43 protein-coding genes (1 of these 43 running past the window's edge) are annotated in these 57,671 nt (G+C 38.4%); 20 read left to right on the top strand and 23 right to left on the bottom strand.

All coding sequences use genetic code 11. The features are described 5' to 3' along the window. Positions 1-80: the 5' end (the start) of an aromatic alcohol reductase gene (locus ABIB30_RS16445; RefSeq protein WP_354303833.1), read on the bottom strand. 847 nt of this gene lie to the left of the window's left edge; the window shows 80 of its 927 coding nt (coding positions 1-80); it begins with the start codon at positions 78-80; its stop codon lies beyond the left edge, outside the window. A gap of 310 nt (positions 81-390) precedes the next feature. Between ABIB30_RS16445 and ABIB30_RS16440 the strand changes: the two genes are divergently transcribed. After that, a complete protein-coding gene (locus ABIB30_RS16440) occupies positions 391-813 on the top strand; it encodes a winged helix-turn-helix transcriptional regulator (protein ID WP_354303831.1) in 423 nt (140 codons plus the stop codon). A 54-nt stretch (positions 814-867) separates the two neighbouring features. Here ABIB30_RS16440 and ABIB30_RS16435 read toward each other — a convergent pair whose 3' ends face one another. The 4 genes from ABIB30_RS16435 to ABIB30_RS16420 form a co-directional block, all read right to left on the bottom strand. Further along, the gene (locus ABIB30_RS16435; RefSeq protein ID WP_354303829.1) at positions 868-1,326 is read right to left on the bottom strand and encodes a MaoC family dehydratase; all 459 of its coding nucleotides are present in this window, start codon (positions 1,324-1,326) and stop codon (positions 868-870) included. A gap of 451 nt (positions 1,327-1,777) precedes the next feature. Beyond that, the gene (locus tag ABIB30_RS16430; RefSeq protein ID WP_354303827.1) at positions 1,778-2,662 is read right to left on the bottom strand and encodes a TIM barrel protein; all 885 of its coding nucleotides are present in this window, start codon (positions 2,660-2,662) and stop codon (positions 1,778-1,780) included. A 114-nt stretch (positions 2,663-2,776) separates the two neighbouring features. Beyond that, positions 2,777-4,255 carry a response regulator gene (locus ABIB30_RS16425; protein WP_354303825.1) on the bottom strand — a complete coding sequence of 493 codons (1,479 nt, stop codon included), beginning with the start codon at positions 4,253-4,255 and terminating at the stop codon, positions 2,777-2,779. A 472-nt stretch (positions 4,256-4,727) separates the two neighbouring features. Then, positions 4,728-5,126 (bottom strand): hypothetical protein, encoded by a 399-nt coding sequence (locus tag ABIB30_RS16420; protein WP_354303823.1) that lies wholly within the window; start codon positions 5,124-5,126, stop codon positions 4,728-4,730. 352 nt (positions 5,127-5,478) lie between these two features. On the opposite strand from ABIB30_RS16420, the gene ABIB30_RS16415 reads away from it, so the two are divergent. The 3 genes from ABIB30_RS16415 (at position 5,479) to ABIB30_RS16405 (ending at position 10,666) form a co-directional block, all read left to right on the top strand. Further along, positions 5,479-9,387 (top strand): PAS domain S-box protein, encoded by a 3,909-nt coding sequence (locus ABIB30_RS16415; protein WP_354303821.1) that lies wholly within the window; start codon positions 5,479-5,481, stop codon positions 9,385-9,387. Between the two features lie 142 nt (positions 9,388-9,529). Continuing rightward, the gene (locus ABIB30_RS16410; protein ID WP_354303819.1) at positions 9,530-9,865 is read left to right on the top strand and encodes a zinc metalloprotease; all 336 of its coding nucleotides are present in this window, start codon (positions 9,530-9,532) and stop codon (positions 9,863-9,865) included. A gap of 63 nt (positions 9,866-9,928) precedes the next feature. Then, complete coding sequence (locus ABIB30_RS16405) at positions 9,929-10,666, top strand: hypothetical protein (protein ID WP_354303817.1); 738 nt, start codon at positions 9,929-9,931, stop codon at positions 10,664-10,666. 70 nt (positions 10,667-10,736) lie between these two features. Here ABIB30_RS16405 and ABIB30_RS16400 read toward each other — a convergent pair whose 3' ends face one another. Continuing rightward, positions 10,737-12,596: a vWA domain-containing protein gene (locus ABIB30_RS16400; protein WP_354303816.1), complete on the bottom strand. Its 1,860-nt coding sequence runs from the start codon at positions 12,594-12,596 to the stop codon at positions 10,737-10,739. A gap of 78 nt (positions 12,597-12,674) precedes the next feature. On the opposite strand from ABIB30_RS16400, the gene ABIB30_RS16395 reads away from it, so the two are divergent. From ABIB30_RS16395 to ABIB30_RS16385, 3 genes are all read left to right on the top strand, one after another. Continuing rightward, a complete protein-coding gene (locus ABIB30_RS16395) occupies positions 12,675-13,253 on the top strand; it encodes an RNA polymerase sigma factor (protein ID WP_354303814.1) in 579 nt (192 codons plus the stop codon). Continuing rightward, positions 13,240-14,535, top strand: a complete 1,296-nt coding sequence (locus tag ABIB30_RS16390) for a carboxypeptidase-like regulatory domain-containing protein (RefSeq protein ID WP_354303812.1) — start codon at positions 13,240-13,242, stop codon at positions 14,533-14,535. The genes ABIB30_RS16395 and ABIB30_RS16390 overlap by 14 nt, the downstream gene beginning before the upstream one ends. 336 nt (positions 14,536-14,871) lie before the next feature. Next, positions 14,872-16,392 carry a sensor histidine kinase gene (locus tag ABIB30_RS16385; RefSeq protein WP_354303810.1) on the top strand — a complete coding sequence of 507 codons (1,521 nt, stop codon included), beginning with the start codon at positions 14,872-14,874 and terminating at the stop codon, positions 16,390-16,392. Between the two features lie 301 nt (positions 16,393-16,693). On the opposite strand, the gene ABIB30_RS16380 is transcribed toward ABIB30_RS16385, so the two are convergent. Then, positions 16,694-17,032, bottom strand: a complete 339-nt coding sequence (locus tag ABIB30_RS16380; protein ID WP_354303808.1) for a hypothetical protein — start codon at positions 17,030-17,032, stop codon at positions 16,694-16,696. Between the two features lie 282 nt (positions 17,033-17,314). Between ABIB30_RS16380 and ABIB30_RS16375 the strand changes: the two genes are divergently transcribed. Continuing rightward, positions 17,315-17,608: a putative quinol monooxygenase gene (locus ABIB30_RS16375; protein WP_354303806.1), complete on the top strand. Its 294-nt coding sequence runs from the start codon at positions 17,315-17,317 to the stop codon at positions 17,606-17,608. Between the two features lie 140 nt (positions 17,609-17,748). Here ABIB30_RS16375 and ABIB30_RS16370 read toward each other — a convergent pair whose 3' ends face one another. Then, positions 17,749-19,359 carry a hypothetical protein gene (locus ABIB30_RS16370; RefSeq protein WP_354303804.1) on the bottom strand — a complete coding sequence of 537 codons (1,611 nt, stop codon included), beginning with the start codon at positions 19,357-19,359 and terminating at the stop codon, positions 17,749-17,751. A gap of 463 nt (positions 19,360-19,822) precedes the next feature. Between ABIB30_RS16370 and ABIB30_RS16365 the strand changes: the two genes are divergently transcribed. After that, complete coding sequence (locus ABIB30_RS16365; protein WP_354303802.1) at positions 19,823-20,602, top strand: hypothetical protein; 780 nt, start codon at positions 19,823-19,825, stop codon at positions 20,600-20,602. Between the two features lie 77 nt (positions 20,603-20,679). After that, positions 20,680-20,904 (top strand): DUF6266 family protein, encoded by a 225-nt coding sequence (locus tag ABIB30_RS16360; protein ID WP_354303800.1) that lies wholly within the window; start codon positions 20,680-20,682, stop codon positions 20,902-20,904. On the opposite strand, the gene ABIB30_RS16355 is transcribed toward ABIB30_RS16360, so the two are convergent. Together ABIB30_RS16355 and ABIB30_RS16350 are read right to left on the bottom strand one after the other, a co-directional pair. After that, positions 20,860-21,291 carry a hypothetical protein gene (locus tag ABIB30_RS16355; RefSeq protein ID WP_354303798.1) on the bottom strand — a complete coding sequence of 144 codons (432 nt, stop codon included), beginning with the start codon at positions 21,289-21,291 and terminating at the stop codon, positions 20,860-20,862. The genes ABIB30_RS16360 and ABIB30_RS16355 overlap by 45 nt on opposite strands. 531 nt (positions 21,292-21,822) lie before the next feature. After that, the gene (locus ABIB30_RS16350; RefSeq protein WP_354303796.1) at positions 21,823-22,377 is read right to left on the bottom strand and encodes a helix-turn-helix transcriptional regulator; all 555 of its coding nucleotides are present in this window, start codon (positions 22,375-22,377) and stop codon (positions 21,823-21,825) included. A 328-nt stretch (positions 22,378-22,705) separates the two neighbouring features. On the opposite strand from ABIB30_RS16350, the gene ABIB30_RS16345 reads away from it, so the two are divergent. From ABIB30_RS16345 to ABIB30_RS16335, 3 genes are read left to right on the top strand one after another with little or no spacing between them, the layout of a single operon-like run. Beyond that, positions 22,706-24,001: a TlpA family protein disulfide reductase gene (locus tag ABIB30_RS16345; protein ID WP_354303794.1), complete on the top strand. Its 1,296-nt coding sequence runs from the start codon at positions 22,706-22,708 to the stop codon at positions 23,999-24,001. Positions 24,002-24,006: 5 nt separating this feature from the next. Beyond that, positions 24,007-27,207 carry a SusC/RagA family TonB-linked outer membrane protein gene (locus ABIB30_RS16340; protein ID WP_354303792.1) on the top strand — a complete coding sequence of 1,067 codons (3,201 nt, stop codon included), beginning with the start codon at positions 24,007-24,009 and terminating at the stop codon, positions 27,205-27,207. A 7-nt stretch (positions 27,208-27,214) separates the two neighbouring features. Continuing rightward, positions 27,215-28,585: a RagB/SusD family nutrient uptake outer membrane protein gene (locus ABIB30_RS16335; RefSeq protein ID WP_354303790.1), complete on the top strand. Its 1,371-nt coding sequence runs from the start codon at positions 27,215-27,217 to the stop codon at positions 28,583-28,585. 56 nt (positions 28,586-28,641) lie between these two features. On the opposite strand, the gene ABIB30_RS16330 is transcribed toward ABIB30_RS16335, so the two are convergent. The 12 genes from ABIB30_RS16330 to ABIB30_RS16275 all read right to left on the bottom strand — a co-directional run bounded on the left by ABIB30_RS16330 (position 28,642) and on the right by ABIB30_RS16275 (position 46,231). Further along, positions 28,642-28,971 carry a hypothetical protein gene (locus ABIB30_RS16330; protein ID WP_354303788.1) on the bottom strand — a complete coding sequence of 110 codons (330 nt, stop codon included), beginning with the start codon at positions 28,969-28,971 and terminating at the stop codon, positions 28,642-28,644. 186 nt (positions 28,972-29,157) lie between these two features. Beyond that, positions 29,158-29,589, bottom strand: a complete 432-nt coding sequence (locus ABIB30_RS16325; protein ID WP_354303786.1) for a MauE/DoxX family redox-associated membrane protein — start codon at positions 29,587-29,589, stop codon at positions 29,158-29,160. A 129-nt stretch (positions 29,590-29,718) separates the two neighbouring features. Next, entirely contained in the window at positions 29,719-30,303 is a 585-nt protein-coding gene (locus tag ABIB30_RS16320; RefSeq protein WP_354303784.1) for a Crp/Fnr family transcriptional regulator, read from the bottom strand. A 167-nt stretch (positions 30,304-30,470) separates the two neighbouring features. After that, on the bottom strand, positions 30,471-30,935 hold the full coding sequence (locus ABIB30_RS16315; protein WP_354303782.1) for a GNAT family N-acetyltransferase: 465 nt from the start codon (positions 30,933-30,935) through the stop codon (positions 30,471-30,473). Beyond that, on the bottom strand, positions 30,932-33,139 hold the full coding sequence (locus ABIB30_RS16310; protein ID WP_354303780.1) for an alpha-galactosidase: 2,208 nt from the start codon (positions 33,137-33,139) through the stop codon (positions 30,932-30,934). The genes ABIB30_RS16315 and ABIB30_RS16310 overlap by 4 nt, the downstream gene beginning before the upstream one ends. A gap of 101 nt (positions 33,140-33,240) precedes the next feature. Then, a complete protein-coding gene (locus ABIB30_RS16305; RefSeq protein ID WP_354303778.1) occupies positions 33,241-35,664 on the bottom strand; it encodes a glycoside hydrolase family 95 protein in 2,424 nt (807 codons plus the stop codon). A gap of 3 nt (positions 35,665-35,667) precedes the next feature. Beyond that, the gene (locus ABIB30_RS16300; RefSeq protein ID WP_354303776.1) at positions 35,668-37,665 is read right to left on the bottom strand and encodes an SGNH/GDSL hydrolase family protein; all 1,998 of its coding nucleotides are present in this window, start codon (positions 37,663-37,665) and stop codon (positions 35,668-35,670) included. Between the two features lie 4 nt (positions 37,666-37,669). Beyond that, positions 37,670-39,187, bottom strand: a complete 1,518-nt coding sequence (locus ABIB30_RS16295; protein ID WP_354303774.1) for a RagB/SusD family nutrient uptake outer membrane protein — start codon at positions 39,185-39,187, stop codon at positions 37,670-37,672. Between the two features lie 10 nt (positions 39,188-39,197). After that, complete coding sequence (locus ABIB30_RS16290; RefSeq protein WP_354303772.1) at positions 39,198-42,356, bottom strand: SusC/RagA family TonB-linked outer membrane protein; 3,159 nt, start codon at positions 42,354-42,356, stop codon at positions 39,198-39,200. 156 nt (positions 42,357-42,512) lie between these two features. Next, entirely contained in the window at positions 42,513-44,165 is a 1,653-nt protein-coding gene (locus tag ABIB30_RS16285) for a sodium:solute symporter (protein ID WP_354303770.1), read from the bottom strand. Positions 44,166-44,205: 40 nt separating this feature from the next. Beyond that, positions 44,206-45,435 carry an enolase C-terminal domain-like protein gene (locus ABIB30_RS16280; protein ID WP_354303768.1) on the bottom strand — a complete coding sequence of 410 codons (1,230 nt, stop codon included), beginning with the start codon at positions 45,433-45,435 and terminating at the stop codon, positions 44,206-44,208. A gap of 10 nt (positions 45,436-45,445) precedes the next feature. After that, positions 45,446-46,231 (bottom strand): SDR family NAD(P)-dependent oxidoreductase, encoded by a 786-nt coding sequence (locus ABIB30_RS16275; protein ID WP_354303766.1) that lies wholly within the window; start codon positions 46,229-46,231, stop codon positions 45,446-45,448. Between the two features lie 255 nt (positions 46,232-46,486). Between ABIB30_RS16275 and ABIB30_RS16270 the strand changes: the two genes are divergently transcribed. After that, positions 46,487-47,401, top strand: a complete 915-nt coding sequence (locus tag ABIB30_RS16270; protein WP_354303764.1) for an AraC family transcriptional regulator — start codon at positions 46,487-46,489, stop codon at positions 47,399-47,401. A 46-nt stretch (positions 47,402-47,447) separates the two neighbouring features. Here ABIB30_RS16270 and ABIB30_RS16265 read toward each other — a convergent pair whose 3' ends face one another. Further along, entirely contained in the window at positions 47,448-48,029 is a 582-nt protein-coding gene (locus ABIB30_RS16265; RefSeq protein WP_354303762.1) for a type 1 glutamine amidotransferase family protein, read from the bottom strand. A gap of 151 nt (positions 48,030-48,180) precedes the next feature. On the opposite strand from ABIB30_RS16265, the gene ABIB30_RS16260 reads away from it, so the two are divergent. The 6 genes from ABIB30_RS16260 to ABIB30_RS16235 all read left to right on the top strand — a co-directional run bounded on the left by ABIB30_RS16260 (position 48,181) and on the right by ABIB30_RS16235 (position 57,478). Next, positions 48,181-48,675: a MarR family winged helix-turn-helix transcriptional regulator gene (locus ABIB30_RS16260; protein ID WP_354303760.1), complete on the top strand. Its 495-nt coding sequence runs from the start codon at positions 48,181-48,183 to the stop codon at positions 48,673-48,675. 30 nt (positions 48,676-48,705) lie between these two features. Further along, the gene (locus tag ABIB30_RS16255; RefSeq protein ID WP_354303758.1) at positions 48,706-49,401 is read left to right on the top strand and encodes a GNAT family N-acetyltransferase; all 696 of its coding nucleotides are present in this window, start codon (positions 48,706-48,708) and stop codon (positions 49,399-49,401) included. Between the two features lie 407 nt (positions 49,402-49,808). Then, the gene (locus tag ABIB30_RS16250; RefSeq protein WP_354303756.1) at positions 49,809-53,003 is read left to right on the top strand and encodes a SusC/RagA family TonB-linked outer membrane protein; all 3,195 of its coding nucleotides are present in this window, start codon (positions 49,809-49,811) and stop codon (positions 53,001-53,003) included. A gap of 7 nt (positions 53,004-53,010) precedes the next feature. Next, on the top strand, positions 53,011-54,936 hold the full coding sequence (locus tag ABIB30_RS16245; protein WP_354303754.1) for a RagB/SusD family nutrient uptake outer membrane protein: 1,926 nt from the start codon (positions 53,011-53,013) through the stop codon (positions 54,934-54,936). Positions 54,937-55,000: 64 nt separating this feature from the next. Then, positions 55,001-56,233, top strand: a complete 1,233-nt coding sequence (locus ABIB30_RS16240) for a DUF5000 domain-containing lipoprotein (protein WP_354303753.1) — start codon at positions 55,001-55,003, stop codon at positions 56,231-56,233. 27 nt (positions 56,234-56,260) lie between these two features. Beyond that, the gene (locus ABIB30_RS16235) at positions 56,261-57,478 is read left to right on the top strand and encodes a DUF4998 domain-containing protein (RefSeq protein WP_354303751.1); all 1,218 of its coding nucleotides are present in this window, start codon (positions 56,261-56,263) and stop codon (positions 57,476-57,478) included. Positions 57,479-57,671 lie beyond the last annotated feature (193 nt).

Below are 57,671 nucleotides of genomic sequence, written 5' to 3'. Positions count from 1 at the left end.
TTTGACTCTTGCGCTATATTTCGGATTACGGGCATGCCCAATTCCCCAGCTCCTAAAATCAGGATCGATTTATTTTCCATATTCATTATATTTATTTTTCAAGATGACGCTGTTTGTATAACTGATGCACTAACAGCTTTTTTGTTTGGACAAATTTAGGATAGTTATATTTTAGGAAGGATAAGGAACCTTTTGGTTTGTAAGTTACCTGAAGGTTAGTAAATTGATTATAAGTTTATTAAATTTTAACAGAATTTTTATTTTACATTAGGAATACTTATCAATTTTTTTAACTAGCTATAAGATGATGAAATAGGATTATGAACTGTCGCTTAGATTTTTTATGCCCTGGATAGATACGGCTGCATATGCCATAACAAAAATAAAGACATGGGAAAACTTGTTACCGATGAGAAGCTTTTAAAAGCCTGGGACGATATCTGTAAGGTTTTAAACAAAGATCATGATGATTTGAAAAGTGACATATTAAATCATGTTGGAAATAAATGGTCATTATTTATCATACATGCCTTGGGGATCGATGGGCGTATGAGATTCTCTGCATTACAAAACCACGTCAGTGGTATAAGTCAGAAAGTGTTAACTAAATGTCTCCGTGAATTGGAGAGGGATGGGTTAGTATCCAGAAGTGTTTACCCTGAAGTACCTCCCAGAGTTGAATACGAATTAACAAATCTAGGTATTGGTTTATTAGAACAGGTTACCCCACTTTGGTTATGGATAGCCAATAATATTGATGATTTTAATGATTCCAGAGCAAATTATACAAATACCGCTCCTGTTGAATCCTGACTTATTTCGCAGTCTGGATTCAAAATATTTCATAATTCCCAGTTTACATAACGCTTATGCAAAATGATAAAGAAATACTACATCTCCTGTGTAAGCAGGTTTTAGTTGATTTTTAATCATCAGCGTAGCTTTAATAACAACTTTGGTTACGCCTTTCAAGTTAGCTATGGAAATGAGCTTAGCCTTAAGTTGTACTTCACTATCAACCACAACAGCTTGTCCGAATTTAAAACGCTCTATGCCGTAGTTAATTTCCATCTTAATATTGCGGACATCTGCAATTTGCTTCCATAAATAGGGGATTAGTGATATCGTTAAATATCCATGCGCAATTGTTTTCTGAAAAGGACCATCAACTTTAGCTTTTTCCTCGTCAACATGTATCCATTGATGATCAAGCGTTGCATCCGCGAATTTGTTAATCTGTTGCTGATTAATTCTATGCCACTGGGAAACCCCTAAGTCTTTACCCAAATAAGATTGATACTCTTCGAAATTATTGATGACTAACATATGTTTATTATTTGAAATATACCTCTAAACCTCACTTAAGCATCAATTGTGCCAATTTAGTCTCTTTTCTTCCAGTAATATCAAATGTTTTGTAAAATTATTTTAGATATTAAAAATATCAATATTGTTTTTTTTATTCATTTTTTGCTAGAAAAATGAGTGAAATTTAACAGGATAATAAATATGAATGTAAAACAACAATTGATTTACAATTTGCGAAAATATATTCTTTTTTGTCAAGGTTTTAAGTCTCAGAAGATTGGAATTTAGCAGCAGTATATTTACACTTATAGCTGCATTGGTAGCCATGCTGGCCTTTAGAAAATAGCAATAATTTTGAAGCCAGGATTTCTGCAAAAATTATTTAATCGTTGAAATTATTGTAAAAAAAAAGCTGTATCAATTTTTATTTATGATACAGCTAGACATATATTTTAAATTACTTACAAATCTATACGTGCAAATTATTTGCTTTGATATAATTGTAGCTTTTGGTGATACTCACAAACGGATCTCCCGGGCAAATATCCTGCTCGTTAAAGAAATACTCTAAACCAGCTGCTTCAGCATGCGCAAAAACTTTCTTGAATGGGATAACGCCATTACCAACCTCCGTAAACATTTGTTTGGGTGTGTTATCCATATCTTTTACGTGCCATAGCGGGAAACGTCCAGGATGCTTCTTAAACATCGCAATTGGGTCTTGCTTGGCTTTGTACATCCAATAGATATCCATTTCCATTTTCACCAGGTCGGCATCAGTACTGTTGAGTAATATATCATATGGATAATGACCATCTTCCGATTTGAATTCAAAATCGTGGTTATGATAGCAAAGTTGTATCCCTGCTTTCTTAGTAATTTCGCCGGCTTTGTTTAGCTTTTCTGCGGTTTGTTTATAATGATCAAGCGTTCCACGTTCACTGTCAAGTAAATAAGCGCAAACCATATATTTAATACCTACAGCGCTTGCATCGTCAACCGCTTTTTGCCAATCATTGATAATGGTTCCTTTGGTATCGGGCATGCCTTCGCCGAGCATAAAATGGGCACTTGGCATAATGAGGCCATTGTCATTTAAAACCTTTTTAAACTCGGTAGGAGCCATTCCGTAGAATTTCTGGCTGCCTGTATAAGTAGCACCTTCAACTGAATTGAAACCCACCTTAGCAACCTTAGCCAGAGAGCCAATCGGGTCTTTAGCCATCGCATCACGTACGGTATAAAGTTGTAAACCCACATATCTTTTTTTCGGAGCTGCAAATAATTTGGGAGCCATTAACAAGCCTGCTGATAGTACAGCACTACTTTTTAGGAACGAACGTCTTGATGTCATTTTCTAATAGATTAGTTGTTTAAATAAATCTAACATATTGGCCAGGTAAATCAATTAAGCCACAAAATTGTTACGAAGGCCGATTGTTTATATTTTAATGTGTCAATGTAAAGCTTAGTTCGCCATTTTATCATTCAATTGAGAGAGCTTATACCTTAGCTCCTCCGGCCTGAAAGGTTTTAATATGCAGTCATCAATGGTCGGGAACTGGATAACCTCCTCAATTGAAGAGCCTACAGATGCCGTAAGTGCGATGATCCAGGGAGGTGTAAAATCTTTTTTATTAATATCTTTTATAGCTCTTGAAGCTTCAAAGCCATCCATTATTGGCATGTTTATATCCATTAATACGACATCATAGTCTTTCTTAATACACATTTCCAAAGCGACCTTTCCATTAACGGCTTCATCAGCAACTACGCCCCATTTGGCTAAGATCTTTTTGACAACCAGCAGGTTTAACCGTTCGTCATCAACTGCGAGCAAGCGTAGCTCAGACAAGTTGGCATCCAATGGGAAAAGTGAAACAGGAATTGATTTTTCTTGCATTTCAGTTGCGGTATAAATTATATCGAAACTAAAACATGATCCTTTGCTTTCTCTGCTGTTAATTTCGAGTTGACTGCCATGAAGCTTTAACAACAGCGAAGCGATAGTCATTCCCAATGTGGTCTGATATTGACGCTGACTGCGCTGCAATTTCTTTTTGAAAGGATCCATCAACTGCTGTTGCATTTCTTCAGAAATACCAATACCAGAGTCGTCTATCTTGAATTTGATCACCGTCTTATCAATTGGTTCTTCGCTGCAAGTAACACCAACGTTTACAAAACCATGCTTTGTAAACTTGATAGCATTGCCGATTAAATGAAAAAGTATCTGGCTAAGTCGCAACTCGTCACCAATAACAAGCTTATTCTTGAGCTTTTCATCTATAAGCAGGTCAAAATTCAGCAACTTTGATGTCGCTTCTTCCTCAAATGTGGCAAATACATTTTTGATCGTTTGATAAAGGCGAAAAGGTTTTTTATGCAGCTGAATTTTTTCATTGTCGAGACTACTAAAATCGACAATGTCATTAACGGTTGCCATCAAGTTTTCAGCGGAGAAATTAAGTATCTGAAGATTTTCATCCTGCTCAGCAGATCTGCTGCCTGAGAGCAGAAGATTGCTCATCCCAACAATCGCATTCAATGGCGTTCTGATCTCATGAGACATGGAATTCAGGAAATTGGTTTTGGCCATAGCCTGTTCCCGGAGGTTGGCCGCTGCCTGCTCCAGATTTTTTTTGAATAAAAGCTCACGCTTTTTAAACTTGGTTAGTGATTTGAAAAAAAGATGATGAATATATAAGATCAGTGCAAAATTAATGAGCACTGTAATTCCGTAGGCGGTGTAATTAACATTGATCATTGTTGAAGGGATGCTCTGTTTTAGAAAATCATTGAAGAGAATTCCGGTCAATAGCGGTAGAATAGCTGCAATTGCATATCGAAAACCACTCTTTGAACCAAGTATATAATAACTCGCAGATATAACCAGCAGGCAATATTGAATATTGATCACATACAGAGTTGGGTAAACTAGGAGCATGTTTGTCCAGATCAAAAGCGTAACAGAGGTCAGGAAAAAATGAGCAGCTATATGCCAGGGCCTTTTGCTTAGAAAGAAACATAAAGAGGCTACAAAAAAACCTAAAAAACAAACTATCCGCACTAGTAACAGATTATGCGCACTAAGAATATATATTGTTGTCAGAATAGTTGTTAAAGCTATAAAGGTAATAATGCAGGCAAACAAGATCCTTAAACGTGTCCTGTTGAGTAAGTCCATATCCTTCGATAGAATTCTACGGTAAAAATGCATGTGATAAGCAGCCATAGCATAAAGAGGTTAATAGAAATGTAAAATAGAAAATAAAAACAAGCGAAAAGAACATTTGATCTGTATTTTTTAGTAGAAATACTGAAAAATACAGATCAAATGTTCTTTGAGGGCTGAAATTGGAATGTAAGATCTTGTCTAAATTGATTTTAACGGTGTAAACCAATTTAAATAGCTAGAATTAGCTGCCCACGAAACTTCCGATAATAAGTGCCAGTATGGCTACGGCTAAAATTATGGCGCGGTAAACGATGATACTATCCCAGCGCAATTGCAATAGCCGGATTGTGGCGGGTATTACAATTGATACAGCAGCCGATGACAGCTGTTCATTAATTGGCTTCGCTACTTTCAAATAAATTCCCAGATGTGAAAGAATTGCTATCAGCGCTGTGCCTGAATAGATGGCCAATGGTTCATGATAGTTTAAGACCGTGATCAGCAAAGAACTAGTAACACCTGTTATACCAATTAAAGGCATTCTTTTATCCGCAATTAAGTGTTTATAACCAATTAAATCTAAAATAGCCTGATCACTGCTAAGCGCAGCAGCTTTTTTTACGACGATCGCGTGAAACACATCTGTTCCATAAATTACACCTACAATTAAATTAGCAACGACTAACAGTATTTAATTGATAAGCATGTTCATTTAATTTAACTGTAAGCTTTGCCTCCGTTGCTACTTCTGCTTTTGCTGACATTTAAATCAGCCAATTGCGTTGCTTTAATATTTCCTGATGGTTATTTTTTAGAATCGTATTGCTCTTGCGGTTCTCCAGTAATAAATAAAAAGCAAGTCCGCCAAATACTACAGCTAGCACAAGTGTGATAATTGTTATGTTATAAATAATATCGAACTAATAGTAATAAACTGTTGTTTATATTTTAGTATTTTTTTTATTAAATTAAGTTCTACTAATCCGATGAAAATGGAGTTACTTCCTATACCTGAAAACGAAACTGAGCGCTTGAGGACGTTAAAAAACTACGAAATTTTAAATTCTTTGTCCGAAGAGCAATATGACCGAATTACTGCACTGGCGGCCTCTATCTGTGAGGTGCCGATTTCGTTAATTACTTTAATTGATGAAGATCGGCAGTGGTTTAAGTCAAAGGTTGGACTTGACATTGGGGAAACAGCTAGAAGCCTTGCTTTCTGCCAGTACACCATTATGGATGATGGAATATTTGAAGTCACCAATGCGCGCGCTGATGAAAGATTTAGAAATAATGAATTGGTTACAGGTGATCCTCACATCATGTTTTATGCAGGCTATCCGCTAATAGATCCGCAGGGATACAAATTAGGTACACTATGCGTGATAGACCGTAAGCCGAATCAATTAAGTGAAAATCAAAAAGAGGCATTAAGGCTTTTAAGTCTTGAAGTTATGCAACTGATCGTTGAAAGGAGATTGAAAGAGGAATTAAAGAATTTTGAAAAGCTTTTTTTGCTTTCCAATGATCTGGTTTGTGTTGCCGGTACAGACGGTTACTTCAAAAAAGTAAATCCTGCCTTTAAAAAACTGCTTGGTTGGTCACAAGAAGCTATGCTGGAGAAAAATATATTTGACATGGTTCATCCGGATGATAGTCAAAGTACAGCAGTTGAAATGGAGAGATTGAAGAGTGGAACTTCAATCATTAACTTTGAACACCGACTGAGGTGTTCAAACGGTGAGTTTAAATTTTTTCAGTGGGTAATCACTCCAGAAAAAGGCACAGATAATGTGTTCGGTATAGGAAGAGATATCACTAAGGAGAAAGCCAATGAAGAAAAATTAGCTGAAAAGGAGGCCAGCCTGAGGGCTGTTTTCGAAAATTCACAGGGATTTTTGTGTACCCATGACCTTCAAGGGAATTTCATGACCATTAATAATGCTGGAGCATCAATTTTGGGGTACAATATTTCCGAGATCGAACAAATGAGCCTGTTTGATATTGTTCCTGCAGAGCGACATCCTTATCTAATTAATTATCTGAACCAAATTCAGCAAGAAGGACATAGTGCAGGACAAATGCTGGTTTATCATAAAGACGGCTCCCTGAAAACGCTGATGTTCAATAATGTTCTGGAAATACGCGCAGACAGAGTTCCCTATGTTATTGGCAATGCACTGGATATTACTGAACAAAAATCAGTGGCAGCACGGCTACTTCAAGTTACCGAAATGCTTGAGCAAACCAACCAGGTTGCACGTGTTGGTGGATGGCAAATGGAGATGTCGGCTCAAAAAATTTATTGGACAAGTGTGACCAGGCAAATTCATGAGCTTCCTGATGAAGTTGAACCTGATTTGGAAACCGCAATTAATTTTTATAAAGAAGGTGCCAATAGAGAGGAAATACAAAATGCCATACAAAGGGCTGTAGATTTCGGGGAGAGCTGGGAAATGGAATTGCAGATTATCACTTACACCGGAAAGGAAGTGTGGGTAAAAGCAATGGGCAACTCATTATTTGAAGATGGGGTGTGCAAAAGATTGTATGGATCTTTTCAGGATATTGATAAAAGGAAGAAGGCCGAGCTTGAGGTGGCAATATCCCGCGCCATTTTGAGCTCCTTTGCTTCGCACGCGCCTGCAGCAGTTGCAATGCTTGACAATCAGATGCGATATATCGCTGTAAGTAACCGGTGGTTGGATGATTACGGTATGCATGGCAAAAATATTTTAGGAACATCGTATTATGACTATTTTTCTTTTATTACTGACGAAGGCCGGGAGCGTCATAAGCGTATTCTTAATGGGACGGTAGAAAGAAAAGAAGAAGACGTTTATCTGGGCTCCGCAGCACAGCAAAATCAGTATATTAATTGGGAAATGCGGCCTTGGTGGGAATCAGAAGGTGTAATTGGTGGAATGATGATCTTTACCCAAGATGTCACCGCGGCAGTTTTGCAGCGTAATGAACTAAATGAAGCTAAAATTGCTGCCGAACAGGCCAGTATAGCAAAGTCAGATTTTCTCGCCAATATGAGTCATGAAATCCGTACCCCCTTAAACGGCGTGATTGGTTTCACAGATCTGGTACTCAAAACCGATTTAAATGAAACCCAGCTACAATATCTTTCTATTGTCAATCAGTCTGCAATTGGCCTTTTGGGAATTATCAATGATATTTTGGATTTCTCAAAAATTGAAGCTGGTAAACTGGAACTGGATCTTGAAGAGTGCGATATTTATGAGATTAGCGGACAGGCAACAGATATCATCACTTACCAGATACAAAAAAAAGGGCTGGAGATGTTACTTAATTTATCTACTGATCTGCCTAGGTTTATATGGGCAGATTCTATCCGCCTGAAGCAAATTTTGGTGAATTTAATGGGTAATGCTGCTAAGTTTACTGAGAAAGGAGAAATAGAATTAAAAATTGAAGTATTGCAACAGCAGGGTGACCTATATCAACTTCGTTTTAGTGTGCGTGATACAGGCATTGGCATTAAGGAAGATCAAAAAGGTAAAATATTTGAGGCTTTTGCACAAGAGGATGCCTCAACTACAAAAAGATATGGAGGGACAGGATTGGGGCTTGCGATAACCAACAAACTTTTAGCGATGATGGGCACCAAGCTTGAATTGACTAGTACGTTGGGGGTAGGGAGTGAGTTCTTTTTTGAAGTGTGGATGAAGGGAGAAAAGGGAGAACCTAAGCAATGGGAGAACATTAGCTGGATAAAGAAGGTCCTTATCGTGGATGACAACGAAAACAACAGGATAATCCTGGATCATATGCTGCTTTTGAAAGAAATCATTAGCACGCATGCTAAGAATGGCTTTGAGGCTTTACAGTTATTGGCATCCGGACATCAATATGATCTGATTTTAATGGACTACCATATGCCTTATCTGGACGGCCTGGATACAATCCGGCAGATCAGGGAGACCTTTAATGAAAATGACTTGCTGCAGCCTATTGTACTGCTATTCAGTTCTTCTGATGATGAAAAAGTGATGAGCACCTGCGAAGAATTAAAGGTCAATGCCCGAATTTCAAAGCCCGTCAAGATGGAGGAATTATACAATTTGCTATCACATATGCTATTGAAAGAGGCCGCTCCCAATTCTATTCAAAATGTCTCTGTACCCGCCCTCACCGAAAAGACAATCCAGATATTAGTTGCAGACGATAACGCTATCAATATGCTGCTGGCAAAAACGATTATAAAAAGGGCTGCCGTTAACGCAGAAGTTATCGAGGCAAGAAACGGGCTTGAAGTCATTGAATGCTTTAAAAATCAGGTACCCGATTTAATCTTGATGGACGTTCAGATGCCGGAAATGAATGGTTATGAAGCTACAATTGAAATTAGAAAACTGGAAAAAGGAGATGAGCATGTTCCTATTATTGCACTCACTGCTGGGAACGTGAAGAATGAAAAAGAGAGATGTACTTTTGCAGGAATGGATGATTTTGTGGTCAAACCTGTGATCGAAGATACCATTGTTCAGGTGCTCAAAAAGTGGCTTCATGTTACCGGAGAAATGCAGTTTCAACTGCATCAGGCAGCACCTGATGCGCATCAGCATTTTGATCCCACTATTCTAAAATCATATATTGGCGATGATACGATGGTTCTTGCTGAAATATTAGCCCTGACCAAGGAGCAATTGAAAAACTCACTTTCATTGATTAAAGCTGCTGTTGAAAAAAATCAGCTGGTAGAAATATCAGCAGAAGGGCATAAGATATATGGTACTGCTGTTTCAGCCGGCCTTCCCAGACTCGCTAAATTAGCTCGTGAGTTAGAACTGGAAATCGTATCGTCACCTTACAAAAAAGATTTGGTTGATGCGCTGAGCGAGGAAATTTATGTCTGTGTCGATTTGATGTGAAAGACAATAGCCGGTAATTTTTTATTTTATGTGATTTAATTGTGCAATGAATAGATATAGTCAAGAACGGCTGGAAGATGCTTTGTGCAATAATACTATAGCCATTAATGATTCATTTATAGTCTAGGATGCCCAAACTGACATGCGCTTTAAAGATAACCCATTAGTGACAGGTAATCATAGTGGAGGCTATGTAGATACTTCAAATACAGTACAGGGATTGAATGGATATTCTTCTGGTGTTATTGTTGTACTTTTCCCTGCTAAAAATGACGAAACTGCGGCTCATGAATTTTTGCACTCTATGAAATTGCCGCATACCTTTGTAAATACCGAGGCAGCTGCTGATGAAAAGTTTACTTTCAAAATTCAAAAAACAGATAATGTAATGGACTATAGTCATCAGGTAAATATTCAACGCACAAGCTTATTCAAGTGGCAATGGATAGTAGCACACGGAGCAGCTGAAAATGAATAATACAATCGTTATGGTAAATGACTTTGATATTAAAATACATTTCACTAAACAAAGCGTAATCCTATGAAGTATAAAGAAAAACATTTTTCGATAAAAATATTTGCTATTATAATCCTGATTATAGGAAATACAATCTCTTGCAGTGCACAAAGACATCAATCGAATACTAATAAAAATTCTAAAAATATGCAAATCCAAAATATTTCTAATGATTTTGAGCGACTTGACGTAAATGAATTGAAGGCAAAAGCTGTCAAAACTACTGGTATAAAAGTTTTACCTGATAAAAAGACAATTGAAATAGAAGTATATGATTATCAAAAGGAAAATGAGAACGGTGATCACATCAGGATATCAGGTGACAATTATGGCGATTTCAGATCCGAACAGCGAATTAAAAATGCCTATTTCAACCAGATTAAGACCTATTATCAAAATGGAAATATAAAAAGTAAGGGCTTAGAATTTAATGTGTTTTATGGTAGTTTCAAGAAAGGTATATGGTATGGTTTTAGTCCTGAAGGTAAATTAACGTCGAACATTGATTATGATATACCATTCAAATTTACATTTGAACAATTGGTTGAATTTCTGAAAAAAGAAAATATTCCTTTGAAAAAAGGTCCCATTGCTCAGAATCCTGGTTACCTTACTTCAGTCAAAAGAAATGCAGAAAATGGTAAAGAACCTTTCTGGCAAGTATCGTGGCTTAAAGCTTCCGACAAAATCGAGGACATTGCTATTAATGGATTAAATGGTAAAGTAATATCGAGAAGGGTTAGAAATTATGTAAATAATTAGTATAACAATTACATCATAAAAGCTGCCTGGTAGGGCAGCTTTTATGATTTTAAAGGTATTTTATTGTAAATTATTTTGCCTCGGGTTCACTACTTTTTAAAATTTCCCTTGCGTTTTTTGCCAGATTGATAAATTCTGCCCGGTAACCTTCTTCATCTTTACCTTTGGCAGCTTTTGCTCTGGAAATTAAATTCTCAAAGTCTGAATGCTGTTTGTAAGCTGAATCGCTTAAAATCTGCCCCAACTCTGCTACAGCACTTGCAAATCTAAAATCGTCACTTGTATCCAGTATTGGAACAGGAGTGTCATTAACTGAGACTTTTTCCATCGCACTTTTTTCACCATCAGGAGTCTTGTATCTGAATTTAATAGTTACGAGTTCTGAAGACGAATTTGTAGTACTCGCTTTTTCTGTTTTTTGATATTTTAGCGGATCCACACTGAATGAATAATCATCTTTTAAGCCAGCCGGTATAATTTCGTACAACGCCGTAACGGTATGTCCAACTCCCATATCACTCCCCAATTTTTTATCGTTATTAAAGTCTTCTTTTTCCATTAAATGGTTTTCATAACCAATCAAGCGGTATGCCTGCACCTTAGCAGGATTAAACTCTACCTGAATCTTGACGTCTTTAGCAACCGTAAAGAGTGTAGCTCCAAATTCAGTCACCATCGCTTTTCTGGCTTCAGTTATGTTATCAATATAGGCGTAATTACCATGCCCCTTATCGGCGATAGCATTCATTTTACTGTCTTTCAAATTGCCCATGCCAAATCCAAGAACAGAAATACTAATGCCACTGCTATTCTCTTTTATAATCATCTGCTCCATATCTTCATCACTTGATGCTCCAACATTGAAATCTCCGTCAGTAGCGAGAATGATCCGGTTATTTCCATTTTTAATGTAATTCTCCTTTGCAATACGGTAAGCCATTTTTATTCCCTCACCTCCCGCAGTAGAGCCGCTAGCCTGAAGGTCATCTATAACATTTTTAATTTTGGTTTTTTGATTACCTGAAGTACTGGCTAGTTTTAAACCTGCTCCATCTGCATAAGTAACAATAGCAATATGATCTATAGGCCGTAACTGATCTACCAGAAGTTTCATGGCGGCTTTGACCAGGGGGAGTTTATTCACATCAGACATAGACCCGGATACATCCAGCAAAAAAACAAGGTTTGAAGATGGAAGCTGATCTGTTTTTATTGATTTTGCCTTGATTCCTATTCGTAGTAAGCGGTGTGCCGGACTCCATGGTGCACAGGAAAGCTCGGTATGAATAGCTACGGGAACTTTGTTTTTAGGACCGGCAAGGTCGTACTGGAAATAATTAATCATTTCTTCAATCTTCACTGCATCTTTTGGCGGCAACTGGCCACCATTTATAAATCTCCTGAAATTACTGTAAGATGCGGCATCGACATCTGCTGCAAAAGTGGATAAAGGACTTGTTTTTGGATCGATGAATTTATTCTCTGGATTTTTCTTGTAAGATTCTGAATCCGTGTTTGCACCATAGTTGCCCCAAGCAGCTGAAGTCTTTGGATTTAATGTGGTAAATGAACTTGTCATTGATTGTTTTCGCTGGATAGCATAACCAGTTACCACTATTTCTTTTAACATTTGCCGTGAAGCCATAAGCCATACATCAATCTGGTTTGATGACCCAATTTTTACCCTTTGATTATTGTAACCTATAAAAGAGAAAATCAGTACTTTCTGGTTGTCAGCTACAACTACGGAATAGTGTCCGTTGGCGTCTGCGTTGAAATGGAGGTGAGTTCCTTCAATGCTGATTGAAACTCCAGGTATCGGCTTACGATCGTCGTGATCGTACACTGTTCCGCTGATGGTTTTTGCTTCGCTGTTTCTGAATCCTGCCAGACTAAGAAAGAGCATTGTCAAATAAAGTTTTGTCTTCATGATATGGATTTTTCCAGGGGATGCGGGTATAGGGGCATTTCCATAAATGAATAAAAAAAAAGTATTTTTATAGCGTAAATGAATTGGTTTAAGAGCTCCAGGAAATCAGATCCGGCAGAAGATGTAGAATTATTAAAGCGTTATCTGAAAACAGAGGATCTATCTGCGCTTGGAGAATTATTTGAGCGGCATTCTGCTATGGTCTATTATGTATGCCTGAAGTACTTGATGGATAGCGAGAAAAGTAAAGATGCTGTAATGAGTATTTTTGAAGAACTCATCGTTAAAGTGAAAAAGCAGGAAATCAGACAATTTGCAAGCTGGCTCTATGTACTGAGCAAGAATTATTGTTTAATGCAGCTGCGCGCTAAAAAAAATGTTCAATATGTAGATTTCGAGAGTATTGTGGAATTTACACCAGCAATGCATCAGGATGATAGGGAAAACAAGGAAGAAAAACTAACTGCGCTTGAACTTTGTCTGGAAAGGCTTCCAGAGAAGCAAAAACAGAGTGTGGACTTGTTTTTTCTGCAAGAGAAGTGTTATAAGGAGATTGTTGATGCTACAGGTTATAGTTTAAATGACGTTAAGAGTTATATCCAGAACGGAAAAAGGAATTTAAAAATTTGCATGGATAAAAATCGTGGAGAAGAATAAAGTGGACATATCGTTATTGCAGAAGTACCTGAATGGAGAGCTTGATGCTCGTGCTATGTATGAAATTGAACGGCAGGCACAGGATGACCCTATATTGATGGATGTGATGCTGGGTATGGAAAAAGGGAACAGGGAATCTGACCAGGTAAACTTGAATGAGCTTAGTCTGCGTATAAAAAATCGTGTCAAAATAAGTAAGGCTGTTAAGTTGTTTCCATGGAAAACATGGGCTGTTGCAGCATCACTGATTTCTGCATTTTTATTGACAGGGTTGTGGTTCTTTAGTACACCTGAAAAAAGTCAATTTCAAAAGAATGCGGTTGTTCAACAGAAGCCGCATGCTGAACTGACGCATAAAACAAAAGTGCCAGATGTAATTCCAGAAACAAAGCCAATTATTCCTTTGAAAAACAGTGATCATGCTGTCAATCAATTAGTTTTGGCTAAAGCAGGTGAGAAAAATAAGAATATTTCTGGTGCGATGTCTCCTGTTGTGAATACTCAAAATGGTTTGGACAGCTCTGTTATTGCCTCAACAATACCTTTAAAGGATAGCAGCAGTTTAGCGGCGGGCACTTTGAATGAAGTCGTAATTGTGGCGTATGCAGCTGTCGCTAAAAAGAGTGTAACAGCTGCTTCCACTCAAACAATTTTGGGTGATACTTTACACCGGGCATTTACCGACAAAGTTGCTGGTAACCTCATCAGGAAAAATAGTGGTAATCTCGCTATGACGGTTACTGGAGTGGTAAATGACAAAATAGATCATTTACCATTAGCTGGCGCTGTGGTGAGATTGAAGGGAAGTAGAAATGTGGAGGCTGTAACAAATGGAAAAGGTGAATTCAGCATTACTTTGCCATCAAAGAAGGCTGTGATAGAAGTAACAGCAATGGGTTACAACCGGCAGCAAGTTAAAGCAGAATCATTTGTATCTGTAAGTATAAATCTTGAACAAGATCAATCAGCATTGAGTGAAGTTGTTGTCACTGGTAAGGGGAGCATGTCCAGACCAGAAAAAGCGCAGCCTGAAGTTGGGTGGACTGCATATAATCAGTATCTTAAAAAGGAGGGGAAAGTCCAGACAGAAAGCACTGGCAGTATTAAACTTGCCTTCATGATTGATGAAGATGGCCGGCCGGTATCCATAAAGATTTTAAAAGGTTTAAACGCCGGTCTGAATCAAAAGGCATTTAAAATAGTTGCTGATGGCCCAAAATGGAGGAGAGATAGCGCTAATCCAAATAAAGAAGTTAGGTTAAAAATTAAATTCTACAATTAGTAAACCTGGTTTCGGATGAACAGCGGATAAGGACGTTTATTTCCACGTACTGTATCTGCTTTTGGTACGCCATTGAAAGGCTGCATAGCACAACGGGGTTCGCCTTGGCAAAGTCGGTAAAGCAAAAATATAATGGAGCTGCGTCATAAGTCAGGGCATTAAAATAGATACCGCCACCATACTGCCAGTGAGTACGCGCAAGTGTGCCCGGGAAGCCAATAGATCATTCCTACTTTATAAATGGCTCAATTAATTTTTTTTTCTTGAAACTATCCCTGCTTAAGGATGTTGCTTTACCATTTATTGATCAAGTTTTTGTTTATAATCTGAAAGACCATGCTGAATATTGATGATAGCCATTCTCTGTCCTATGCTGACAATGAACAGATACTTAATCTGCTGCCTATCCCGATTGCAGTGTTGAAAGGTGAACTATTTGTCATTAGTTTCGCCAATGACGCAATGTTTGAACTCTGGAGACGTGATCGTACGGTCCAAACTATTGGGTTACCGATAACCACAGCTTTTCCTGAAACTAATGTTTCTTTTTTAGCCCAGTTGGAAAAGGTTTTTCGGACTGGAGTCCCTTATAAGGATGAGGAGGTTTTACTGACTCTGAATGATGGCACAGGTAAGGTATATTCTATATTCATAGATTATACTTATCAGGCCATATTTGGGGATGAAGGGATAATCACCGGGATTCTGGTTACCGCTCAGGACGTTAGCCGTAAAGTTTCAGCAAAGCAATTGCTTCATGATACGACAGAGGAATTGAAAAATTCCAATCATGCCCTGTCCTCTAGTAATGAAGAATGCTTGATGGCAATTGCAACGGCTAATCTTGGAACATGGAAGTTATTTGTTGATCGTGATGAACTGAGTTTTTCTGAAAGAAGTGCAGCTATTTTTGGTTTGAAACAGCAAGAGGTTTCGCTTAGATCAGTGCTCCATCTGGTTAGGAAAGATCATAGGCAGTCGGTTATTCAGACCTTACAGGAAATCGCAGATTCCGGACAAACGTTGGAAATAGAGTATCCGATCAACCCTGAGAATTCGGACCAGGAGCGTTGGGTTCGTTTAACAGGAAGAGGAGTGGTGGATGTACAGGGACATGCTATGGTGCTGAAAGGAACGATGATGGATATTACCAGTTCAAAAATGGAATTGATCCGTAAAGATGAGTTTATCGGTATTGCAAGTCATGAACTTAAAACTCCACTGACTTCTCTTAACGGTCTGCTGCAACTGCTGAGCAGGCGTCTTGACCTAAAGAAAGATGATAATCTTGGAGAAATGATGGTTCTGACGCTTTCTCAGCTTAGAAAAATGACGCGTATTATCACTAGTTTTGTTACCATATCACGTTTGGAATCTGGTAAATTTGAATTGGAGCTGACAGATTTTGATATCGGAGAATTGCTGAATGAACAGCTCAAAGAAGTTCGTATGACTGCGGCTGGGCACACTTTTATTCAGGAGGGCTGTCAGAAACTTCATATTAAAGCTGACCGGATTAAAATTGGAGCGCTATTGTCGAATCTGATTTCCAACGCGGTTAAGTACACACCAACTGGCAAATCTATTACCGTTAGTTGCAGGCAGAAGCTGAAATTTTTGGAGATCAGTGTTAAGGATGAAGGAACTGGTATTGCTGAAGCAGATAAAGAAAGAATATTCGAGCGGTACAGCCAGATTGAGAATCCGCATGTGAAGAATTCAGCTGGTTTTGGGATAGGGTTATTTTTGTGTGCTGAGATTGTAAGACACCATAAGGGAGAAATTTGGGTTGAAAATAATGAGGATGCCGGTTGCACTTTTTATTTTAAACTACCTGTTTTTTCGGGATTGGTTTAGCATTTGCCATTACAAATGAGTTAAAATTAAGGCCCCTTACGGAGCCTTTTTAAATTACTGATCAGGAATTGTTATTTAATCTCAATTTGACGTCGAACCATCTTCGCTTCTTCGCGCTTTGCAATGTCAATTCTCAATATGCCATCTGTGTAAGCTAATCGGAATTTTACAAAACCTGTACCAACCAAATAATCACTTAAACTACCTGAAAAAAACACATGATTCATGCAATATTTTCAGTTTTAACCTATCACTTTTTCAAGTTTTGCCTGTATCTTAGTTTGCAAACCTATGATTGTTGCTAATTGCTTACACTCAGGCCAGAATTCAAATACGGATCTTTTGCCATTGTACGATAAGCGTCGAATGGTTCCCAGTTGACAAGAGGTATGTATCCATCGGTTAAATCCTGTCTTGTGAACTCATCCTTAGCCCAATGATCTTTCCATCCATAATAGGAAAGATGGATTTGAGGGTGTTTTCCTATCCTTTCATTTGTTTCACCGATTGTACCTGCACCATAATAATGGCCCAATAATGCTCCATTGGCTGGTACTAAAGTAATAACTGCCATTGCAGGTATAGTTGGAGGTATTGAATTTGAAGAATCGCCCTGTGCATTCCCTTTTTTTGCAGGCAATAAATGCTAACATACATAGGGACAAAATGAAACCTGTGGAAGATTTGAGATAATTCATTTGTTGAGGTAAGTGGTCTCAACAAAAAACGTGAAAAATCAAAGAATTTTGTAATAGAAAAAATACATTTATTTGAGCCGTTTTTATGCCTATGATGAGGCATGCCAAATGTGATTGTTTTTCTTACTTACTATACAAATATTCGTACATTTAAGTTTAAATAACGACGAAGACTGCAATACATATTATTTGATTTATCATCGCTTATAAAAAAACAATTAGATATGGAAAAATTGGCATTGCTGGTACGCCTTGAGGCTAAACCTGGAAAGGAACAAGAAGTAGCAGACTTTATTAAGGGTGCATTGCCTTTGGCACAGGAAGAAGAGCAAACTGTCAGTTGGTATGCATTAAAGCTTGGGCCGTCTACCTTTGGAATTTTTGATACATTTGAGACTGAGGATGGACGCAAAGCACATTTAGGAGGACAGATAGCTGCCGCTCTCATGGCTAAAGCTCCTGAGTTGCTAGCCACCGATCCTGTAATTGAGCAGGTTGATTTGCTGGCAGTAAAATAATGTAAACAAATAGGTTGCGTTCTCTTGCAACCTGTTTGTTTATGGTGATTTTATTTCTTTTTCTCTCCTGTGCTTTCCTACCACAGGTAATAAAAAACATAAATACTAGTAACAGATTTTTCAATTATTTCTTATTGTGCTTAGCGCATTGACAGTAAGATAGTCTGGCCTTTAGGCCTTAAGCGATATTTAGCCCCCTTGGTGGGTTTCTCGAAAATGCCTTTTGATGCACTTAACTTGTAGGTGTGCCCATCAAACTCATAAATAACGCTTTCATTAGTTATACTTTTTATAGGAGTATGAGCAGACTGCGCTATATTTAAATCCAAAAACCAGTCACTATTTAAATTGTTATTACAGGTTATTTTTAGCGTTTTTTCTTTCAGTTCAATCTGAAAAGTTCCTAAATCAGAAGGCCATAGCACTTGCGCAGTGTGAAGATCTGGGTTGCGAAATATGGCCTTGCCTCCATGAACTGCCTTATCCAGGCCATTGATGTTGACCATCAGCTGTAAACCTGCTGTCTTATCTTTACTTCCCCAATTGAAACCATCCACTACTGGTAATGTATAAAAAAAGCTCTGATTTATTGTCGTAACGGACTTCATATACTTATCTGGTATGGATTCATTGAATAGATGAATGTCACGAATAAGCATATTCCCTTTTTCCCAAAGAAAATTAGCACGGTAAAAGCGGCTGTTATACCAAATAGTTTGTGCGTCACTGTCGCCCAGATCTTTAGTAACAGTAAAAGAGGTTGCAGGAGTGACCTTATATTTCTTTTTAAACCAACTTCCAGATTCAGACATAGTTTCTACCCTCACTTTGCCCTGTTCTTTGAGCTGTGCAATGATCGGAAATTGTATTGCTAACCCTTTCTGCATGCCGTCCCATGTGAAAGAATTTTCCTGACCTGCCTGCGTATAATTAAATCCAAGCGATGGATCGTCTGAAAAGCTTTTCAAAAACCATTTGATCCACTGCTCATTACCACCAGCATGCATATAAACAGGCTCAAGTGTTGTAACAGACCTGCCGTCAGCATATTGACGTATGGGATCACTTCCTAACATTCGGAATACTGGAACAGGAAGTTGGTTTTTTACATTTTGAGCAGGCATGTAAGCATTTATCCTACTTGGATAGTAAGCCTGATTCCAGTATCCACCCCAAAGGGTAAACCCGTCGGTCCCTACCTGATCTTTACAATTTGCAGAGGCGACAATCTTATATTTATCATACATATAGGTAAGAGAATAGCCATCTATAACCCATGATGCGACAGACTTAGGATAGTATCCAAAGATCTTTTTAAAATCTGTAAAATAGGTGTCAATTATTTTTTTACGTTCTTCTGGGTTATATCCTACAGAAAACCCGATATCTGAATGCCAGTCCCAAGTGTATTTGCCACGCCACTTTATACCAGCTTTTTCTATCAATTGTTGTGGAAGTTCCCACCAGGCGCCAATCTCAAATTTATTTTTAGGTAAAGCTTTCAATAATGCCTGGTAACGGAGATCAATTAAAGCATCGTATTGTAATAAAAAGGTACCACCAAGATGATTCGTTTTCATCAATTCTATCTGCTTCACCACTGTTTGGTAGAGTACATCTTTTGTTACATTGGCCTCACGCGGTTCAATATCACGAATAAAATTTACGATGTTAACTATTTTTGGCTCGGGATTGCCTTTAGAGTTTTTAGTTTGTCCTATGCATAATGAACTACAGAAAATGGCTGTCATTATAATAATGAAGTTAATACAGATCTTGTGTTTCATAAGTAGTAAATATCTGCTAATCTTACTGAAACTACGTCCTGTACTATCCTGCATAATAGTTTATTCGGGAAGTAGCCTACTCGTATATCGGCCGGGTACTGCCTGAGTACTGCCTGAGTACTCGTTAGGGTAAGAGCAGTGTTGAAGTAACGCGAGAGCATGGCAAGTCTATGTCAAAACAACTAGTTGAAATGACTTAGAGTTCCTACGCTTAAAGGCTGTTTGCAGCTTGGTGTTATACCGACCACTACTCAGAGACTACAGAACCATAACCAGGTGAAGATTTATGAACTTTATAATTTTCTTCCGAATATGGCATGGACAACTACGGACAATTGCAGACAGCCGCGGACAATTATGGACATTGCCTGCTCATGATGATACTCTTTAGCAAAAATGCTTTACATTAATAAAAAAGTAGATATTTATGGCAATTTTCGATGGTAAATTTTTAAAGGGAATCCTGGGCGATTTCATTTTTAAAGTGGTAAATGGGGTACAGGTTGTTTCAAAAAGGCCTGTGCCAGGTACAATGAAACAATCAGTGGAAACCAAAAAGGCATCAGAGAATTTTCGTAAAAGTAGTATGCTTGGAAAACACGTTAGAGGCATATTTCATAACACGTTAGGTGAAAGGAATGAGCAAAGTTATGTTTTTCGATTCACCAGTGCGTTGACTACAGCCCTTACAGCATGTGAGAATCCCACAAAAACAGGATATCTTTTTAAGCGAAACAGCTTTAGTAATTTAGCCGGTTTTGAATTTAACGTTATTTCTCCGGTAAAAAAGATATTGAATTTAAAACCCAAAATTAAACTCAATCAGGGAATTATGAAAATTGTTTATTATGAGTCAGATAACGCGCCAAAATTGCGTTTTCCAAAGTATGCAACTCAATGCAAACTAACATTCGTAGTCGGATTAATCCGGCTGAAAGACGGTAAAAGAATTCTTAATCCGGAAAAACATAGCATTACCCTTAAAAAAAACGAAGAATTAATAAATCGGATTGATTTTTCTTTTAAAATTCCAGCCGGTTGTCTAAGTATCGCTGTACTTTTTTTGAGTTTCTATAATGGTATTACCCTGTTAAATAGTAAATCTTTTAATCCCGCTGTCATTTGTGATGCAATCTTAAGTCCCGGCACTTTTACGAATCAGGATAATCATTCATGGATGGAAATGCCAGGTTTGAACTTCGATTAATTTTGCAGCAGCTATTAAGCCGCCGGCATGCTATTGACTTGAGTTAATAAGTTAATTCATTATTTAAAATTAAAAAAATGGGAAAGCTCACAATAGGAATCCTTGGTGGATTCTCAGGAAAAGTAGGGACAGTAATCGGTGCCAGGTGGCTTACGTTGGATGTAATGAAAAGTTTGCAAAAAAAAAACATTAATCCGCCAGTCAGATCAGAAATTGATCAACGTACTAAATTTGGCTTAAGCACAACTCTATTTGATCTATTCAATGTATCCGATTTTAAGCATATTTTTTTCAATTTTTAAAGTCAAATAAATGGTGGTTTTTTTATTATGGTTTGACTTATCAATGTAAGTAACTACATAACGATTAGGCTTTTGGTTATCTTTTTTAACGATGATTGTGTTTAATATTGTCTTATCACAATCCTGTGCCTGTATAATTGGGTCAGCATCAGTTTCGTCAATGAGTACTTTAATTCTCTTTTGACAAGCTGTTGTACAGTAACGGTGTTTAAGCGCGTCCATTTTTGCTTCAGATACATTCAGGTCACTTTCATGGTCAGCTGCAGCAGATATATAGGCAGTATAAAAGTCTGTTAACATAACAATACCTTTATCGGAAGGCCGGGGCTGAGCTTTCACGGTAAAGGTAATCAGTAGCAATAAAACAATTAATCTCAATTTATTCATATAGGTTTGGAATTGCAAAATTAAAGTTGTCGGCGGGTTTAGGTTATTCTTAGGAGGATCTATGGAGCAATTTTATTGTATAGATACTAATTAATATTCGTTTAATAAGATTTTTTTTCCTAATATTTCTATTCAGGTTTTTCCGGATCTGATCAGCTCCAGCTGGATAGTAATCAGGAACAGTAAATCCTTATCGATATTCAGATAACGTTCAATAACAGTTTAATGATTGGTTTTCAGTAAGAAGTTAATCCAACAATGGAATAAAAGAGCCAAAAAACACGAGATAATAAACATTGATTAAAAAGACGGCTTTATCAAGGCTTATATTATCTCTATTCGGGCTAATTAAATTTAACCTTTAAATTTCTCATAAAAGGATCGGTTTTTTGGCATTGAAAAAGTAATCCCCACAAGATGGAATAATCAATCTACTCGCTTTGTCCGTTCCTGAAAAGAGTTTACTTTACTCGTTCCATGTTTAAATGAATTAGCTATTTTTAGATATATACTCACCTGCGGTCTCTGTAATTAGTCTTCTAACTGTTTAATCTTATATAAGTATATACTCTTATTACCTGTTTTGTCTTCTTTAGAAAGGACTCCTGAATCAGTTAACCTGTTTAGTTGTCTTGAGATTTCTTTGCTGCTGAAATCTCGTTTATATTCTTTTTTTATATATTTTCTGACATAATTAACTTCTCTCTGTTCAGCAAAGAACATTTTTGGAATTAATTCCTTTTTTATGAAATAAGCTATGCTTTCTTCTCCTTGTCTGGAGACAAAGAATTGTGGATTGTTGACATTCTCTTTGTAGAAGTTTTTGATGGTCTCTATGGTTTCCCATTTTTTGAGTTTAAAAAGTTTCGCTGAGAAGATCACATCAATTTCTACTCCGAAAAAATCTGCTATCTTTCCAGCAGTTTTGCTTGAGATAGAGGCTTTTCCATTTTTTATTGTGCGAAGATGGTTAACAGATATATCAGTTGCAATTGCCAATCCCGTAACATTGATGCCCGTTTGATCTAGTAAAGAAGTAAGCTGATTTCCAATTAGTTCAGCCCTCTGATATTCATTTTCTTCCATAATAAATCAAAAAGAGATATAAATCTGTCCTCATTATTAATGAAATAGTTGTTATTATGGATTCAGAATTATACCTTTACACTATGATTTAATAGATATCTCGAACAGAGAAATATTGTATGATGATTTCTTTATCATATGCTTATTAAATAGAGGCTTATTCCTATACTTTAAGATTATTTATCCTTCCTTCCGACAAAAGTCGTGATGCATCCTGCATGCACAAAAACCTAAAACCATAACCTAAATCCTTTTTGAGTAATAATCAATCCATTCTGAAAAAAATCGGGATTGATCATTAATTTTTAATGATAACTAACCAACAAACATGAAAAAAACGATCTCAATAATCGCCATGGCCACGCTTTGCCTTTTTTTAAGTGTAACGGCCCAGACTCAGGTAACGAAACCAACTTATAAACCTGTTAAAATAGGGGACAGAGTTCCTGATGTAACATTGACTAATATTTATAATTATAAGACTACAAAAACTAATCTTTCTGATTTTAAGGCTAAACTGATTATTCTTGATTTCTGGGCAACCTGGTGTACATCCTGTCTGGTTAATTTCCCGAAAATAGAAAAACTGCAAAAGAAATATGGAGAAGAGGTTCAGTTTATTAAAGTCACTGATCAGTCAAAGGCAGTAGTATTACCTTTTTTGGAGAAATTCCATAAGGATCAACCTTCGGTTATTCCGGTAATTACAGACGATAAAATATTACATGAATTGTTTCCTCATATCTGTATCCCACACTATGTGTGGCTGGATCAAAGTGGAAAAGTAGCCGCTGCCACTACTGGTGATGAACTCACCGTAGAAAACATAGATCAGTTTTTAAACAATGATAACATTACAAATATGCGGTTAAAGATAGATCAGGATATTTCCAAACCACTTTTTATTACCAATGAACTTTTGAAAAATAATGAACTGAAACATAGTTCTGTATTTTTCCAAGGTAAATACGATGGCCTTGGTACGGGAGTAAATAAAAGGTTTAACAAGGCCGGTAAACAGACTGGTTTGAGTATTACAAATATGCCCTTGTTTACTATATATGAGATAGTAGCTACAGATTTATTTAGACAGAGAGGAGTAATGAACAGTGATGCAAGGAGTTTGAATTTGGTGAAAGATCCGTCTTTAATTACTTACAAAAAAGGACTGGGTACAAGGGCACCTTGCTTTTATACTTATGATTGTGACGCAGCTTATTTGGACAGTACAACCATATATCAAAATATTTTTGATGAGCTGAACAGGTACTCTGACTACTGTGGAAGTATAGAAAAGGCCAAAGTTAAATGCCTTGTTTTAAGGCGCACAAGTAAGATTGATAAAATAAAAACTAATGGCGGTATTGCCCAGGAGTTAAGCTTTGACGACCCTAACCCCAAATTGGTCAATCACCCATTAACAATTATGATGCTTCGTTTTAGTGATCTTCCTTTTATAAAAATTCCTTTAATTGATGAAACAAATTATAGTTCACCTGTAGATATTCAGATTTCTAAAAGTACGAATCTAACAGATTTACAAAAAGAATTAGAAAAATATGATCTGGAATTAAAAGAGCAGACAAGAGAGCTAGATATGTTCGTATTGAGGGATAAAAATTAAAGAAGATGAGGTACTTAATCATAATTGCAATATTTATTGTTAGTTCCCTGAATGTTGATGCGCAGAACAGAGTTACCGGAACAGTAATTTCCGGCACTGATGTAAAACCTTTAGCTGGTGTAACTATCAAAATACTGAATAAAAAGGCAACTGTATATACTGATGATAATGGTTTCTTTAGTCTGTTACTAAGTGCTGAGACGGATACGCTGGAAATCTCACATATAGGTTATAGAAGTAAGAAAATAGCTGTTATGTCTATTTCTAATAAACCACTGCTTGTGAAACTTATCCCCCGGGAAGAGGTTTTAGAAGAAATCAATGTCGTTTCATCTGGTTATCAGAAATTGCCTAAAGAAAGAGCAACTGGTTCATTTAGTTATATTGGCCAGAAAACATTTAATCAGCAAGTTGGGACAACTGTTTTATCAAGATTAGAAGCTGTGGCAAACGGAGTATTTGCAGATCGCAGCACAATGGATGGAAATGGCGGGCTTGTGGTAAGAGGATTGAGTACTATCAGAGGGCCAAAGGAAGCTCTAATTGTATTGGACAACTTTCCATATGAAGGAAACCTGGATAATCTCAATCCAAATGATGTTGAAAATATTACAGTCTTAAAGGATGCTGCTGCTACTTCCATATGGGGAGCGAGGGCTGGTAATGGTGTAATTGTAATTACTACCAAAACAGGGAAATTTAATCAGCCTTTAACTATTGATTTTAATTTGAATAGTACGATAATCAGCAAACCAGATTTGAACTACATTAAGCAAATTTCTTCTGCTGATTTTATTGGTATGGAGGAATTTTTATACAGTAAAGGGAAATATGAGGATCAAATCAATTCTGCCAGCAAACCTGGGATTACACCATTAATTGAATTGTTAATAAAAAAAGATAAAGGACAATTATCGGAGGAAGCTTATAATTTGGCAAAAGCTAATTTAAGGTTAATTGATACCAGGAATCAATATAGCAAATACATTTACAAGCAAGGTTTGAATCAGCAGTATGCGCTGACACTAAAAGGCGGCTCAACAAACCATACCTGGAATATAGCTACAGGATATGATGATAATTCTTCAACGCTGGATGAAAAGTATAGCAGGGTTAATTTGCGGTTTCAAAATACACTTAGACCAGTTAGAAACTTAGAATTAGCTGCTGGGATTTTTTATACTCAAAGTAAAAGTAGTTCTGGTAGGCCAGCGTATGGGGAAATCAGGTCTGGGTCAGACCTGTACCCTTATGCGCGTTTTGCCGATGAGCAGGGAAATCCGTTATCAATCATGAAAAATAGGCGGGTAGGCTACCTTGATACCTTAGGTAGTGGAAGGCTATTGGATTGGAAGTATTATCCGTTGGAGGATTATAAAAACGTGGTAAATACAGTGTCTACAAACGATATAGTACTCAATGCTGGTGTAAATTACCGATTAATAAATGGATGGTCTGCTGATGTAAAATATCAATATGAACAGCAGCAAACTAAGGGTGGAAATTTGAGCAACATCAATAGTTATTTTGCCAGAAATCTAGTCAATACTTATACTCAAATTGGTGCTGACAATCTGGTCAGCTATAAAGTTCCAAAAGGTGGCATACTGGACTTGTCTGATAATTTTTTACAAACCCATAATTTAAGAGGGCAATTAAATTATAACGGGCAATGGGGTAATCATCAGGTAAGTGCTATAGCTGGTGGTGAACTCAGAAATTCGAGAACAACTTCAGATCAGAGCAGGACTTATGGTTATGATGATCAGTTGCTGAATTACGGAAATGTAGACTATTTGACTCCATTTCCAGAGCTTATAGGAGGTGATTTAAGTTATATCACTGATCAAAGAAATCTGGAAGAAAACGTGAATCGTTTTGTCTCTGCTTATACAAATGCTTCCTACGCTTATGATGGGAAATATACAGTCTCGATGAGCGTGAGGAGTGATGCTTCTAATCTTTTTGGTTTGAGAACAAATGCCAGATGGAACCCTTTATGGTCTGCGGGCGGCTCATGGGAACTAAGTAAAGAGGGGTTTTATAATTTGAACTCAATTCCTTATTTAAGAATAAGGACTACCTATGGAGTAAGCGGAAATGTTGATCCGGCAATGAGTGCAGTCACCACAATCGTTTATAGAGGTAATTCTGTGTATAGCCCGTCCCCGTATGCGAGATTTAGTAATTTCAGTAATCCTGATTTAACCTGGGAAAAATCTGCAATGTTGAATCTGGGTCTGGATTTTAGATTGAGTGGCAATCGCATCAGTGGAAGTCTGGAGTATTTTAATAAGCGTGGTTCCAATCTATTTGGTGAAGCGCTGCTTGATTATACGGGTGGGGTTGGTTCGTCTATCGTAAAGAATGCAGCCAGCACAAAGGGATATGGTGTTGATGTAGAATTGAATAGTATTAATCTAAAAAGGGGTGGTTTTAGCTGGACAAGTAATTGGAATGCGAGTTTCTATAAAGATAAAGTCACACAATATTATTTAGCTGAACAAAATGTAAACCAGTTTGTGAATGCAAACCCGGTAATTTCAGGTGTTACTGGTAAACCAGTTTTTGCTATATATTCCTATAAATCGGCGGGACTTGATCCTTTAAATGGTAATCCAAGAGGTTATGTAAATGGGGTGGTAAGTGATGACTATAGCTTACTAACGGGATCAACCGCAAAGTTAGAAGACTTGGTTTATCATGGTTCTGCTTTACCAGTTTTTTACGGATCTCTCGGTAATACTTTTACTTATAAAGGGTTGAGTTTAACTGTAAGGCTTACTTATAAATTAGGTTATTATTTTAGAAAACCTTCTGTTGATTATACTAATTTATTTGGTAATAATAATGGGCATTCTGATTATGCACTTAGATGGCAGCGACAAGGTGATGAGTTGCGAACCGATGTTCCCTCGATGATTTATCCAAATAATAGTTCCAGAGATAATTTTTATGCAGGTTCTGAGGTATTGGTAGAAAGAGGTGATCATATCAGATTACAGTATGTGAACTTATCCTATGAGCTTGATCGTGAAAAAGTCAGATTTCTACCTTTTAAAAGTATGTCAGTTTATATCAATGGGGCAAACCTTGGTCTGATCTGGACGGCTAACAAGGATCGTATTGATCCTGATTATCAAGGTCAAAATATGCTCAAACCTTCAAGGAATTTTTCATTGGGTATCAGAGCTAACTTAAATTAAATAGACTATGAATCGATTATATAAAAATATATCAGCTGTTCTATCGATCAGCTGTTTAATTTGTTTTTTAGGCTGTAAAAAATTTCTGGATGAAAAAACCAATAAGAAATTAGCTGTTCCTACAACTTTGAATGATTTTCAGGCCTTGCTCGATGATCCGTCAGTAACAAATTTCTCTTCGCCTATAAGTGGTGAAATAAGTTCTGATGATTATTATCTGACTGATGCGAAATGGAATGGATTAGCATCTCTGCAAGAACGGAGAATGTACATCTGGGAAAAGGATAATCTGTTTGAAAGTGGTTTTAATGACTGGCGAAATGTTTACAGCGCAATATATAGTTACAATACTGTTTTGCAGGGGACAGATAAAATTCCCAGGGAAGTAACTAATGCTGTTGAATGGGATAATATAAAAGGACAGGCGCTTTATTGCAGGGCAAACAGCTATTTGGAAGGAGTAATTATTTGGGGGCTTGCTTATGATGAGTCAACAGCCGGAGTCGATTTAGGAATGCCTTTAAAGACAAATACAGTTTTTAGTGAAAGTTCCGAAAGAGCAAATATACGGCAAACGTATGAGTTGATTATTCAGGATCTGAAGGCTTCTGTTGTATTGCTGCCTATGATTCCTCTGTCTAAATTCAGGGCTTCAAAACCAGCCGCCTATGGCTTACTGGCAAGAACCTATTTGTCAATGCGTGATTACGAAAATGCCTTTGAATATGCTGACTCATGTCTATCTCTAAAAAAAGATATATTAGATTTTAACACACTTTCTTTTACAGGAACTTATCCTTTTAATTTTGATAACAATACTGAGGTTATATATTATAAAGGGATGAGAACACTGCCTATTATTTCTGGTACGATGCCCATTGTGTTGCCAAATAGTTTGGATAACTATAATGTGGCAGATCTTAGAAAGCAGATTTTCTTCAAAAAGAATCCTGATAATACTTACCGTTTTAGGGGTGGTTATAGTGGAAGTACTCCTTTTAGCGGATTAGCGACCAATGAAATATTCTTGATTAAAGCGGAATGTTTGGCTAGAAAGGGAGAGGTGATGAAAAGTATGGGAGTAATGAACGGATTATTAATTAAGCGCTGGAATAATGCAAAGATTTATGTTCCTTGTACTGCCGCTAGTTCTGCTGAGGCATTAAGTATTATTTTGAAAGAAAGAAGAAAGGAGTTGATAATGAGAGGGCTGAGATGGATGGATATTAAACGGTTAAATAAGGAAGGTGCTAATATTGCTTTAAGCAGATCTTTAAATAATAAGATTTATGAGCTTTTGCCAAACGATCTGAGATATGCACTACCAATTCCGGAAGATGTAATTAGTTTATCAGGGATGGAGCAGAACAAGAGGTAATAATTAAAGCCAGGGATAGCCTTTTGAACGGTTATCCCTGGCTTTCTGATTAACAATTACTTATCTTCTCTTTTAGAAAGTGAATCGTTGATAATCTGGTTGTTAGTATGTGTTTCTAAATAATTGGCCAGAGTTTGTCCAGCTGAAACTTTAATTTCACATGGTGTTTGTTCTACACCCCCGCAGGTATAATTATCTGTGTCTAACTTGAGCTTCCAAGCCCCTAAAGTCCGCATTTTACTATTGTCACTTCCAATAAAAAAATAGGAGGTATCAAACCGATTCGGATTTACACTTTTAAAAGCACTCTGTGTAAATATTAACCCACCTGCTATCACTACTACCGTTAATCCGAATGTATTTACATTCTTAAAGAATTTATTCATAATATAAGTATTGCGACAGATCATTTATAATGCGCTGTCTTTATTACCGTTCAGAAACCTGGAAGCTCCATTCTTTCGGGCTAAATATTAATTCATCGTATTACAGCTGAGCTTGTTCGCTGTTCCTGATATTTCTTCAAATTTTGGCGGCTCTCCTTTCTTTTCTACTGTTAAACATTCGGTTAGTTAAGAAACATGGCTATTATTGATCATTGTTCTTTTCAGTAGGATGCCCGTTAGAGCCAGTAAAAGGAAAAAGGTATTAAAAATGAGGTGTACACTGTAACTCATGTGTTTGAGTATGCCACCACAACTGCAAGGGATTCTGCCGAATATTCCTGTCATCGTAATTGCGATATAAATAGTAAATAAGGCGAGCAAAATAAGAGAAGCGTAAAATCCTGTTAACCTTAATGGCTTATAGAGTAATATCGCTACGATAAATATCTCCAGAACAGGTATTACCCATACCAGGATCAGTGCAATAGATTCAGGAAATACCTGGTTCAGCATTTCTGATTTGCTCTGAGTAAATTCGGTCAGCTTACTCAATGCCGCATAGCAGAATAACAGGGCAATTGCAGTCGCAATTCCTTGCAATATGATTTCTTTTCTCATCCTGACTGATTTCCTTTTGGAAACTTAAATTAAATGTCGGAAGGATTGAATGCTATTACAGTTGCTTTTTGGTGGATTCGTATGCACCAACTGTTACATTCGTAATTGTCATTTGGTGAGTTGAATTAATCATTTGTTTTTTCTTAATCTTGATAAGGAATTTGCGCTTATACCTAAAAAGTATGCGATATCCTTCATTTTGGCATTGTTAAATAAGGAAGGATGCGTAGTGAACAATTGTAGATATTTATCTTTGCCACTTAGATGAAGTTTATTGGTCTGATATTCTTGTTTTGATGCTTCATAATGATCTCTGATTTTACTAAACAGGAGGTTTGTTTCTTTTTCCATTTTCTGATAATCATCAATATCCAGGTAGATTAAATGACTGTCTTCTAAGAGTTCAATAGAGCCTGGCGCAGCGGTCTGACTAAAAAATCCTGGAATAGTATAAAGTAAGTCTCCATTAAATGAAAACCATAAGGTTTGTTCCTGAACACCCGCATTTTTATCTTCTTTGAATTCCCTTGCCGAACCATTAATGATAAACCACAATTGGCTCTGTATTTCTCTCTGGTAAAGAATGCGGGTTCCTTTTGTATAAAACTCTTCAAACAAAATATCCATCAGCATCATTTTTACCACAGGAGAAATTGGCATTATTTTTTCTAAAACCTGAATCAACTGCTGGAATACGTGAGAGCTTATGGCCATTATCTTTACTTTAGTACAGGTGATTGGACTAATCGTTAAGTTTAGATCCGGCTACTTAAGAGGAGGGGAGATGAGTGCTTCAAGTAGTTATCTACAATATAACTAATTTATTGTTAAGTTTAATATTTGTGTTAGTAAGTTTATTTTGTTAATTTTTTATGGAGTGATTACTTTCGTTTTAATTTTAATTTCATTCCTTCATGACTGCTTATAAATCCTATTTTCTCATAAAACCGGATTGCATCAGGTCTTCTTTTGTCTGAAGTTAGCTGTACCATATGGCAACCTTTTTCTTTTGCTCTTTGAATTGCATATTCAAATACCTTTGTCCCGATACCCTGACCACGATATTCCGAACTCGTCCTTACCGCTTCAATCTGTGCTCTTAGTCCACCTTCATAAGTTAAATACTGAAGAAAGGTAAGCTGAAAAGTGGCAACTTTATCGCCATTCATTTCGGCTATAGTGAGTTCCTGATTTGGATCATTACAGATCTTTTCAAATGCTTCCATATACTTATCCGAAAGCACATTGTTTTCTCTTTCAGCTCCGAGCGTATCATCAGCTAACATTTCTAAAATATCCGGAAGATCCTTTTCCGTGGCTAATCTGAATGTTAATTCTGTGCTCATACCTCTTTTATTTTTAAAATTACACTTGTTCTGCTCGTATTAACTTCTGGATTAAACCCGATATTCATTAGGAAATCGCCCGAAAATACAACGTCTTTTTTTAACGTAGATTGTGTACCCGGATAGAGGTTAATCTCTTCCAGTTTATACTTCTTTTTCGCATCAAGTCCTTTTAATCTGATCGGTACTTTACTACTTTCACCATATCTATAATTAACCAGGTAATTAAACATAACTGCTGTTGATTTCGCAGCATCCACATACATTAGAGAAGCCATATTCTGCTCATGCGGATTAACCAGGCGATACTGATCGCCCTGCCAGATAACCTGCTTTAATCCATCATAACCTTTCACCGCATCCTGACAAAATTTTAAATCATTTTCCTTCAACTCACTCACTACAATATCAAATCCGAGTTTCCCCATCATTGCTACATCAGTCCTGAATTTAATCGGCTGTTTGCCCCAATCTGTAACATGGTTCGAGCTTGCAATAGCAGGGTAAAAGTAAGAATAATCCCACTGTATAAATATGCGCTCTAATGGATCAGTATTATCACTAGGCCAGAATTCTGTGAAATACTTCAACGCACCGTAATCTACCCGGCCACCGCCACCAGAACATAACATCATGGGCACAACCGGATACTTAGCCCTGATCCTTTCCAGTACTTTATACAATCCACGCACATACTCCACATAAAACTGTGACTGGTTATTTTTCAGATGAGCAGAATAAGCGTTGTAAATAACCGCATTACAATCCCATTTAATATAAGCCAGTTCAGGTGCTTTAATAAACAAAGAATCGACAATAGTGTAAACGAAATCCTGCACTTTAGGATTGCTCAGATCCAGCACCAGCTGATTTCTGAAATAGTGTTCTTCTCTGCCTGGTTGTTTGACTACCCAGTCCGGATGTTTAGTATATAAATCACTTTTAGGATTTACCATTTCAGGCTCAATCCAAATACCGAATTTTACACCATTTGCACTCGCATCTTTAACTAATGAACTGATACCATTCGGTAATTTCTTACGGTTTTCCTGCCAGTCACCTAAGCCAGCATGGTCATCATTTCTAGGATGATTATTTCCAAACCAACCATCATCCAATAAGAATAAATCTACTCCAAGATTTTTGGTCTGCTTTAATAAACCGCTCAACTTCTGCTCATTGAAATCAAAATAGGTAGCCTCCCAATTGTTTAGCAAAGTCAGTCTGTTTCCTTTGCCATCAAGCAGCTTATAGTTCCTTGCCCAGCTTTGTAATTTTCTGCTCGCTTCACCTTTTCCCTGGTCAGAAAAAGTATATAAAAATGCAGGAGTCGCAAACTCTTCATCCGGCTTTAATTGATAAGCAGATGCATAATTGTTGATGCCAGCAATAATTCTCAAATTATCCTGAAAGTCTACTTCAAAGTCAATTTTGAAATTCCCGCTCCATTCCAACGCACCGTACAATACATTTCCCTCATCTTCGCCCGCTGGCTTATCTAATGATATCATAAATACTGAAGGCATAAACAAGTTTGCACGTGTTCCTAACTTCGTATCCAATGTTTTTATACCATGCGTCAACTGCGATTCTTCCGGCTGCATTTCTTTAGCCCAATCCCCATGAAACTGCTTCAGCCAGTAGCTTTTAGCTTTAAGATATAAATTTGCTGAGGCAAACTTTTGTAATGTAACATTCCCTTTCTCATGGTGTTTAATTACGCTCCACTGCTCAATTATATCCTCCTTATAATAAGATTTATAATATAAAGTAACTTCAAAATTGTAAACAGGATCTTTCAGTAACACCGATAACAAAGAAACATTATCATTTAATTTAGTTTGTTGATGACTCACATATCTTAAATCTAAAGACAGGTTGCCATCTGTATGAATTACTGAAATAGCAGGTTCTACCAGGTTTTTTGATCCTGCTGGAGTATAGGCAGAATTCAGTAAACCACTATAATCTTCTGTCTGCTTATAAACGCTTTTGATAAAATCATACTCATGAGCATTAGTTAGTTTTTTACCTAAAAAGATGTTCTTTAAATTCTTGCTTTCATCGGCCTGTAAAACCATTGCATTATGCGCTGTTTCTATAGGGATGATAACATTTTGTGCCCGGCTTTGATTGGCTGATGCGATCGTAAACAAGGAAATAAAAAAGGATTGCGATAAAATGGATTTGAATAGTTTGTTCATTGAATTAAAATCTTGTTTAGAATACGATTAGTTAATCAGCCTATAAGTTATTACTTATTCACAATAAATTTATACGATCAGGTTTCAGCGTGAGCTAAATGTTACACACCAGTAGTCCTGATTTCTTTGACCTGTCCGTTAATTTTCACTTTGACCTGACGTGGTTTTGCAGAAATAATGCGATAACTGATCACCTTTCCATCTTTCCAGTCAAAATCTACTGTAAAGTTTCCGCGGGCTTTCATGCCTTTCATACTGCCCGATGATTTCCAGCTATCTGGAAGAGCTGGTAAAAGTTCTATAAAACCAGCATGGCTTTGTAAAAGCATTTCGGCAATCCCGGCTGCGGTACCAAAATTTCCATCGATCTGAAAAGGAGGGCCAGCAGATAATAGATTAGGATAAATTCCGCCTCCCGCACCATAGTTGATGTCAGTTTTATAGGTAGGTTTCATGATTTCTTTAAACAGCTTATAAGCCCGGTTACCATCATGAAGCCTTGCCCAAAAAAGTTGCTTATAAGCAATTGACCAGCTTGGCCCGTCATCGCCGCGAACGTCCAGTGTTTTCTTACAAGCTTCGGCTAAATCAGGAGTAGCTTCCGGAGTAATCAATGAAGCTGGATATAAGCCATACAAATGAGAAATATGGCGATGATGTATATCGTCTTCTTTGTAATCCTGCAACCATTCCATCAATCTGCCATCTTTGCTGATCTGACCTGCCGGAGGTAAGTCTTTCAGTTTTGCTGTCAGGGAATCACTAAATGCCTGATCCATCCCTAATAATTTAGAAGCGGTAATCACATTATTGAAAAGCTCTCTGATAATTTGGTTATCAATAGTTGGCCCTTCAGTAATACTCGCCTTTTTACCATTGGGCAGGTAAAAATCATTTTCCGGGGATGAGGAAGGGGAGGTGACTAACCAGCCTGTCTTGCTATCTTTTAATAACATACTGCTATAAAACTTTGCAGACCCTTTTAACACCGGGTAAATGGAGCGTAAATAATCCGTGTCTTCCGTAAAAGCATAATGTTCCCATAAATTATTACATAACCACCCGGAACCTGATTTGGTTATTCCCCAGGAGGCGCTTTCTCCTGGCTCTGTGAATCCCCAGATATTGGTGATTACGTGCGCCACCCAGCCTTCAGCATTATAATAAGCTTTTGCAGTTCTTTCTCCCGGTTTTACCATTCCTTTAACCAGCTCTGCAAGTGGTAAATTCAGTTCTGAAAGATTAGAAACTTCTACTGGCCAGTGGTTCATTTGAACATTCACATCCAGGTGATAATCTCCGTTCCAGGGGGTTTGAATCTGGTTAGCCCATAAACCCTGTAAATTGGGTGGTAGTAAACCAACCCTGGTACTGCTTATCGTTAAATACCTTCCAAATTGATAAAAAAGAACTGGTAGTTCAGTATCGGCATCAGGATTTTGATGAAAGCTGGCTAATCGCAAATCTGTTGGTTCTGAATTTCCAATAGCTAATTTGTCTGTCGTTTTATTTCCTTGATGCGCCCCTATATTTAAGCTTACTCTGTTAAATAATTTTTGATAGTTGGTGATGTGTTGTGCCCTTTGCAAAGCGTAAGTTTTTTTCATGGCAAGCTTCAGCTCATTTGCTATCTTTTGCGCATAATCTGGATTTTTAAAATCAGTAGCTGCGGAAACATAAATGATCAATTCTGATGCATTTTTTACAGTAATTGTGTTTCCTGTTGTACTGATCTTTCCATCAGTTGTCTGCGCTTTAACCTGAGCAAGGTATTTCATTCCGGGAGCATCATTGCCACTATTTAAGGTGCCAAACAATTGAAGTTCGTTTTCCTGCGCTGTTGTTACAGCTCTTTCCGGTCTGCTGATTGAAATTGTACAATTGATTTGATGCGCTTGATCAGTGGTAATCCGAATGATATTGATATCATCGCCAAAGCTGGTAAAATACTCTCTTTTATAATTTACACCAGCCACCGAATAAGTACAATTGGCGATGGCATTATTTAAAGAAAGTTCTCTTTGATAGTTATCAAATGATGGGGTTTTTGAAGTGTTTCCGGAATAAGTAAAGTCTACGCTTAAGTCTCCTAATACTTGATATTTACCAAATGGTTCACCTCCTGATCCAACACCTTTACAGATAAAATCTTTGTCTATCAAGGCTTGCGCTTCATCATTTTTTCCTTCGGAAAGAAGCTTCCTGATTTGTGGTAAACTTTTATAAGCTTCATAATTATTGGCATCCTGAGGAGCGCCAGACCATAAAGTGATATCATTAAGTACAATATGTTCCGTCTGAATACCTCCATCTGGCATCATCCCTAAACGGCCATTACCTAAAGGCAATGTTTCTTCCCATTGCTGGGCAGGCTTAGTATACCATAATCTTAAAGGAGTTTGCTGAGCTTTAAGTAGTGCATTCTTTGATTTTAACGGAGTCTGCTTTGATTTTAAACTAACTTGCTGAGCTACGGCCTGATAAGATAGTAAAGCGATAATAAAACTGATATAAAGTCTATTCATAATTTAATTCTTTAAGAAATATACTATCCGGCATGCATTGCCTTGACTGTTAATATTCTTTGTTCGATCAATTGATATGTTTAAAACGTGGTTGCCTTTTTTCAGGCCACTGCCTAATACTAAATACCATGGTAAATGCAGTGATTTACTCCAGGGGGTAAACAAGTCTGTTTGTTTTTGCCGCGCCCCATCTATAGCATAGTTGATTATTCCTGCATCCGGGCCGGAAATGATAGCGATACCAATTGCATCTCCTGTGAAATGTAGTGAAAGATTAGCTCCTGGATGATCAGTATTTAATACCGGAACATTGACAAAACCTGCTCTTGTAGCTGCACTATCTGAAGGTGCCCAGTTTGGATCGATCTTCCAATTTGCATCATGCTTTGCATTGGTTATTGCAACATAACGGCCATTGGAAAAATTGTATTTGTCGAGTTCCTTTGGTAAGGAAGTGACCATACTGTCAGGTTTACCTGTTTTTTGATGAATTCTTGGACTTTGGTTGGAATTAAGGCGATAATCAGCATCTCTTTTAAAACAAAAATTCAAAAGGCTTTTAATTGTTGCAAAATATAATTCCTGTCCATAATAGGAGGGATGAAGGTCTTTAAAATCATCTTCCCATGTAAACTCTTTATTTCTGATCTTATCATGTACCTCTTTGGCCAGATTTATTGACGGTAAATGATAGTGCTCTGCAATGCGTTCATGATTGGCAATTTCAACAGGTATTAACTGCTTACCATAGTCTCTGTTTTTATCCGGATCTGCAAATTCCATCAGCATAATATCCATCAAAGGATTATTCTTTTTGGCCTGTCTGACTATCCCTTCTAATGCCCTTGCCTGAGTTAGACTATCCGTACCATTTGCACGGTCATTCACAGCAGCTTCTACGAATAACAAATCTACTTTTCCCGAATCAAGCACATCCCGCTGAAAGCGGAAAGAATGCGGCAAGCTTCCCAGCGAAGGGATACCTGCTGCAATAAAATGAAATTGGGTTTCAGGAAAACGTTCCTTTAAATAAGCAGAAACTTTCTGTCTCCATCCCGGATTGTAAGTGATCGAGCCACCCAAAAATGCAACAGTAGCTTTCTTGGTGTGAGTGACTATACGGTAGAAATTATTCAACCCATTTCTGATTTTAAAGTAATCACTATAAGGTAAAACCTTTCTGACCGGATAACTATTGGAAACTATAAAGTCTGCGTACTTAGCTGCGTCATGAATCGGAATATGGTGTCCATTCATCTCCTGAGGACTATCTGTGATAGGATAAACCAATGCCGGGCCACCCAGATAAGTATATCTATGTACAAAGATATCTAGATTCTCTTCTCTTGGAGCCAACCGATCATTGATACCGATTACATTTAAAACTGGTATTTTAAAAGCGGCTAATCCCTCCAGATGGTCAATTGGGTTATCCTTAAAAACGATAGCCTGTTGTTCAGTAAAACGATAAGCTTCTTTCAGCTGTTTCCAGGAATCCGCATCCCCCTTGCTCTTTCCTTTTCCACCGGGCCAACTTTTAAAATCATATACCGGAGTTTCTGCATAAATGCAACTCACTTTATCAGGATTGCGTTTTGCCCAGCCTATTGCATATAGCGCACCCCTGCTTACCGCTTCTAACGCTGGCTTTTCAGATAGCTTTAAGGAGTCAGTTGCATAACTATAAAATTGATCCCAGATTTGTAAATCAGCAGGACTTCCATACGCATCAGCTGCATTCACATAAGCAATATAAAAACCCCTGGTCAGTAACAAACTATCCATTTCTGTATGCCAGTCTGGAAAGGAAGAGCGCCACACCCATGGATTGCCAGGCAATGCTTTTGCAGGTTTCACGGTATAAGCCGAACGCTTATTGATGGTCGTATAAGTCCGTTCGAAACCCTTCCATTTATCCTTTTCAAGAAGAGGTGAAGTCTGGCTTATAGCTTGACTACTAAATAAAATCAGCAGGAAAAATAACTTATAACTTAATCTCAATTGCTTAATAATTTGGGTTCTGAACTAATATACCACCACTTTTATCAATTTCGGTTTGTGGCAATGGCCATTTATAAAATTTATCTTCAAAACGATAAGCGAACAGTCCGTCTTTCACATTATTTAATACCTGTCCGGCAATATGCCATCTGATCAGATCATAGTGACGCAGACCTTCAAACGCTAACTCTACTCTTCTTTCATGACGGATTCTTTCTCTCATCTGTTCTTTTGATAAACCATCAGGAAACGGAGGCATATTTACCCGCGCACGCAGATCTGTCATTGCCTGATAAACTGTTCCATCAGGTCCCGCCAATTCATTTTGTGCCTCAGCATACATCAATAAAACCTCACCAAAGCGTAAGATTACTGCATCTTGCTGGCTCAATGTAGAGAAACCATAAGGAATATTACCAGGCTCTAAAAACTTAATTACCCCGTAACCTGTAGGTCTTGGATTAGATGGATGATGTACTTTTCCGTTTCCAAAATCTACAAAATCCTTATAAATAGTTTTCGTTAATCTTGGATCACGATTGGTGAAAGGAGCGGCAGTATTGGTCAAAGGAGATGTACCATAAGGCAAACCATCTGTACACTCATAAGTATTCACCAAATTAGACAAAGGAGCAGCTGCATCCCAATCCCCGTAATATAGATCCCATGCTGCTGTATTGTTAGGAGCGAGGAAATTGACGGTAAAAATAATTTCTGAATTACCTTTTTGTGTCGCATCCCTAAAGATATCTTCAAAGTTCTTACTCAACTTATATTGTGACATCAATTGCTTGCAAAGGTCTGTAACCTGCTGCATGATAGCCAGGTCCGGTGTTCCGTTATTTCCATAAGCGGCAAACATTAATACCCGTGCCTTTAATGCTTTTGCAGAAGAAGAAACGGCATGTCCATAATTCTGGAAGTATGGATCTGTTTTTAGATTGGCAATACTAAAATCAAGATCTGTCGTGATCTGCGTCAGGATTTTATCTGCTCCAACCTTCGGCTGATTCTGTGTTTGTAAAGTTAATGGCTCCAATACCAAGGGTACGTCACCATAAATAGTATACAATTGATAATAATAAAATCCGCGTATAAACCTGACTTCTGCCTCAAATTGTTTCCGGTCATCAGCAGTAATATCTGCTCCGGTGTAAGCGGTCAGCTGCTGCAGAAAAATATTGATCCTTGCTATTCCAGCATAGCTATTATTGTATATACTGGTTTCAAAACCACCAGTAGACGGGTTCAGATTTCCGGAAGCAATATCATTGGAACTACCAGAATTAAACTGGCAATATCCGTTATCCGTCAAACAATCTCTGAATCCCATGCCCACTGTAAAATCTTCTTTTTGCATGGAAGCGTAAACCGCAGCAAGTCCTTTATTAAAATCCTCTTTTGATTTCCAGAAAGTTGCTGAAGAAATTTGATCCAGTGGATTTAAATCCAATGCTTTTTTGCAGGCACTCAGACAAATGATTGCAGTAAATATGGTGGTTAGTAAAATTTTCGTTTTCATATCAGACAGCTTAAAAAGTAACATTCAGACCAAAAGAATAAATCTTATTTTGCGGGTATTGTACCAGGTCTCCGCTTCCTCCGCGCTCAGGGTCAAGTCCCTTAAATTTGGTGCTGGTAAATAAATTGTCTCCGGAAAAATAAACCCTTAACCTTTCCAGGCCAATAGTCTTCACCATCTTTGTTGGGATAGTATAGCCAAAAACCAGATTTTTAAGTCTTAAATAAGAACCGTCCTGTAAAAAGAAAGTAGAAGCACGGGTGATTTTCTGTGGCGCATTTCCTCCCCAGTACATCCTTGGCATTGTAGTCGAAGGATTCTCCGGAGTCCATCGATCCAGCCAGTCGGTAGTAGGAGGAGCACCTTGTACAAAAGGTATGGTACCCCATCCAGTTACAAAATATTTAACCCCATAAACACCCTGCAGCATCGCTGAAATATCAAATCCTTTCCAGCTGGCCGACAGGTTAAAAGCGTAGTTTAATTTTGGAAATACACCAGGGATAATAGTACGGTCATTGTCGTCGATTTTGCCGTCCCCATTTACATCTTTATATTTCAGATCGCCTGCTAAAGTATTATCATTGTACTGTTTCGGTGAGTTCTGCACTTCAGCTGCTGACTGAAAAATTCCCTCTACCTGCAAGAGATAAAAAGAATTCCAGGGTTGTCCATTTTGATTAATTGATGAACCACCAATCTCACGCTGTCCAAATTTAACCAGCTTGTTGCTATTGTGGTCGAGGTTCACACCAGCGCTATAAGTTAAACCCGTAAATAAGCCACTTTTAATGGTATTATTATAAGAAAGGCCAAGCTCGATTCCTGTATTTTCCACGATACCATCATTGATGACCGGGGCTCCCAAACCAACCAATGCAGTGACCTGTGATTGCCTTAGAATATCAGTAGTTCTCTTTTTATACCAGTCTGCAGTCAGGTTGAAATTTTTGAAAATAGTCAAATCTAATCCAGCATCCGTCATGGTCGTTGTTTCCCATTGGATGACAGGATTGTTTAAATCAGCCTGTGCAACTCCGGTAGTTAATGAGTTGTTATCAAATGAATAATTTCCGGTAAGCTGCAACAGCGCCTGATAAGGATAATTAATCCCATACCCATTAACTACTATATTTTGATTACCTAGCTTGCCCCATGAACCTCTCACCTTCAGGTTATCCACCCAACCCAGTTCCAATGCTTTGAAAAACGGCTCTTCTGTCACTCTCCATCCTGCAGAGAAAGAAGGGAAAACGCCCCATCTGTTACCCGTATTAAATTTTGAACTGCCATCATAACGTACATTTCCTTCTACTAAATAGCGCTCTTTATAGTTGTAATTCAGACGTCCGAAATAAGACATTAAGCCCCATTGATTACCCGTTCCATTGGTAGACTGTATCGAAGGGCTTCCAGCGTTTAATTCTCTTAAATCCTGGTTAGGGAATTCCTTTCGATAACCTGAAAGGTACTGGTAATGGTTTTGTTCTATACTATAACCTGCCTGTGCTTTAAGGCTATGGCCATTAAAATTGTGACTGTAATTCAGGTAACTGTATAAGTTTGTATAAATTGTCTGCTGATCCTGAACAGTTAATCCGCTGCCAAGATCGAGTGTGGTAGCCAGTAGATTGGTGCGGAAATTATATTCTGGTACAGGGGTGCGGAAATCTTTATACTTATCAAAAGTAGCATTGATCGCTCCTTTAGTATACCACGAGAAATCTTTATTAAACTGAACTTCAACCCAGGCCTGAGCGTTCAGCGTATAGTCATTGGTATTGTGAGTAATATTATTATTTAAAACACCAAAAGGATTCTTGTTATTGTATTCAAAATCATAAGCTTTATAAGTTAAGCGTCCGCTGCCATCAGTTAAATATGGGCCGTAAGTAGGCGCTTGTGACATCGCCGACAAAAACATATCTCCAGATCCGAATGGTGTAGACTCTAATGTTCCTGACTTTAATAACACATTGGTTCCGAATTTTATATGTTCATTAATTTTTGAGGTCAGATTGATACGGGCATTGTACTTTTTATAATTAAATCCCCTCATAATCCCATTCTGATTGACATAACCTAAAGAAACATTATAAGTGGTTTTATCATTACCTCCGTTAAAAGTCAGGTTATGCGTTTGAGTAGGCGCTGTTTTAAAGATCAGGCTCAGCCAGTCTGTATTCGGATATTTTACACGGTCATTACTGTTCCTGTACAAATCAATCTGATCTTGCGGATAAAGAAGAGAAGGATCTGTTAAACCCGAGTTGATCCTGGCTTCATTATACAAATCCATATATTGGGCAGAATTCGTAACCAGGTCAAATAATTTAGTGGGTTTATAAATGCCAACATTTGCATCATACTGGATAGATAATTTTCCGGACTGACCTTGCTTAGTCGTCACCAGTACTACACCATTTGCTGCTCTTGAACCATACATAGCCGCAGAAGCCGCATCTTTCAGCACGGATACATTATCGATATTGTTAGGATTCACATCGCTTAGGTTTCCCGGAACTCCGTCAATGAGCACCAGTGGATCAGACCCCGCACCACTAAATGTTCCGTTTCCTCTGATGCGGATGGAGATTCCCTCATTTCCTGGTTCCCCTTTAGTTTGGATCACCTGAACGCCTGGCATCGTCCCCTGGAGCATTGCAGCAGGGTTCACAACCGGTCTTTTAATCAGATCATCACCACTAACAGAAGCTACTGATCCGGTCAGGTTTACTTTTTTCTGAGTTCCGTAACCAACCACTACAACTTCTTCCAGTGATTTTGATTCAGAAACCAGCATAATGTCAATCGTGGTTCTGTTATTGACCGGAACAGTCTGAGATTTATAACCAACTGAAGTGAAGGTTAATGAACCATTGCCAGCTGCTTTGATTGTATACCTGCCCTGAGCATTGGTACTGGTAACCTGGGTAGTCCCGTCTGCTCTTACTGCTATTCCCGGTAAAGGGCCAGTGGCATCAGTTATTTTTCCTTGTACAGTGATCTCCTGCGCAAAGGACTTTAACGTGAATAACTGAAGGAGAAGCAATATTAAAATTGAGGCCTTTTTGTTTCCTGCTGTTTTAAGCTTTTCAGGGCTATTGATTTTTAAAGCAGCGCGAAAAAAAGCATAAGCCCGGGTGGACTGATCAGTAAACTCTTTCATACATTATATTTTTGGTGAGGTAAAAGTATAGGACTGGATTTTACATGAAAATGGATTAAGCCATAAAGTAGATGGACTATCCTATGATCATTCCTTGGATTGATTTTTATTCTTCGTGTATTTTTTGCAGGGTGTTTTTCGCTGCAAATGAGTTCATTATCTGAAAATCCAGAACAAAGTGCACATCACCAGGAATAAGACTAAAGAAAGTAGTTTGTAATTTCCCAGACCGCTCCATCCTTTGCTGGATAAAGATTCTAAAGGGGATTTCCAATATAAACGCGCACTTTCGGCAGTGTGCTTTACAGGAAAGAGATAAGAAAAGATAACTTGTAAAAAGACGCAGAAACAAAACAGGTAGAAAGCCATCATCATAAAAGGGATCTGACCCATAAAACCTGCTGGAAATACTTTGCCTGTAATGAATACAATAACGCCGGTTGCAGAGCCTATGTAAAGTGTAAGTTTGGAGGATTCAGCTGAAGCCTTGCCCCAAAAAATCCCCAATAAAAATACGCAGGTAATAGGAGGAGCGATGTGTGCAATAATATCATTAAGTCCATTAAAGATACTTTCATAACTATTTAATAAGGGCAATAGCAGTAAAGAGAATATCAAAGATAAGCCCGCAGCTATTTTTCCTGCATTGACCAGCTTTTGATCACTGGCTCCCGGCCGGTATCTCTGATAGATATCATAACTGGCCATCGTAGAAATAGAGTTCAGTGCACCAGAAATCTGGCTCATTAATCCTGAAAGAAGCGCGGCGACTAAAATACCTGCTAATCCTTTGGGGATAAGCTGTAAAATCATCAAAGTATAGATGCCTTTGCTATTGATCACTTCTTTACCATTACTTATAGTTTTTAACGCAGTAACGTCCAGTTGTCCTGTTTGTACTAAAGCATAGGCAAACAGTCCCGGCACTACAAAAATAAAGACCGGAAGGATCTTAATAAAACCACAGAACAATGGGCCAATACGGGCATGATTCTCATCTTTCGCCCCTAATACTCTTTGCACAATAGTCTGGTCTGCACACCAATACCAGATGCCAAGTATAGGATAACCTAAAAAGACTGCATACCAGGGCAATCCGCTGCTATCACCATGCGGCCTCATCATAGATAACTTTTCTAATTGATGGTGCTGCTCCAGAACATTGACCATGGGTTGCCAGCCACCCATTTTGTGATACGCTGCAAAGGTCATAATGATTGCTCCGCTCAACAGCACTACGGTCTGAATGGATTCTGTGACTACAACAGCTCTGAGGCCACCAACAATAGTATAAATTGAAGTGATCACAGCAATCACGATGACGCTGGTATATAAATCTACTCCAAAAAGTGTTTGTAAAACAATGCCGCCTGCAAGCAGGGAAAAAGAGATATGGATTACGATAGCTGAAACTACAGAAACAATGGCCAGCCAATCTCTGCTGGCACGATCATAACGCTTTTCCAGGAAATCGGGTAAAGTCGTTACGCCTGATCTGATATAAAATGGGACGAAAAATAAAGATAACAGGATAAGCGTAAATGCGGCCATCCATTCGAAATTCCCATTCAGCAGGCCACTGTCAAATCCACTTTGTGCTAAACTAACTAAGTGAACGCAAGAAATATTAGTTGCAAATAATGCTAAACCTATCATTGGCCACCGTAACGTTTTACCCGCTAAAAAGTATTCACTGGCCTGATTTTGCTGACCAGTTTTATATTTGTGTTTTATTCCCGCCCATAATCCGATGGCAAAAATGAATACGATATATAAAATACTGATTGTGGTATCTACTGGATGGATCATTTCGGCTTTAGTATTATATTTGGGTATATTGTGTTATTAATCAGGTTAAGCTTTTTAATTCGCAACTGCTTCCAGCCTCCTGTGGGGTCACATAAGAGCCGTTTACAACTTGCGCCGGATGCAAAAAGTGCGGTTTTAAATGAGGTATATGTTCCAGAAATAAAGCTTCATGGCCAAGAGAAATATGGTTGAATAAAACTAAATGCTGGTGCAGCTGTCCCATATCGCCAACGTGCGGGACTACTGGTATTCCAAATTTTTTGCACAATAAACTTACGGTAATAAATTCACTTACGCCACCAACACGCACCGCATCTACCTGAATAAATGAGGCTGCACCGGTTTGCAGATAGTTTTTGAAAATCACTTTATTGGGCACATGTTCCCCAAGCGCAAGTTTGATCGGACTGACGGCTTTTGCGAGTGTTTGATGCGCAAGTACATCGTCCGGATGAGTAGGTTCCTCAATCCAGTAAGGATTCATTTCTTTGAGCCGGTTACAGATTTGAATGGCCTGAGGCAGATTCCATTGCTGGTTCGCATCCAGCATAACTTTAACTAAATCTCCGGCTACTTCTCTTACCATATTTGCCCTGCGGATATCTCTTTCAAAATCAGGAGAGCCAACTTTAAGCTTCATCGCCTTAAAACCTTCCGAAATCGCTTTATGGCAGTTTGCTCTGACCATTTCGTCCGAATAATTAAACCAGCCAATGGAAGTATCATATCCTGGGTATCCGGCAGTAAGGATAGGGGTTCTGGCCCATTTGGTTTGTTGCTGCTCCAGGAGCATTTGTAAGGCCTGCTCGCTAGTCAGCTCATCTTCCAGATAGGAAAAATCAAGCGTATTAATTAATTCCTGGGGAGACAGCTCAATTAATAACTTCCATAATGGAACACCTCTTTTTTTAGCCCACAGGTCGTAACAAGCATTCGTCACAGAGGCTAAAGCCAAATGTACAACACCTTTATGTGGCCCAAGCCAGCGGAATTGCTGATCATCTGATAACTTCCTGAATAATGTCCCAAAATCAGACATGATATCTTCGATATCTTTTCCCTGTAATTGTTGCGCGTAATAATTTGCTGCTTTGCAGACCAGCTCATTGCCTTCACCTAAAGTGAAAGCCAGGCCATATCCGGTATTTCCACTATCATCGAATAACTGGGTTACGGCATAAGAATAAACTGGATTTTTATGAATAGCATCACTGCCAGCATTTCCGCCTAATTGATAACGGGCATCAGAAACTTCAATTCTTTTTATCATTTAATTTAGTTTAGGAATGATGATCCATGATCTTTCTATAACCAAGCTCTGCTCCGCCAGAAACAGGGAGTATACAGCCTGTGATAAACCTGGCTTGTTCGGAAATCAAGAACAAACAGGCGTCTGCTACAACATCACCATCCGGGCAATATCCCAAAGGATGTATGGCATCCAGGTAATTTTTAATAGAGACGGTATCTGGTTGTTGAGCGCTCCAGGTTCTGAGCATAGGAGTCCAGACGCCCGCCGGGGCTACCGAATTTACACGGATGCCAAATGGTGCATAATCCAGCGCCATAGATTTGGTCAGGGCATTGACAGCTCCTTTTGTAGCTGAATATCCAGCATGGATCGGCTGCCCGATTTCGCCGACTATACTGCTTGTATTTAGAATATTTCCCCTGTTTTTTTTGAGTTCAGCTATACCAAACTTAGTGGTATGATAAATGCCTTTTACATTCGTGTCAAAAAGCTGCTGCCATTCTTCATCAGAAGTTTCGCAGATCGTTTTTGAAGGATTGGAAATCCCTGCGTTATTGTGTATGCTATCGATTTTTCCAAACTTACTTAGGGTTTCTTCTATAGCAGACTGAACTTCCTTTGCAACGGAGATATCTGCCAGGATATAGTGAATATTATCGTTGTTAAATTCATTTCGGGCCATTTTCAGGCTTTCCTGATCATTGGTAAGAATGCTGATCCTGGCCCCGGCCCGGTGGTAAACTTTGGCGCATTCAAAACCTATACCCGCTGTGCCTCCGGTCAAAAAAATAACTTTATCTTTCAGTAACTGCATATCATACGATTATAAATGGTTCTTTAACTGATTTAAAAACTATAAATAGTTAATCTTAATGTAACCAAATGTATACAGCGGTAATTAATCCTATAATAGCCTATCCATTTATTTTAATGGATAATTCTATTTAAAAATAAGTTTTAGCCCTAAGCTTGCTTTAGTTGAAAATGGAGTATATCTTGTGTAAGATTTTATAGTAACAAAACCGTTTTATGTTTTGATACTATAAGATCTGGCCAAAATATAAACCTTATGAATAATGTCTACAAAAGACGGGACGGCTTTGACGGGGAGAAGATCATTCACGTCCCCTCGAAAATCCTGAAGAATTACTTAAAAAAGCACCCCGCTTTATTTAATATTTACATTGCTCATATTGGTTATTTCCCAAAAGCCTGGTCTCATTACAGGGAGTGGAGAAAGGGTTGCGAGGATAATATTTTTATTTACTGTCTAACAGGTAAAGGTTATTATGTGATAGATAATAAAAAATTTGAGGTTACACCTAATCAATTTTTTGTGATACCTGCAACAGATAAGTGTATCAAATATTGGTCTGATACGGATGACCCATGGACTATATACTGGGTTCATTATACCGGAAGTATCATTGATAATTTCAATACTTCATTAAACATAGATTTTTTCAAGGGACCTGTGCCAATTCCTTTCAATAGCAAAGCGATTGAAATTTGGAAGACTATCTTTCAATGTCTGGAAATGGGATACAGTATGGAGAATTTATGCAATGCTAACTTTCGTTTATATCACTTTATTGCTTCCTTCCTTTTTCCGGATAAAAATGTATCTGCCGATGTCAGTGGTCACGGAGATATCATTAACAGTACAATTCAGGAAATGAAAAATAATATTGATAAGAAACTGGTCGTAGAAGAAATGGCCGGTCTGCATAGATTATCTGGCTCTCATTTCTCCAGCTTATTTAGAAAAGCGACAGGAATGCCACCGATTGATTATTTTATTCACTTAAAAATGCAAAAAGCCTGTCAGCTTTTATCTATGAATAAGGCTAAAATCAAAGAAGTAGCCATGGATCTTGGTTATGAAGATCCGTACTATTTTTCCAGATTGTTTAAAAAGTATATGGGCTTATCACCAGAACAGTATAAGCTGACTACGATCAGTCCGCTAGCTTCAAAAGTATGATTACCGGCTTCAGTGTTGCAACTACTGATACCGGTAAGTTACTTGTTTACTCAGACCAGATGCCATTTTTAAATAGCTGAAACCACTTTTCGATAGCTGCTTCACTGTGTAATTCAAGCTTCTTGAAAATTTCAACAGCAAACTCGATTGGGGCAATTCCATTGGCAGTAATCAGCTGATGAGCTGTCACCGCAAGTGCTTGCTGATAATTATGTTCTCCTTTATAAGCAGGTGCTACTGATTTGAGATAGTCTAAATCATTACTTGTATGTTTTACGCTATCCAGGTAACCTTTTTCTCCGAGATATGTGGTAGCGGCACAAATTGCCGCTATGGTTTTACCTGCCTGGTAAAGATCAGCTACCAGTTCATCTATACCTTCGATTTTATGTTCTTCCCAAGCCGTTCCTCCTGGTAAAACAAGTACACTAACTTCTTCAGCTTTAACTTGCGCTAAAGACAGATCCGGTGTTATTTTAAGGCCGCCCATCGAGGTAATTGCAGCGCCATTTATCGTAAAAGTTTTTAAACTGATCTTCTCTTCTTTAAAAAGTTCTGGTGTCAGGTAAGAGATTTCCCAGTCAGAATAGCCATCGAACAGGAAGATGTAAACGTGCTTTAGTTCCATAAAAATCAGGATTATTTCTTTGATTCAAATCGTTGTCCTAAAGATACAATTGCAAATGAATAGCTCAGGTAATTTCTCTATGAATTTAAAAATTTATGGTATAATCTATTTATTGTATATATTTACGTAAACGTTTACGTAAATATATACAATGATAGCAAATATTATTAACGAATCGGGCTCTTTTGCTATTGGTGCCAGACTACGCAGGTTGTATGAATCACTAACTAGTGAGATGACGCTGATTTATCAGGAACAGGGCTTGCCGCTGGAAACAAAGGATTTTATTCTTTATTATTTAGTGAGTAAACGCGGTAGTATAAGTATTTCAGAGATTGCAAAAGAACTGAACTTAACTCATCCTGCCGTGATCCATATTGCAAAGAGTTTAGAGAAAATAGGGTATATCGAATCTGAAAAATCAGTTAGTGACAGCAGAAAACGCCTCTTGAAATTAACAAAAAAAGGGCAGAAAGATTTGGCGAAATACCAGGTGCTCTGGAATGATATTATGGCTTTGAATCAAAAGCTATTTGAGCAAGAAGTACAGCTTTTACAGCATATTCAAAAGCTGGAAGAAATGCTGAAAGAGAAAACCTATTATCAAAGATATCATAGTCTTCAAGCTTCAAAAAAGATAGATTAAAATAAAGATTAATATAAAATTATAAGATAAATGGAAAAGTACTCGTCTCTATTGGATAACCCAATCTGGAATGCATTGGAAACAGTTCACCAGGATTTCTCCACAGGTAATCAGGTCATCAAAAGATATAGCGAAGGCACAATTCCTTTTATGGGAATGGCTGACCCTGATGGAAAATTATTAACTCAAATAGCGCCTTATTTTGAAGTGAATGAGGAAGTGTTTTTAAAGGATGAAGTAAAAGATATTCCGAAAGAATGGGCATTGGTGACCAGGTTAAACTGTTTGCAGATGATCTATAGACCTACGCTGCCTAAAGAGGTGAATATGGAAGGAATAGTCAAGCTTTCGGCGCATGACGGCAGGGAGTTATCAGACTTGGTTAACCTGGTACAACCTGGTTTTTTTAAAGAAAGAACTTCCTCATTGGGAGACTATTATGGAATTAGAAAAGATAATAAACTAGTTGCGGTGGCCGGAGAGCGATTTAATTTAGCGGGTTTTACCGAATTAAGCGCAGTTTGTACGCATCCCGGACATACTGGTAACAGTTATGCCCAAAGGTTGTTAAGTGTATTGTGCAACAAAAACTTAGCACAGGGAAAGACCCCTTTTCTGCATGTTGTTGATACGAATACGAGAGCCATAAAAATTTATGAGCACTTAAACTTTAAAACCAGAATAGATTTCCCGCTGATCAAATTGAGATACCTGGGCAAGGATTAAATTATTAGTGGTCTCTTAATTGCTATTTCCCTGCCTGTTAAAAAAAACCAGGCTTAACCAGCATCAAAGTTATTTTCAATAATAGCACAACAATATAAAAAGGGCATAATAGAGATATTATGCCCTTTTTATATGCCTTTTAACCGAAATAGGGCTTAGCTTTCTGCACCCTGCATTCGCAATCAGCGAATAGTTCATGTAAATCGATGAATTCCCCATTCTTTTTGTATTGGCCAGCGTATAGATTTGTTGAAATCGATTCCACAATAACCGGTGCAGTAATTCTTTAAAGAGGCTGCCTTACAGTTGTTTAATTGATTAACCAAATTAAACCAAACGAGCGTATGAACAAAAATTTACAAAAACTTTGTAGAAGTTCCTGTTGTCTTTTTTTTCTCTTAAGTTGCTTGAATTCTGGAAATGTATTCTCTCAAACAAAGAAAACAATTACAGGTAAGGTCACAGATACATTAGGATTACCACTTCCAGCTGTAGTGGTAGCCGCGGTAAACAAACCTAATCAAGGTACCCAGACCGATAACAACGGGAAATACGTGCTGGATGTACCGCCCGGCACACTGTTGAGATTTTCTTATGTAGGCTATAAGGAACAAAGAGTTACCGTCAGCGAATCCACTAACATCATTAATATTCGTTTGCTCGAGAATAACATTCAGGCAGATGAAGTTGTGATTACTGCCCTGGGGCAAAAACAGCGTAAGGAAGCGATCGTAGGCTCAGTAACTACCGTCAAAGTGGCTAATTTAAAAATTCCATCAAGCAACCTGACCAATGCCTTATCCGGACAAATTGCAGGAGTAATTGGTTATCAACGCAGCGGACAGCCAGGACAGGACAACTCACAGTTTTTTATCAGAGGAGTAACCACTTTTGGTTACAAACAAGACCCGCTGATCTTAATTGATAACGTTGAACTCACAAGTTCCGATCTGGCACGTTTGCAAGTAGATGATATTGAGAGCTTTTCCATTCTTAAAGACGCAAGCGCTACCGCACTTTATGGAGCAAGGGGGGCCAACGGAGTCATCCTGGTCAGTACCAAAGAAGGGAAAGAAGGAAAATCAAAGATCAGCTTCCGGCTGGAAAATTCTATCTCACAATCTACCCAGACTTTGCAACTGGCAGATCCGGTTACTTATATGAATTTATATAACGAAGCGACTATAGGCAGGGATCCGCAAGCAGGCCCGAAATTCAGTCAAAACCAGCTCATCAATACTCAGGCTACTTTAAATAAATCGCCTGGCTATAATGAATATGTATATCCGGCAGTAGACTGGCTGGGTTTGTTGTTCAAGAAAAGAACCACTACACAAAGAGCAAACCTGAGCGTGAGCGGTGGAGGTGGAGTAGCCCGTTATTACGTAGCAGGTTCCTATAACCGTGACAATGGAGTATTGAATCAGGACATTAAGAATAACAATGATAACAATGTAAAATACAGTAACTATCAACTACGCTCCAATGTCAATATTGATGTGAGCAAAACCACGCAGCTGATTGTTCGTCTTTCAGGTAATTTCAGTGAATATGCCGGTCCACTTGCTACAGATGGCGGTTTCTCTACCGATCTGTATAATGTTGCTGTACATACCAGTCCAGTACTTTTTCCTGCCTTTTTTCCAGCAGATGCTACCAATCAGAATGTTCAGCATATTCTTTTTGGTAACGAAGGAGGAACAACTCAAAACAGCATTTTATACAACAATCCATACGCTGCTTTATTAAGAGGACATAAAAATTCATCAGAATCCAGGATGTCTGCTCAATTTGAAGTGAATCAGAACCTTGATTTCCTGACAGAAGGACTCTCTTTCAAAAGCATATTCAGTACCAACAGGTATTCTTACTTTGATTCGCAGCTGGCCTATTCTCCATTTTACTATAGCGCGGAAAATTATGACCGCCTAACCAACCAGTACTCCTTAAAATGGATCAATTCCGGAGTAGAAAATAATCCACCAAACATCGCGCAAGAATATCTTTCCTATTATCCCGGTGAACCAAACATCAGTACCTTTTTATATGGGCAGGCGTCTATAAATTATAACCGGACATTCAGCACTAACCATACCGTAAGCGGTACGTTGATAGGAACCGGTCAGCAAACTACTTACAGCAATGCAAAAGATCCTAAAACAGACAAAAGAACCTTACAATACTCACTGCCTTACCGGAATTTGGGGCTCGCCGGACGTTTAACCTATGCATTTAAGAATAAGTATTTTATCGAATCAAATTTTGGTTATAATGGGTCAGAGCGTTTTTCATCAGACCATCGTTTTGGCTTTTTTCCAACTATTGGAGCAGGCTGGTTGGTTTCCAATGAGAAGTTTTGGGAGAAATTTGCTGGTGTGGTCACCCGCTTGAAATTAAGAGGAAGCTATGGACTGGTTGGGAACGATGCGATCGGGGATCAGCGCTTTTTCTATCAGTCGGATGTGAATTTAAATGGCGGTGGAAACTACGCGCAGTTTGGTTATAATGGTGCGTCTTCACGCTCCGGTGTTTATATCAATAGCTATGAAAACCCTTCGATTACCTGGGAAACTTCCAGGCAAACCAATCTTGCGCTGGAAATGACGCTTTTTAAAAATATGAATATCATCGCCGAGGTGTATAACAACTACCGGTATAATATTTATATGCAGCGTAAAAACCTTCCTTCTACTTTGGGACTAGAGGCTGTTGATCAAAATAACAATCCAAATGTGGGTGCAAATATTGGCATCGCCAGGTCAAGAGGAATTGATTTGTCTATGGATTACAAACTCAATATCAACGAATTTTCTTTTGCCCTGAGATCTAACCTGACCTTTGCGAAAAACAAATATGTCAACTTTGAAGAACCGCAATGGATGGAGCCATGGAGGTATACAACCGGGCAGGCCATCAACAGGAATTACGGTTTTATTGCAGAAAGGTTATTTGTAGATGATAAGGAAGTCCTCAATTCACCAGTTCAGAAATTCGGAAGTAAACTGCCAAAAGGTGGCGATATTAAATACAGAGACTTAAATGGCGATGGGAAAATTGATGATGCAGATAAGGCTTTTATTGGCTACCCGCAGTCTCCGGAAATTGTCTATGGATTTGGCTTCAGCTCTTCTTATAAAGGGTTTGATTTGTCTGCATTTTTTACAGGACAAGGCCGTGTGAGTTTCTTTATTGATCCTAAAAAGGTCAGTCCTTTTGTACCCAGTGAAGAAAAATACATTTATGGAAATACACAATTATTAAAGGATTTCGCAGATAACCACTGGTCGCCAGAAAATCAAAATCTATATGCTTTATATCCGAGGCTTTCAATTACCGGAGATGACCTGGCTAACAACGCACAAACAAGTACCTGGTGGATGCGCAACGGGAGTATGCTCAGGCTGAAATCAGTAGAATTTGGCTATACCTTACCATCCAGGATCTCTAAAAGCATCAGGCTTTCTTCCTGCAGGATTTATTTTAACGGATTAAATCTGGTGACCTGGAGCCCCTTTAAAATGTGGGATCCAGAGCAAGGAGGCAATGGCTTTGCTTACCCGATCCAAAAGGTATTTAATGTCGGTGTTAACGTGAACTTATAAAGAACCTATGAAGAAATACTATAAATATATATGCCTTGGAGTTTTAGCAATCTCCAGCTTATCCTGTAAGAAATACCTGGACATCACACCAGATAATTTAGGCACCCTGGACTATGCATTCAGAAATAGAAACGAGGCAGAAAACTATCTGTATTCCTGCTATGCTTATATGCAGCGCATGACAGATGTATCCAGCAATCCCGGATTTACAACTTCCGGAGAACTGATTTATTCTAACGATCTGGATAACTACCTGGGCTTTAACAGAACTGGTTTTAATATGCTCAGAGGCACTCAAACTTCAAATGATCCCAGCCTGAATGCCTGGGACGGTTCAAATGGGAGTTACAGTATGTTCAGATCGATCAGGATTTGTAATATCATGCTCGAAAATATTGATAAACCCATTGACTTATCCGCTTCAGAAAAGAAAAGATGGATTGCAGAGACCAAATTTTTAAAAGCATACTATCATTATACTTTATTCAAGATGTACGGCCCTATACCCCTGATTAAAGATAACCTGGCCATCACCAGTACAACCGATGAAGTGAGGGTAAAAAGGTCAAGTGTCGAGGAATCTGTTAATTATATCGTTTCTCTGTTAGACGAAGCTATTCCAGATTTGCCAGCTGTAATTAGTAACCAGGCGCTGGAATTGGGAAGAGCAACCAACCTGATTGCATTGGCAATTAAAGCAGAAGTTCTGGCTACCGCAGCCAGTCCCTTATTTAATGGAAATCCAGATTATACGGGTTTAATTGATAAAGATGGAAAAGCACTTTTTCCGGCTGCCTATGACCCTTCAAAATGGCAAAAGGCTGCCGATGCAGCTAAAGCAGCGATTGTTGCCAGTGAAGCTCAGGGTGTCCGGTTGTATACTTATGCTGCGCCTGCTACCATTGGGAAACTTTCTGATTCCTTGAAAAAAGAACTGGATATACAAAACGCGGTAACTGAAAAATGGGAATTAAATCCGGAGATCATCTGGGCCTCCAATCCAGCATTCGGCTATCAAGGCTATGCTACACCAAGGCTGACCGCGAAATCGGCCATCAGCAGTTTTTCTAATCCCTCTACTTTTTCTGCACCAATTTCAACGCAAGAGCTTTTCTATACCGTTAATGGCGTACCTATCAATGAGGATAAGGACTGGGATTATGCGGGTAGAAATACACTTAAAACAGGGGATGGGGCGAGCCGCTATTATATCAAGGAAGGCTATGAAACAATTAAAGGCCATTTTGCCAGGGAGTCACGTTTCTATGCAGATCTGGCTTTTGACGGAAGTATCTGGTTTGGTAATGGAAGAGTGAACCAGGATGATGCGAAAAACCCGCTTTATAGCGTGCAGGCCAGGGGAAGTGAAGGTCTTGCTGGCCCAAAAGACAGGATCAGGTTGAATATAACAGGATACTGGCCAAAAAAACTGGTCAGCTATCTTTCTATCTATGATGATGGATTTCAATCTACCGACTTCCGTTTACCACTGATCAGGCTTGCAGGTTTATATTTATTGTATGCTGAAACATTAAATGAGGCAAACGGGCCTGCAGCTGAGGTTTTCAATTATATCGACAAAGTCAGAGCCAGGGCTGGCTTACAAGGTGTTCAGGCATCCTGGTCTGCGCACTCCAGGAATCCCGGGAAATATAGTACTAAAGAGGGGATGAGACAGATCATTCATCAGGAAAGAAGAATTGAATTGTGCTTCGAGGCGCAAAGCGGATGGGATCTGCGCCGCTGGAAAGAGCTTCAAAGTGTATTGAGTGTACCGATGCAAGGATGGAGTATTTATGATGCGGAGGCGATCAATTATTACCGCCCAACCACGCAATTTATTCCTGTATTTGGTTTAAAAGATTATTTATGGCCAATCAGAAGCTATGATCTGGTCGTTAATCCAAATCTTGTTCAGAATCCATACTGGTAGCCATTTTATGCAACAGTTGAAAACAATTGAAAAAAATAAATACTTCGGAAAAAAATATAAACCAATGAAACCTATAAATAATTACTTGCTATATATATGCTTGATTATCCCCGTTTTATTTTTACTCGGGGCCTGTCAGAAAACAGATGGGTATAATACCCCGGTTTCTTCTGACCTCACCAAGCCAGACATGGTGACCAATATTAAAGTTGATAATTTTAATGGCGGGGCTAATATTACCTATACGCTGCCAAATTCAAAGAACTTATTATACGTGATGGCACAGTATAAAATAAATGATAAAGTAGCCAGAGAAACCAAGTCCAGCTATTATTCTGATACCATTACCGTAGCGGGGTTCGCCAAAAAGAAAGCCTACGAAGTTACCTTGTATACCGTGAGCAGAGCTAATGTGAAATCAGACCCGGTCATTGTCAAAGTTAATCCCGATACGCCACCTTACCTGTTGCTGAAACCGACTGTTAACGTGCAGGCCTCATTTGGCGGATTAAAGGTTATTGGGAATAACCCTTTGAAAAAATCACTTGGAATCGTGATGTTGAAAGTCGATCAGACTAATTTCTCAGATATCGTGGATCAATATTATTCGAATAAAGATAGTATTAGTTATTCATTGAGAGGTTTTCCACCAGTTGCGCAGAAATTTGGATACTATGTAACAGATGCTTACGGAAATATCTCAGATACTACTTATCTCTCTGCCACTCCATTTTTTGAAACCGTACTGGATAAGAATAAGTTCTTCGTTTATAACCTCCCTACCGATAGCCGAATCGGCTATGGATGGGATTTACCTAATCTTTGGAACGGAAAAACAGATGGAAATGGCTGGCACAGCAGTCCGGATGGAAGTTTACCCGTCATCGCAACCTTTGGAATGGGGGTCACTGTTAAACTGAGCCGCTTCGTGATGTGGGAAAGACCCGATGGAGATGAAAAATTTGCTTTTGGTCATGGTAATCCCAAACTCTTCTCCTTATGGGGCTCAGATAAAGCTCAGCCTGCAGATATCCAATTGCCAAAAACCGCGCCGGCAGGTACTATTCTGGGTGATTGGACAAACCTGGGTAACTTTAATTTTCCCGATCCCCCTTCTGGTCTTAAACCTGCTGCACACAATGCTTCTGACAATGATTTTGTAAAGGCGGGAGTAAATTTCGATGTTCCTTTAGCTAGTCCTAAAGTGCGGTATTTGCGCTTGTCTGTAGGCTCAACCTGGTCAAACGGAAGTTTTGCGCATGTAATGGAAATGACTTTTTATGGAGATACGAGATAAATTTTTTAACAATTAAAGACAAACGATATGAAATATATTTACAGCGTCTATTGTTTTTTGCTGTGCTGCCTGATCATGCAGGGCTGTACAAAAGATGATACTGAATTCAAAAGCTATCTTAAAGATGGTGAAATTGTTTATCCCGGACGGGCTTCAGCAGTGCTCACCAAACCAGGTAACCTCCGGACGGCACTTTGGTGGAATCCCAGTTCAGATCCAACAATTACAAAATATGTAGTTTACTGGAATAATAAAACAGACTCTGTTGTCGTAAATGCGACCAGCCATCAACCCCTGGATACGATCAAGGTGATCATCCCGAATTTAAAAGAGTATACCTATTCTTTTGTTATTTACTCTTATGATGCGCAAGGCCGTAAATCTGTTCCCGTAGAAGCTAACAATGTCAGAGTTTTTGGGACGCTTTATCAAGCTGGTTTATTAAACAGGCCCTACAATGGAACCAATCCTTATGTATTGAACGATAATGGGTCGCTGCTGCTCAACTTTAATACCCCGGATACAATTAATGTAAATACTGTAATTAAGTATACAAATGCTGCAGGGCTTGCTGTTGAAAAGATACTAAGACCTGATAGCAATGCAGTGCTGTTACCCAGTTATAAATTAGGAAGTGATATCCAGTACAGCTCTTCTTACCTACCGGGGAAAGGTGCATTAGATACCTTTACTGTCTCAGCTTACTCCGTTTTTCCAAGAATTTACAGCTACGTACTTTGCGACAGGCTGTTGTTTAAAGAAGTGCATTTGGTGCATGATGCCAGTACTTATGAATCCGGAACCAGTGTGAGTAAGCTTTGGGACGGAAGTGTCGGGCCACAAAGCTATCCGAACCTTTTTCATAGCAGCGGAAATAGTGGGATGCCGCATACCATTACATTTGATCTGGGAAAAACTTATGATAATTTATCCAGGATTGAAGAAACCGGCAGAGATTGCTGTAATAATCCTGATGATTTTGAGGTATGGGGAATTGCTGACCTCACAGGTGCAGCTACCAATCTTAATGCAGATAACTCAGGATGGAAAGAGGAGTCGGTTGCTAAGGGATGGACTTTACTGAAAGAAGTAATCCGGACAGACGATGGTAAAAACGCGCTGAGCTCGGAGCTAAATAACAATGGTAAACCAATCCGGTATATCCGGATCAGAATTAAACAGGTAACTACCGGAGATGGTAATTACAGCAATATGAGTGAAATCAGATTTTGGAATAAACAATAAAACAAACCTTTGCAAGGTTTATCCTGCATCGTATAGTGGTGGGGGGGGGGGGGGGGGGGGGGGGGGGGGGGGGGGGGGGTGGGGGGGGGGGGGGGGGGGGGGGGGTGACCCATCAAGGCCCTGGGGGGTAAAAAATATCGAAGTACATGGTGTGTTATGTGTCTAGTTGTATAGAAAACTAAACAAAACCAAT

Source organism: Pedobacter sp. UYP1 (assembly GCF_040547305.1).
Taxonomy (GTDB): domain Bacteria; phylum Bacteroidota; class Bacteroidia; order Sphingobacteriales; family Sphingobacteriaceae; genus Pedobacter.
The sequence above is the reverse complement of the archived record's forward strand: the minus strand, read 5'-3'. Positions and strand labels throughout refer to the sequence as shown.

Coding starts and splice junctions, on each gene's coding strand:
- ABIB30_RS16325 (WP_354303786.1), bottom strand. CDS start 29,589: ATGAGAAAAGAAATCATATTGCAAGGAATTGCGACTGCAATTGCCCTG.
- ABIB30_RS16270 (WP_354303764.1), top strand. CDS start 46,487: ATGAATAATGTCTACAAAAGACGGGACGGCTTTGACGGGGAGAAGATC.
- ABIB30_RS16375 (WP_354303806.1), top strand. CDS start 17,315: ATGGAAAAATTGGCATTGCTGGTACGCCTTGAGGCTAAACCTGGAAAG.
- ABIB30_RS16430 (WP_354303827.1), bottom strand. CDS start 2,662: ATGACATCAAGACGTTCGTTCCTAAAAAGTAGTGCTGTACTATCAGCA.
- ABIB30_RS16400 (WP_354303816.1), bottom strand. CDS start 12,596: ATGAAGACAAAACTTTATTTGACAATGCTCTTTCTTAGTCTGGCAGGA.
- ABIB30_RS16435 (WP_354303829.1), bottom strand. CDS start 1,326: ATGTTAGTCATCAATAATTTCGAAGAGTATCAATCTTATTTGGGTAAA.
- ABIB30_RS16440 (WP_354303831.1), top strand. CDS start 391: ATGGGAAAACTTGTTACCGATGAGAAGCTTTTAAAAGCCTGGGACGAT.
- ABIB30_RS16275 (WP_354303766.1), bottom strand. CDS start 46,231: ATGCAGTTACTGAAAGATAAAGTTATTTTTTTGACCGGAGGCACAGCG.
- ABIB30_RS16370 (WP_354303804.1), bottom strand. CDS start 19,359: ATGACAGCCATTTTCTGTAGTTCATTATGCATAGGACAAACTAAAAAC.
- ABIB30_RS16255 (WP_354303758.1), top strand. CDS start 48,706: ATGGAAAAGTACTCGTCTCTATTGGATAACCCAATCTGGAATGCATTG.
- ABIB30_RS16310 (WP_354303780.1), bottom strand. CDS start 33,139: ATGAACAAACTATTCAAATCCATTTTATCGCAATCCTTTTTTATTTCC.
- ABIB30_RS16425 (WP_354303825.1), bottom strand. CDS start 4,255: ATGCTCCTAGTTTACCCAACTCTGTATGTGATCAATATTCAATATTGC.
- ABIB30_RS16245 (WP_354303754.1), top strand. CDS start 53,011: ATGAAGAAATACTATAAATATATATGCCTTGGAGTTTTAGCAATCTCC.
- ABIB30_RS16265 (WP_354303762.1), bottom strand. CDS start 48,029: ATGGAACTAAAGCACGTTTACATCTTCCTGTTCGATGGCTATTCTGAC.
- ABIB30_RS16385 (WP_354303810.1), top strand. CDS start 14,872: ATGCTGAATATTGATGATAGCCATTCTCTGTCCTATGCTGACAATGAA.
- ABIB30_RS16320 (WP_354303784.1), bottom strand. CDS start 30,303: ATGGCCATAAGCTCTCACGTATTCCAGCAGTTGATTCAGGTTTTAGAA.
- ABIB30_RS16335 (WP_354303790.1), top strand. CDS start 27,215: ATGAATCGATTATATAAAAATATATCAGCTGTTCTATCGATCAGCTGT.
- ABIB30_RS16235 (WP_354303751.1), top strand. CDS start 56,261: ATGAAATATATTTACAGCGTCTATTGTTTTTTGCTGTGCTGCCTGATC.
- ABIB30_RS16290 (WP_354303772.1), bottom strand. CDS start 42,356: ATGAAAGAGTTTACTGATCAGTCCACCCGGGCTTATGCTTTTTTTCGC.
- ABIB30_RS16415 (WP_354303821.1), top strand. CDS start 5,479: ATGGAGTTACTTCCTATACCTGAAAACGAAACTGAGCGCTTGAGGACG.
- ABIB30_RS16305 (WP_354303778.1), bottom strand. CDS start 35,664: ATGAATAGACTTTATATCAGTTTTATTATCGCTTTACTATCTTATCAG.
- ABIB30_RS16350 (WP_354303796.1), bottom strand. CDS start 22,377: ATGGAAGAAAATGAATATCAGAGGGCTGAACTAATTGGAAATCAGCTT.
- ABIB30_RS16240 (WP_354303753.1), top strand. CDS start 55,001: ATGAAACCTATAAATAATTACTTGCTATATATATGCTTGATTATCCCC.
- ABIB30_RS16395 (WP_354303814.1), top strand. CDS start 12,675: ATGAATTGGTTTAAGAGCTCCAGGAAATCAGATCCGGCAGAAGATGTA.
- ABIB30_RS16285 (WP_354303770.1), bottom strand. CDS start 44,165: ATGATCCATCCAGTAGATACCACAATCAGTATTTTATATATCGTATTC.
- ABIB30_RS16345 (WP_354303794.1), top strand. CDS start 22,706: ATGAAAAAAACGATCTCAATAATCGCCATGGCCACGCTTTGCCTTTTT.
- ABIB30_RS16410 (WP_354303819.1), top strand. CDS start 9,530: ATGCGCTTTAAAGATAACCCATTAGTGACAGGTAATCATAGTGGAGGC.
- ABIB30_RS16340 (WP_354303792.1), top strand. CDS start 24,007: ATGAGGTACTTAATCATAATTGCAATATTTATTGTTAGTTCCCTGAAT.
- ABIB30_RS16315 (WP_354303782.1), bottom strand. CDS start 30,935: ATGAGCACAGAATTAACATTCAGATTAGCCACGGAAAAGGATCTTCCG.
- ABIB30_RS16360 (WP_354303800.1), top strand. CDS start 20,680: ATGGGAAAGCTCACAATAGGAATCCTTGGTGGATTCTCAGGAAAAGTA.
- ABIB30_RS16405 (WP_354303817.1), top strand. CDS start 9,929: ATGAAGTATAAAGAAAAACATTTTTCGATAAAAATATTTGCTATTATA.
- ABIB30_RS16295 (WP_354303774.1), bottom strand. CDS start 39,187: ATGAAAACGAAAATTTTACTAACCACCATATTTACTGCAATCATTTGT.
- ABIB30_RS16355 (WP_354303798.1), bottom strand. CDS start 21,291: ATGAATAAATTGAGATTAATTGTTTTATTGCTACTGATTACCTTTACC.
- ABIB30_RS16260 (WP_354303760.1), top strand. CDS start 48,181: ATGATAGCAAATATTATTAACGAATCGGGCTCTTTTGCTATTGGTGCC.
- ABIB30_RS16330 (WP_354303788.1), bottom strand. CDS start 28,971: ATGAATAAATTCTTTAAGAATGTAAATACATTCGGATTAACGGTAGTA.
- ABIB30_RS16365 (WP_354303802.1), top strand. CDS start 19,823: ATGGCAATTTTCGATGGTAAATTTTTAAAGGGAATCCTGGGCGATTTC.
- ABIB30_RS16280 (WP_354303768.1), bottom strand. CDS start 45,435: ATGATAAAAAGAATTGAAGTTTCTGATGCCCGTTATCAATTAGGCGGA.